We start from the raw sequence: 54,828 nt of genomic DNA, 5'->3' as shown, positions 1-54,828 counted from the left end.
TGACATGGTGATCACTGATATGGCTCAACCTGCAGAGCCTTGCACCGCAAGCAGGATGATTTACACAGACGGCACTTCGCGCACTGTTTACGCCACGAACCACGAAGTGGCTTTTCCAGAAGGGCGATTGATTGTGTCGCGCACCGATCTGGCGGGCATCATCACCCATGCCAACGATGCTTTTGTCGAAATGAGTGGCTACACCCGAGATGAGCTCATTGGTGCCCCACACCACATCTTGCGTCACCCAGACATGCCCAAACTGGCCTTCAAAGGGTTGTGGGACGATGTTGCAGCTGGTAAAAAATGGCATGGCTACGTCAAAAACCTGCGCAAAGACGGTGCGTTTTATTGGGTGTATGCCACGGCCGTGCCCAACATCCGCAACGGCGTCATTGTGGGCTACACCTCGGTGCGCCGTAAGCCGTCTCGCACCCGCATCAATGAGTTGATTCCCCTATACCAACAGTGGCGCAGTCAAGAACAGGCCGCATCATGACCCTTCAATTTTTAATTGCGCCAGATTTCTCGCCAGAGCGCTTTGCCGGCTGGCACATGCTCAACACCACTTTGCAACGCCGCTCGGGCATTCATTTGCATTTGGTCACCCCCGCCTCGGCGCACGAACAATTAGAGGTGTTGGCAGCTGGCCAAACCGACCTGGTGTATGCCAACCCCTTTGATGCCGTTGACATGATTCGCACGCAAGGCTATCAACCCTTTGCGCGCCCGGCCAAACGCTTTGATGAAATGGTGATCGCCACCGCCATGACGTCGGGCATCCACGCCATTGAAGACCTCAAGCCCGGTTGCCGCATTGCCCTGACTGAAAACCGCGATGTCAAGCTCATTGGCTTGCGCTTGCTTGAACCCGCAGATGTGACCGAAGCCCAGGTGGTTTGGTCTACGGTTGACAGCTACCAGGCTGCCGCGCGCAAAGCACTCAAGGGCGAGGTAGATGCTGCCTTTTTCTTGGCTGATGCCTATGCCTCGCTGTCCAAAATGACACGCAGTCAACTGCATGTCTTGGTGGAAAGTGCCATACACGACATCTCTCATGTGCTGCTGGCGCATCCGCGCATGGCCGCTGACCTTCCGGCCATTGAAAAAGCTTTTTTGGAGCTTGGGCAAAAGCCGGGTGACACCGAGGTTTTAGAGGCGTTAGGTTTGGTGGATGGCTTTGAGGCCATGGATCAAGAGCAAGCTGAATTCATGATTGACCTGATGGACACCTTGCTGGATTAAGCCCCATGAGCGTGCACACAACGCCCAGCGATCCATTGAAATTGGCACGCCAAGAAATGCGCCGAACTGCGCGACGCATTGTGCAAAATCACCAAGATGTCAGTGCTCACCTGGCTCGTTTGCACGCGGCTTTGGCTTTGCCTGGTGCAGAACCTGCTCAAGGTGTTTTGGCAGATTTGTTCATGGCATTTGGCACCACGCAATCCGTCATGAAACGCGGCGCGCTGGAGCTGGCGCGGGCGCGCCTTGCCACGCACGTGGTGCGCTGGTTTGAGTCGCAGGTGATGTCGCCGGCACTTGCGCCCATCACCGCATTGGCCACCCGCTGGAGCGTGCTGGCCACCGCTTCGGCAGACATCAGCACCCGTGCCAGACGCTGCAGTGTGGATGATTCCCGGCTGTTAGCCGCCCAAGCCATGGCAGACATGGCGGCCAATCGCCAAGAAGCCCTGCAAGCTTTTTTGCACCACTGCATCACCTGCCATGACAACTTGGCCTTCATGCTGGCGCGCCGTGCCATGCTGGCGCAGTCGCCTGAGTTACCCGAAGACTGGAATTTGACCAGCCAACAACTAGAGCAATCCATGGAGCAGGCATGAGGCTCAAAGTGCTGGGTATGTCGGTCAGAGATGCGGCTGTGTTTGACTTTTTCATGCAGAAAAACCTGTCAAATTGGCACTGGGAACACGTTCCTGCTCGCCAAGACACCACGCTGAACGAAGCTGATGTCTGCATCATCGACATGGCAGCTCTTGGTTGGGCAGAGGGCAATGAGCAGAATCTGACTCAACTCAACACCTTGTTGGGGTCAAAACCCGCCGTGTTGCTGGTCTCAGCACACGACCGCTCATGGTCAAATTTGATAGCTACTCAAGCTCTCAATGACTGTGTTTTGCTCTCAAAACCCTATGGTGCCATGCGCATGCGCGAGGTGCTTTTGCAGTTTGCCAACCGTCCGGCGTTGCCTCGTGCCACTGGGTTGGTTCAGCAACCACCGGCGTCCGTTGCAGTGCCCCATGCTCACATGCAACTGCCTCAGGTGCTTGACACGCCGCATTCGCCTGACGTGTCATCCAGTCCTGCAGCGGGAGGGGGCAGCGAAGCGTTGGCGTCATTGTTGGCTGATGCGTCCGTCAACCCGTGGGTTTTTTTACGGCGAATCTCTGAAGGCATTGCTACGCAGCGTCCGTTTGAGGCGCGGTTCACGGTGCAGAACTTTTTGATTGTGAATCCCGCTGGCCATTGGGCCGCCACCAACATTCCTCTGCAAGTGATTGCAAGTGTCTGTCAAAGCAATGCCTTGGCGGCAGCCGTGACCTTTCGGACGTTGGAAGTTGATGAAGCAGAGGAGCGTGCCGAGCGATTGGCCATGCGCATCATCGACCTTGATGTTTTTTTACACGACCTCTTGGCCAAGTTTCGTTTTAAAGCCTGAAGCTTTGCGATTCGGCCCTGTTTTCTTTCCTTTTTTTAGACCGCTATGACACACCTTGCCTCTGATTGGTTGATGTTGACACCTGCAGGCGGCTTGCGCGCCTTTGGCGCGAACCCGCCTGATGCCCCGGCACAGGCGTTGCAAATGTTGCTCACGGGTGAGCGTGCTTTGGCGCGTGAAAGTTGGATGCAACTCGCCAACCTCAATCTCTCCCAAGTGGCTGACCTGCAGGCCTCTGGTTGGATCCAAACCCTGGCACGCCCGCTGCAAGGGCCAGACGCCAAACTGGACGATTTTTTACAACATGTGATTGCCGCGCTGTCAGCTCAGCGCAGCGCTGTGTTGGCATCGCAAGAAGGATTTTGCTTGGGGCGCGCGGGCGTGACCCAAGAACATGCTGACGTTCTCTCAGCCGCTGCCGCAGACTTTTCTGACTATGCCAAGCGCCAAGCCAAACGTGGCTGGATGGGTGCATCGGGTTACGTGGCGTTTCATTCAGACCCGGAATTTCTTTTGCCAGACCATGCGTTCATCCCTTTTTGGGTGGATGACACAGGCTACTGGCTGATCTTGCAAGGTGAGCCCCTGCTCAACAACCCGGCGTGGGTTGAGCTGTTGTGGGGCATCAAGCTGGCTGGCACCCGGTTTGGCCACAACGGCTAGACCATAGGGCTTGTAAAGCAATAACATGCGTTTTTGCTCAGCCATCTTTGGGCGCATGGCGTCGTTGCAAATCGCTTGTTTAGCAGAGCTAAACGGCGCGCTTTGCGCCTAGCCCTGCATCCCAAATCTGGCGATCAAAATGCACAAGTTATTACTTTACAAGCCCTTAGGGGCGTATTTGCGCAATTCCATTTTGGCAATGGCATTGCGGTGCACCTCGTCGGGGCCATCGGCAAAACGCAAGGTGCGGGCACTGGCATACGCGTAAGCCAAGGGGAAATCGTCGCACATACCGGCGCCACCAAAGGCCTGTATGGCCCAGTCAATCACCTCGCAGGCCATGCCGGGTGCCACCACTTTGATCATGGCAATTTCGTTCTTGGCAAATTTATTGCCCGCCATGTCCATCATCCAGGCGGCCTTAAGCGTGAGCAGCCGCGCCATGTCGATCTTGCAGCGCGCCTGGGCAATGCGCTCTTGTGTCACGGTTTGCTCCGACAGCGGCTTGCCAAACGCCACGCGGCGGCTGGTGCGTTGGCACATCAGCGCTAGCGCACGCTCGGCCAGACCGATCAAACGCATGCAGTGGTGAATGCGCCCAGGTCCCAGCCGCCCCTGCGCAATCTCAAAGCCGCGGCCCACCCCCAGCAAAATGCTGCTGGCTGGCACACGCACATTTTGGTAGCTGATTTCCATGTGCCCATGCGGTGCATCGTCGTAACCGATCACGTTGAGCGGGCGCAACACCGTCACGCCCGGCGCATCGGCGGGCACCAAAATCATGCTTTGCTGGGCGTGGCGCTTGGCTGTGGGGTCGGTTTTGCCCATCACAATGTGAACGGCGCAGCGCGGGTCTCCAGCGCCGCTGATCCACCATTTGCGCCCGTTGATGAGGTAATCGTCACCCACACGCTCAATGCGGGTCTCGATGTTGGTGGCGTCGCTGGAGGCCACGTCGGGCTCGGTCATGGCAAAAGCAGACCGGATGCGACCCGCCAGCAGGGGTTTGAGCCATTGCTGCTTGTGGTCATCAGAGCCATAGCGGGCTATGGTTTCCATGTTGCCGGTGTCAGGTGCCGAGCAGTTGAAGACTTCACTGCTCCACAGCACGCGCCCCATGATTTCTGCCAGCGGCGCGTATTCCTGGTTGGTTAACCCGGCACCGCCAGCCATGCCGCCAGCGGCTTCACTGTCTTGGGGGTAAAACAGGTTCCACAGGCCTTGGTCTTGCGCCTTGAGTTTGAGTTTTTCGATGGTTTGTAGCGGCGTCCAGCGCTTGCCCGCTTGCGTGTTGGCCGCAATCTCAGCATGGTAAGCCCCCTCTTGCGGGTAGATTTCATCGTCCATGAAGCGCAGCAGTTTGGCTTGCAGGGCTTTGGTTTTGGGGGAGTAATCAAAATCCATGGCGGCCTCTCGTTCGTCAAAGTTATATGCAAAAACAGGCTCTAGCGCTTATGGAATAAGCGTGAGTAGCTATTAAAATTATTTATTTTTTCTGGGCAAATTGCCATGCCAATTGCGCCAGTGGTCGGGCGCCTGCGGCCGCGCTGATGGCTTGCGCGCTGGCCGCTGTGCCAGCTTCGATGCGCTTGCCTATGCCTTGCAAAATGGCCGCCATGCGGAACAGGTTGTAGGCCAGGTAAAAATTCCAGTCTTGTGCCAGCTGCTCAGGGCTGGCAAAACCGGTGCGCGCGCAGTATTGGTGGATGTAATCCGCCTCAGCAGGAATGCCCAGCGCAGCCAAATCCAAGCCCCCAATGCCACGAAACGCACCCGGTGGAATGTGCCAGCCCATGCAGTGGTAGCTGAAATCTGCCAACGGATGCCCCAGCGTGGAGAGTTCCCAGTCCAGCACCGCAATCACACGCGGCTCAGTCGGGTGAAACATCAGGTTGTCCAGCCGGTAGTCGCCATGCACGATGCTGACCAGGGTGGGGTCGTTGGCCATGGCTGGCATGTGCGCTGGCAACCAGTCCATGAGCCGGTCCATTTCAGTGATGGGCTGGGTGATGGAGGCCTGGTATTGCTTGCTCCAGCGGCTGATCTGGCGTTCAAAATAATTGCCGGGCTTGCCATACTGCGACAGGCCACAGGCGGCCATGTCAACCCGGTGCAGCAAGGCCAAGACCCGGTTCATTTCGTCATAGATGTCAGCGCGCTCAGTAGGGCTCATGCCGGGCAGGGACTGGTCCCACAAAATGCGTCCGCTCATGAAAGTCATGATGTAAAAAGCTCGACCAATGACCGACTCGTCCTCGCACAGGCACAGCATCTCGGGCACCGGCACCTGGGTGTGTGCCAAACCACGCATCACCGCATATTCACGCTCAATGGCGTGGGCAGAAGGCAGCAGCTGGGCTTTGGCACCGGGTTTGCTGCGCATCACATAGCACTGCCGTGGTGTGATGAGCTTGTAGGTGGGGTTGGACTGGCCGCCTTTGAAGGCTTCCACACGCAGTGGCCCCTGAAAATCTGCCACATACCGCGCCAGCCAGTGTGCCAAAGCTGCCTCATCAAAAGCTTGTGCCGGGGGCACGGGCTGGGTGCCTAGGTGGTGATCAAAGTTTGTCATGGTGTGCCAATGGGGAGTGGGTTATTGGTTGACAAGCTCTTAGCGGTCTGGCTCGGTGATGTGCATCAGTGCGGCTCGGTTGCGCACCACCAGCCCGCCGGGCTCAATGCGTATGGTTTCTTCTCGCTCCAGGGTTTTGAGCTCTTGGTTAACCCGCTGGCGCGAGGCTCCCAGCAGTTGCGCCAACTCTTCTTGTGCCAGTTGCAGACCAATGCGAATTTCCGCACCGTCGCTCAAACTGGGCACGCCATAGCTGCGCATCAGGTGCAGCAGCTGCTTGGCCAAGCGGGCCCGCAGGGGCAGGGTGTTGAGGTCTTCCACCAGACCATAAAGTTGCCGAATGCGGCGTGCGTGCAGCCGCAGCAAGGCCTCATACAACTCGGTGTGTTGCGCCAGAATTTTGTTGAAATCAGCCCGTGCCACGCACAAACAGGTGGTGTCGTCATGCGCATAGGCGTCGTGAGTGCGGCGGTCGCCATCAAACATGGCCACGTCGCCAAACCAGATGCCAGGCTCAACATAGGTCAAGGTAATTTGTTTGCCAGATAACGACGTGGAGCTGACCCGCACCGCACCTTTGGCGCACGCAATCCACTCCTGCGGCGTGTCGCCTCGTGCAGTAATGAGGTCGCCATCCTTGAAGCGTTTGACAAACGCACAGCGAAGGATGTCGTGCCGAAGCGAGGGTGAAAGACCTGAGAACCAGCGCCCTGCATTGATGGCTGAACGCTCGTCAAGGGTAAGAATGGGCTCAGTCATGAATTGTCTGGTGGATATCTGACATCTTGCGCATTGTCTCGCGTCGAAGCCAACCTGCGGGTGTGATGTGTCACCTGTGTGTCTGGGCGTCTTGCACCTGCAAAAAAGCCCGCAACAGCGGGCTGGGTCTAGGGTTGGGGCAATTCATAGCCGGTAGCATCTTCAGCGGCGCACTTGCAGAGCCCCTGGGTTCACGATGTTGGTAGGGCGCCCTTTGATGAAATTCACCACGTTGTCAAAAGCTGCGCTGAAATACAGCTCGTAACTGTCTTGCTCGACATAACCAATGTGCGGTGTGCAAATGCAGTTTTCAAGCCGCAGCAGTGCATGGCCTTGCAAAATGGGTTCAGACTCAAAGACGTCCACCGCGGCCATGCCGGGGTGACCCCGGTTCAGTGCGCTGAGCAAGGCATCAGGCTCCAACAGTTCGGCTCTTGATGTGTTGACCAGCAAGGCGGTGGGCTTCATGCGCAGCAAATCTTCAAGCTTGACGATTTTCTCGGTCTCTGGCGTCAATCGCAAATGCAGCGAGAGCACATCAGCTTGCGTAAAAAACTCGTCTCGTGAGCCAGTCACTTCATAGCCGTCCAGCAAGGCGCGCTCACGGCTGGGCGCGCGCCCCCAGATGATGACGCGCATGCCAAAGGCTTTGCCAAACCCGGCCACCAACTGGCCAATGCGGCCATAGCCCCAAATACCCAAAGTACGGCCTTTGAGCGTGGTGCCTAGGCAAAAATTGGCCGGCATGGAGCCATTTTTGAGACCAGACTGCTGCCAAGCACCATGTTTGAGGTGCGCAATGTAGTGAGGTAGGCGCCGGCTGGCCGCCATGATCAAGGCCCATGTCAACTCGGCCGGGGCGACAGGTGAGCCGGTGCCTTCAGCCACCGCCACACCGCGTTCCGTGCAAGCGTTGACATCAATGTGCGACCCCACACGGCCAATCTGCGCAATGAGCTTGAGTTTGGGGAGCTTTTCAACCAGGGCGCGAGACAGGTGAGTGCGATCACGGTTGAGCACAATCACATCAGCGTCTTTGAGCCGTATAGCCAGCTGCCCCATGCCTTTGACAGTGTTGGTGTAAACCTTGGCTTGAAAAGCCTCTAGTTTGCTTGCGCAATCCAGTTTGCGGACAGCGTCTTGGTAGTCGTCTAGTATCACAATGTTCATGCATCCATTGTGCCTTGACCCTTCAGGACTGGTGCAAAACTACCCTAGCGAAGTAGAGACGTCTTGTTGTGCGTGGCTTACGTCAGTGCAGTTGTGCCTCAAAGGCTGCCAGGCGGTCAAGTTCGGCGCACACATCGGCCATGCGACCTGAAATCACCATTCGCCCTGCTAGCGACGCACGTTGCCCCGCTTCCATGACCCGCACCACGCGCAGGGGTTGGTGACTGCGCAGAGGTGCTGGGGGCGTGATGGCCTGATGGATGAAAACCGGGTGCAGCACCGGCTGTCTGCAGCGCGTGCTGTTGGGCGCTGTGGGCACCGGCATGCGGGGGTGATGCGCCACGCGTGCCGTGGTGTGCCCAGGCTGAACCACGAGCCATTGCCATAAAGATTTCAGTGGCGCGATCACGTCAAAAGATTGAATGGCTAAAGTCATGGTGAAACCTTTGAGGCTAAAAAAATGGGGAAATACGGCTGTGCTGCTTGAAGCTGAACTTGGGGCTACATCAACATGGTGTTGCGAATCAGCCCCACCGCTAGGCCTTCGATCTCAAATGGCTCGCCGGGGTCAACCACAATGGTTTGGTAGTCTGGGTTTTCTGGGTGCAACTCAATCAGGTTGTTGTGCCGCATGAAGCGCTTGACAGTGACCTCGTCACCCAGGCGAGCCACCACAATTTGGCCATTTTTCGCATCGCGAGTGCTTTGCACGGCCAGCAAATCACCATCCATGATGCCGGCGTCGCGCATGGACATGCCGCGCACTTTCAGCAGGTAGTCTGGTTTGCGCTGAAACAGGCTGTTTTCCACATAAAAGGTTTTGTCAATGTGCTCCTGTGCCAAGATGGGGGAGCCCGCTGCCACCCGACCCACCAATGGCAAGGCCAGTTGCAACAGGTTTGAGACCGAAGCCTCAAGGTTTTGGATGCGTGATGCGTTGATAGACCGCAGCGTGTCGCCGCGCAAGCGAATACCGCGCGATGTGCCACTGACCAGTTCAATCGCTCCCTTGCGGGCCAGCGCTTGCAAATGCTCTTCGGCTGCGTTGGCGGATTTGAAGCCCAGCTCTGTGGCAATTTCTGCTCGTGTGGGGGGGGCGCCCGTGCGGGCAATGGCGCGCTCGATAAGATCGAGAATCTGTTGCTGGCGATCAGTGAGTTTGGGTCTGGTGATCATGAGGCCTCCTGTGAGCGGCAATTGAGAAACAGTGACTGGGGCAGAAAACAGCAAGTAGTTTGGATAAACACTGTTTTCTTATCCAGTAACTGTATTTTTAATCAGTTTTTGAAAGTCAGCAAGTGATTTCTGATCAAAACCCAAAAAAAGTGGTGGTTTTAGGCACTGGCGGCACCATTGCCGGCAAGGCCACCCAAGCGTCTGACAACCTGGGTTACACCGCTGCCCAGGTCAGTGTGGCAGATTTATTGGCACTTGTGCCGGGCATGAATCGCGTACTGGGTGGCTGCACCCTTGTGAGCGAACAGGTGGCGCAAATTGACAGCAAAGACATGAGCTTTGCCGTTTGGCAGGTGTTGGCGCAGCGTGTGCAGCACCACTTGGCGCAGTCCGATGTGCAGGCGGTGGTGATCACCCACGGCACCGACACGCTTGAAGAAACAGCGTATTTTTTGCATGCTGTGTTGCCAGCGCAGTGGCTTGGCCGCAAGCCTGTGGTGTTGACTTGCGCCATGCGCCCGGCCACAAGTTTGTCGCCCGACGGCCCGCAAAACCTGTTGGATGCCATGGCTGTGGCGCTTTGCCCGCAGGCTTGTGGCGTGGTGGTGGTCGCAGCGGGTAGCGTGCACGGCGCGCTGGATGTGCAAAAAAACCACACCTACCGACCTGATGCCTTTTCTTCGGGCGATGCCGGTGCCTTGGGGTATGTTGAGGAAGGGCAGCTGAGATTATTAAGAAATTGGCCTCTAGCCCAATCAGAACAAGCGCAACCAGCTATTGAAAAAATAGCTACTTTGGACCACTGGCCGCGTGTGGAAATTGTCATGAACTACGCCGGTGGCAGTGCTTACATGGTTGATGCCATGCTGCAGCCGCTGCCAGGGGTGCCCGCGCTGCAAGGCTTGGTGGTAGCAGCCACCGGCAACGGCACCCTGCATCATGCGCTTGAGGCTGCGCTGCGCCGCGCCAGCCAAGCCGGTGTGCGCGTGGTGCGCGCCAGCCGCTGCGCCAATGGCCGCGTGCTGGCCACAGAACACGCTGAATTTGCACACTCTGAAGGGCTCTCGCCCGTCAAAGCCCGGGTGGCCTTGATGCTGGCTTTGATGTCAGGCGGTTGAGCCTTCGCCCACGTCAAGGCACTTGAATGCGTCTACTGGAACCCCATGTAAGACTCAGTTCATAAAACTTTTGGAGTGCCTCATGCGTGTCGACAAATTCACCACAAAATTTCAGGAAGCCCTGGGCGACGCCCAGTCTTTGGCGTTGGGCAACGACCATGCCTACATTGAGCCAGTCCACATGCTAGTGGCACTGCTCAAGCAAGATGACGGCCCCAAAGCCTTGTTGCAGCGCGCTGGTGTCAATGTGGCTGGGCTGCTGGCCACGGCTGAAACTGCGGTTAAAAAACTGCCTCAAGTCACCGGGCAAGAGCAGGTGCAAGTGGGGCGTGACATGGTGTCGCTGCTGCAAGCGTCCGAGAAAGAAGCCATCAAGCGCGGTGACAAATTTGTCGCAGCCGAGTTGTTTTTGCTGGCCTTGTCCGACAGCAAGCAAGAGCTGGGCAATGTGGCGCGTGCCCATGGCTTGACCCGCAAGAGCATGGAGGCTGCCATTGAGGCCGTGCGCGGCGGCCAAAACGTAGACAGCGCCGATGCCGAAGACCAGCGCGAAAGCCTGAAAAAATATTGCATTGACCTGACCGAGCGCGCCCGTTTGGGCAAGCTCGACCCGGTGATTGGCCGCGACGATGAAATCCGTCGCGCCATCCAGGTGCTGCAACGGCGCACCAAAAACAACCCGGTCTTGATTGGCGAGCCTGGCGTGGGCAAGACCGCCATTGTGGAAGGCTTGGCGCAGCGCATCGTGGCCGGGGAGGTGCCTGACAGCCTCAAAGGCAAACGCGTGCTGAGCCTGGACATGGCGTCCCTTTTGGCCGGGGCCAAATTCCGTGGCGAGTTTGAAGAACGCCTGAAAAACGTGCTCAAAGACCTGGCCAAAGATGAAGGCCAAACCATTGTGTTCATTGATGAACTCCACACCATGGTGGGCGCAGGCAAAGGCGAGGGCGCCATGGACGCGGGCAACATGCTCAAGCCCGCACTGGCGCGGGGCGAATTGCACTGCGTGGGTGCCACCACGCTGGACGAATACCGCAAATACATTGAAAAAGATGCCGCGCTAGAGCGCCGTTTCCAGAAAATTCTGGTGGGCGAGCCCACCGTGGAGGCCACCATTGCCATCCTGCGCGGCTTGAAAGAGCGCTACGAAGTGCACCACGGCGTGCAGATCACCGACCCGGCCATTGTGGCGGCGGCTGAGCTGTCTAACCGTTACATCACCGACCGTTTTTTGCCCGACAAAGCCATTGATTTGATTGACGAGGCCGCCAGCAAGGTCAAGATCGAGCTCGACTCCAAACCCGAGCTGATGGACAAAAAAGACCGCCGCCTGATTCAACTGCAAATTGAGCGCGAAGCCGTCAAGCGTGAAAAAGACGAAGCCTCGCAAAAACGCCTGGAACTCATCAACGAAGAAATCACTGCTTTACAAAAAGAAATTGCAGATTTGGACGAGCTCTGGAAAGCTGAAAAAGCCCAGGCACAGGGCTCCAAAACCCTCATGCAAGAGGTGGAAAAAGTGCGTGGTCAGATCAAAACCCTCACTGACAAAGGCGACTTCAATAAAGCCGGTGAATTGCAATACGGCACGCTGCCTGAGCTTGAGAAAAAGCTCAAAGCTGCGCAAGACAAAGAAGCGGGCAAAGCCCAGACGGCCAAAGACGGTGGCCGTACCCAACTGCTGCGCACCATGGTGGGCGCGGACGAAATTGCCGAAGTGGTCAGCCGTGCCACGGGCATTCCGGTGGCCAAGATGATGCAAGGCGAGCGCGACAAATTGTTGCAAATGGAGGTCAAGCTGCATGACCGCGTGGTGGGGCAAGACGAAGCCATTGGCGCGGTGGCCAACGCCATTCGCCGTTCACGCTCGGGGTTGAGTGACCCAGATCGCCCCACCGGCAGTTTTTTGTTCCTCGGCCCCACGGGGGTTGGCAAAACCGAGCTGTGCAAGGCACTGGCGGGCTTTTTGTTTGACTCCGAAGAGCACCTGGTGCGCATCGACATGAGCGAGTTCATGGAAAAGCATAGCGTTGCACGATTGATTGGCGCGCCTCCGGGCTATGTGGGCTATGAAGAAGGTGGTTATTTGACAGAAGCCGTGCGGCGTAACCCCTACAGCGTGTTGCTGCTCGACGAGGTTGAAAAAGCCCACCCCGATGTCTTCAATGTGTTGCTGCAAGTGCTTGACGATGGCCGCCTGACCGATGGTCAGGGGCGCACCGTGGACTTCAAAAACACCGTGATTGTGATGACCAGCAACATTGGCTCGCAAATGATCCAAAACATGGTCGGTCAACCTTATGAAGACGTGAAAGACGCGGTGACCGATGAACTCAAAAACCATTTCCGTCCCGAGTTTTTGAACCGCATTGACGAGACCGTGGTGTTCCACAGCCTAGCTGCCAGCCACATTGCCGACATTGCCAAGATTCAACTGGCGGTGCTGACCGCGCGTCTGGCGCACATGGATTTGACGTTGGAGGTCAGCGATGCCGCTGTGGCTGAGTTGGCCAAGGTGGGGTTCGACCCGGTGTTTGGTGCGCGGCCGCTCAAACGCGCCATTCAGCAGCGCATTGAAAACCCGCTCTCGAAGCTGCTGCTGGAAGGCAAGTTTGCGCCCAAGGCCACCATCCACGTCGGTGTAGACCCGATCAAGGCGCCGGGACAGTTCAGCTTTGCTTAAGAGTCTTTTAGGCCTCTAGCGCTTATGAAATAAGCGTGAGCAGCTATTTACTTGAGAGTAAATAGCTGCTTTTTTGTTGTGCCAATGTCGCGCAGGCTAAGATGAATGCATGACTTCAGCCGCACATGCCATACCCACCTCTATCCCGCTGCAACACGACGCCAAGGTGATCGCCCTGGTGGGCATGGCGCACGCGGCGTCGCACTTTGGCCACTTGTTGTTGCCGCCGTTGTTTCCAGTCTTCATGCACGAGTTTGGCTTGAGTTTTTCGCAACTGGGTGCGTTGATGAGCGTGTTTTTTGTGGTGTCTGGCTTGGGGCAAGCCAGCGCCGGGTTTGTGGTGGACAAACTGGGCGCCCGCCCGCTTTTATTTGTGGCGCTGGCGCTGTTCACGTTGGCCGCGGTGTTGGCATCCAGGGTCACTGGCTACAGTGGCTTGGTGGCGGTGGCGGCACTGGCGGGGCTGGCCAACGCCACCTTTCACCCAGTGGATTTCACCATCTTGAACCAGCGCGTGTCGCCCCCACGCTTGGGGCACGCGTTCAGCGCGCATGGGCTCACAGGCAATTTGGGCTGGGCTTTGGCGCCGGTGTTTTTTGCCACAGTGACGGCCTTGAGCGACTGGCGCACCGCCTACCTGGCCGCTGCCGTGTTGTTTGCCAGCGTGCTGGCAGTGTTGGTGTTCAACCGCGACCAGCTTCATACCCAAGTGGTACGCCATGCGCCTGATGCGGTGGTGGAGCACAGCATGGCCTTCATGAAGCTGCCGGTGGTGTGGTGGTGTTTTGCGTTCTTTTTGCTCTCCACCATGACGTTGGCGGTGGTGCAGAGTTTTTCAGTGTCCATCCTCAAGGCCATGCACGGCATCAGTTTTGAGTCGGCCACGCTCACGCTCACGGCTTACATGCTGTGTGGCGCTTTAGGCATGTTTGTGGGCGGCTTCGTGGCGGCGTATTCCAGACACAGTGACCGGGTGGTGGCGTTGTCGATGTTGACAGCGGCTTTGTTGCTGGCGCTGTGTGGCACAGCGTGGCTGGGTGCCACCTGGACCATGGTGGTGCTGGCGGCCACGGGGTTTGCGGTGGGCATAGGCGGGCCGTCGCGCGACATGATGATCAAAAAAGCCACCCCCAAAGGCGCAACCGGCAGGGTCTATGGGTTGGTGTACTCGGGCCTGGACACCGGGTTTGCCATCTCACCCTTGATGTTTGGTGCGTTCATGGATCGGGGGTGGTACAGCGCCACCCTGATGGGCGCTGCGTTGGTGCTGGGCTTGAGCGTGGTGGCTGCGCTGGGGGTAGGGGCGCGCACGCGCTGAATTGTCATGAAAAAAGCCAGCAGATGCTGGCTTTTTTTGGGGCTGGCGGTTTAACCCGCGAGCGCCACGCCTTTATTTCAAATGGCTGGGAATGAGTTTTTGCATCTCAAACATGTCGGCCTTGGCTTTGCCAAAAACGGCTTTGAGTTTGGCGTCGGCATTGATCATTTTTTTATTCACGCTGTCTTGCAGCTTGTTCGCCTTGATGTAAACCCACAGTTGTTTGACCACTTCGGTGCGTGGCAGCGGTTTGGCACCCACCACAGCGGCCAGCGCAGCGCTGGGTGTCAAGGCTTTCATGAAAGCTGAGTTGACAGCTTTTTTAGCGGGTGCGGCAGCTTTGGCTGGTGCGGCTTTTTTGGCCGGTGCTGCAGCTGCAGGAGCCGCAACTTTCTTAGTTGGGGCAGCGGCTTTCTTGGCTGGGGCAGCAGCCTTGGCAGGTGCTGCAGCTACCTTCTTGGCGGGCGCCGCTGCTTTGGCGGGTGCTGCTTTTTTTGCAGGTGCAGCCTTGGTGGCTGGGGCAGCTTTTTTTGCTGGGGCTTTGGGTGCGGTTGCCATAGAGATAGTCCTTTTCAAGTTGAGAAAATCGCCAGCACACTCGCTGAAGGCTGGTTGGCTCGAATCCTAATGGAGAAACCGCACCTTTCCAAGGGGGAAGACACGAATTTGTGTGGCTAAAGTCAAGTTTCACACCGTGTTTTTCAAGGTTTTACAATTTTTCAACCTTACCTGACACCAAAAGGAATTTTCATGACCCCAAGTTTCTCCTCCTGTGACCTGTGTGATGCCCATAAAAACGCTGCGCCAGAGGTGTTTCGGGTGCTGCCACCGGTGTTCAAAGATTTTGCTGCACGGCGCGCATTTTGTGGTCCGGTGGTCACGGTTAAATGCTATGAAGACAACACCCTGGTCAAGGCCGCTGTGGAGTCGTGTGGCTATGAAGACACCGCTGCAGGGCGCATTGCCAAAGTGCTGGTGGTCGATGGCGCCGGTTCGCTGCGCCGTGCACTGCTGGGCGGTAACCTGGGCGCTGCCGCAGCCAAAAATGGCTGGGCTGGGCTGGTGATAGACGGCTGTGTGCGCGATGTGGGCGAACTTGCCCCGTTAGACCTGGGCATACGCGCCCTGGCCAGCATGCCGCTACCTACAGACCGTCAAAAACAAGGTTTGAAAGACGTGCCGGTGCAGCTGCAAGGCGTTTGGGTGAACCCCGGTGAATGGTTGTACGCCGACGCCGATGGCATGGTGGTCAGCGCCACCCGGCTGGTTTAGTCAGAAGCTGGCGGTTTGGCTGGCACCGCCTGTCGTGCGGGCAGGGTGGCCAGCACCACACCCACCAGACACAGGCCAAAGGCCAGCAGCTGCAGCGCCGTCAAGCGCTCGCCCAGCACGCCCACACCCACCAGTGCAGCAGCAACAGGCAGCATCACCGTGAACACCCCGGCGCGTGCAGCAGGCACGGTTTTCAGCCCGGTCATCCACAGCCACACTGTCCACACACTGGCCGCCAGCGCGTAAAACAGCAGCAACAGCCACATGGACACGCTCACGCTGGCAAAGTCAAACGTCCACGCTGCATACAGGCCAAATGGCGTCATCAAAGCCAAGCCCCACAAGTTGATCAGCGCGGTGATGCGCTTGGGGCTGACACAGCCCGTGAGCTTTTTGCCTATGACTGCATAAGACGCTTCGCACACCACCGCCCCAAACACCAAGACATTACCCAACCAGCTATTTTTATAAGCCAAATTGGCCTCTAGAGCATGTGATACATGCGCTGGTAGCTCGCTTTTTGAGAGTGAAAACAAGGCAATCCCAGCCACTGCACAGGCAATGGCCTGCCACACCCGCAGACCAATGCGTTCGCGCAAAAACAGCCAGCTCAGCAGCGCCACCATGGTGGGAATGGCCGCCATGATGACCCCGGCCGACACCGCACTGGTCAGGCTCACACCAAACAGCATGCACACCGTGAACAAAAAGTTGCCCAGAAACGATTCCAAAAAAATCAGCCGCTGGGTGGCTGGGCTCAAAGGGGGCTCATTTGCAGGCTTGCACAGCCAGTGCGGCATGGCCAGTGCGCCGATGAGAAAGCGCAGCCAGGCCAGCAAAAACACGGGCATAGCCGCCACCAGCGGCTTGCTCAACGCCACATAGCTGCCGACCAAGGCCATGCTCAAAGCCAAAAAACCATAGGCCAACCAAAGCGGTGGGGCGGGTGAGGAGGGTGCTGAGTTCAAAAGCGTGCAGCGCAAGAATAAAGGGTAGCTGCATCATCCCAGATTTCATCCCGCAACTGGCTCTGGCTGATCGGTATCAACTGGCGCAAAGCGCTGCACAGGGCGGCGTTACCATCTTCTTCAATGCCATTTCTGGAGAGCCTGCCATGCCGCTTGGTCAATTTGCCTACGCCCACCACACCACGGGTTTTCTTGCTGCGCCCGCCCTGACCAACCAGCCTTTTGCGGTGGCCGGCGTTGCGTTTGATGGCGCGGTCACCCACCGCCCTGGCGCGCGCTTTGGTCCGAGCGACATTCGCCGCGCCAGCTTGATGCTTTGCGACGGCATTCACCCGCTGTTTGACGTGTCGCCGCTGGGGTGGCTGGGTGATGCTTTTGACATGCGCCTGCCCAATGCCTCTCCTTTATCCGAAGTGCGTGCGCACATCCAGCGCCAAGCTGCGGCCTTGATGGCACGCCACCACTGCGTGTTTTTGGGCGGCGACCATTCGGTGACCTTGCCGCTGCTGCGCGCCGCCCGCGCCCAGCATGGCGAGCTGGCGCTGGTGCACTTTGATGCCCATTGCGACACCTGGACAGATCACTTTGGCGAGCCCTCTGGCCACGGCACCTGGACTTATGAAGCCATCGCTGAGGGGCTGGTCAACCCGCGCCACACCGTGCAGATTGGCCTGCGCTCCAGTGGCGCACGCGCCGCACGCGAGTACGTGCAAGACCAGGGCGGCTTGATCTTTACCGCTCGGCAGTTGCGCGGGCTTGACGGTGCCGGGCTCATGCCCGTGGTGAACGACATCAAAGCCCGCTTGGCTGGGCGGCCGTGCTACATCACGCTAGACATCGACTGCCTTGACCCCGCGTTTGCCCCCGGCACCGGCACCCCAGAGCCAGGCGGCTTAAGCAGCTCGCAAGTGCTGACCCTGCTGGAGGCGTTGTCGGCACTGGACTGCATTGGCATGGACTGCGTAGAGGTGGCGCCCGCTTATGACCACGCCGAGCTCACCAGCAACGTGGCTGCCACACTGGTGTGGACTTACCTGTGCGGCCAAGTGGCCAAACGCGTGTGAAAGAGCACCGCCATGCTGCTGGACTCTGACACCCAACTCAACCAACACAGCTATTACGAAGCCAGCGTGACGCGCCCGCTGCTTGAGCCGGTGCTGCAAGGCGCGGTACAGGCTGATGTGCTGGTGGTGGGTGCCGGGTTTGCCGGGCTCTCGGCCGCCATTGAACTGGCTCAGCGTGGCTACCAGGTGGCAGTGCTGGAGGCTGACCGGGTGTGTGCGGGTGCCTCGGGGCGCAATGGTGGGCAGGCTATTGTGGGCTTTGCCAGTGGGCAAGCACCGTTTGAGCAGCAGTTGGGCAACGATTTGGCACGCCAGGCGTGGGCCATGTCGCTGCAGTCTTTGGCTTTGATTGAGCAGCGCGTGCAAGACTTTGCGCTGGATTGCGATTGGGTCAGAGGCTACATGTATGTGGCCGACTCTGCCCGCAAAGCCCGTGCCCTGCAGGCCGACTGCGACGCTTTGCAGCGCCAATACGGCTTTGCCCACGACTTTGTCAGTGGCGCCCAAGTGCAAAGCCTGATTCAAAGCCCACGCTATTGCGCCGCCGCATTTGAGGATGTTTCAGGCCATTTGCACCCGCTGAAATATGGCTTGGGGTTGGCGCGTGCCGCCCAGTCGCTGGGGGTGAAGATTTTTGAAAAATCTGCCGTCACCCAACTGACCCATGGCGCGCGTGTGACAGCTCACACCGCCCACGGACAAGTCAGCGCCCAGCACGCGGTGCTGGCGGGCAACTGCACCCTGGCGGAATATGCGCCGCAGGTGGCACCAGCGCTTGCGCCGCGCATCATGCCAGTGGGCACCTACATGATCAGCACCGAGCCACTCTCGCCCCAGTTGTGCCAAGCCTTGATTCCCAGCAACGCCGCGGTTTGCGACAACAATTTTGTGCTGGACTACTTTCGCTTCAGTGCCGACCACCGCCTGTTGTTTGGCGGCCAGGTGAGCTACTCCACCCGCACCCCCGCCCACTTGGAGACGCTGATGGCGCAACGCATGGTGGCAATTTTTCCGCAGCTCAAGGGCGTAGCGGTGTCGCATGTGTGGGGCGGGTTTGTGGACATCAGCATGAACCGCGCGCCCGACTTTGGCCGCTTGGCGGCCAATGTGTATTACCTGCAAGGCTTCAGTGGCCATGGCCTGGCGTTGACCGGTCTGGCTGGGCAGCTGGTGGCGCAAGCCGTGGCCGGCCAGGCCGAGCGCTTTGATGTGTTTGCCAAACTGCAGCACCGCCCGTTCCCTGGCGGCGCCATGCTGCGCACCCCGAGCCTGGTGCTGGGCATGCTGTACCACCGGTTGACGGACTTGTGGTGAAGGGGGTATTGGCTTCTAGCATTTATGGCATTACTTGCCCGACACAAGCGCAGCGTGCCATTGGGCGACATCTTCAATGGCATGCGCCAAGGGCATCTGGGCTTCCACCCGATCCATGATGAGTCGCTGCAAAATGGCTCCCAACATGGTTACGTTGTCTGCCATGTGCGGTTTGAGTTCGGTCAAGAATTGGCAAGTGGGTGGGTCTAAAGCGTAGACACTCAGAAGATTGTCAAATTTTTTGTCGGTGGCCAAGGCGTAGCACATGTCGTACACCAGGTTGAAGCTGCGCAGTTGCTGCGCTTCATCCATGGCGCCATAGGCAAATTACATTTGTTTCCCTGAGATTCTTACCTTTGTTGATTGAGTCATGATGTTGAAAACCCCTGAATATTTGCCTGCTACCTTGCTGGCTGTTTCAAAGCGGATCGAATTGCCAGCCAACGCAAGTCTGTTCAAGTTGGGCGAACCGGTCACGCTGTTGCACTGGCTCATGCGTGGCGAGTTGCAAGCCATGCGAACGACGCCATCCGGGCAAACAGTGGTCATGATGCGAGGCAGCGCGGGTGAATTTTTTGCCGAAGCCTCGTTGTTCACACCGCACTACACCTGCACAGCCTTGGCCAGGAAGCCGAGTGTTGTGCTGGCCATTCCAGTGGCAAGCTTTCGTTCAGCACTTGCCACAAATGCCCATTTTGCCGAGATGTTTCTTCGCGCCGCGGTGTTGTCGCTGCGCCGCCAATGCGCGCGCGTTGAGCGATTGCGGCTGCGTACGGCAACTGAGCGCATCTTGCACTACCTGAGCTGTGAATCTGCATTAGACGGTTGTTGTCAACTCACCATGCCCTTGTCCGAGTGGGCCGTCGATTTGGGGCTGGAGCCAGAGACGCTGTACCGAACCCTGCGCGCGCTGGAAGAAAACGGCTTGGTGCAGCGCGACAAACGCCGCATGCGTCTGTGCGCCGGGTGCGAACAAGTTGGTAACCCAGCGAATCCCAACTGATTCCTGTCATGTTAAAGAGGGTAATTACTTAAATTCAATGGCATACCACCTCCGTAAGATGGGTCTACCTTAATCAAACAGGAGATGTTTATGCCCAGTCGTCGCGATACTCTCAAACACAGCGCCATCGTGGCCGGCCTGCTGGCCACCACCGGGTTGTTTCCCCAATGCGCCTTTGCCTATAACGAAGGTGCTTTCAAGGCTAAATCTGTTGCTGACGTGATAAAAGCCCTGGGTGCCAGCGCTCCGGTGGAAAGCAAAGACGTCACCATAGGTGGCCCAGACATCGCAGAAAACGGTGCTGTGGTGCCCTTGACGGCAAGCACCACCCTGGCCGGTGTCAAGCACATGTTGCTGCTGGTTGAAAAAAACCCGTCAACCCTGGTGGCTCAGTTCAATGTGACTGACAGTGTTGAGCCCAGCTTTGCTACCCGCTCCAAGATGGGGCAATCCTCAGACGTCTACGCCGTGGCCATCATGAACGACGGCAAAGCCTTGTTTGCCAAAAAAGAAGTCAAAGTCACCCTGGGCGGCTGCGGCGGCTAAGCCCTTGCTGCCCCCTCTTGCACGCCCCCGCCACACTGTTGGCAACACCGATTAATTGTTTGAATTCAGGAGTTTCAAAATGGCAGATCCAATGCGCATTCGCGCCAAAGTAGACAGCGGCAAAGCCACCGTACGAGTTTTGATGAGCCATGAAATGGAATCTGGCCAGCGCAAAGATGCCGCAGGAAAACTGGTGCCGGCGATGCACATCACCGAAGTCAGTGCCAGCCACAACGGCAAGGTCGTCCTGACGGCCGACTGGGGCTCGGCCGTCTCCAAAAATCCGTTCCTGCAGTTCACCGTCAAAGGTGCCAAGGCGGGCGACAAATTTGCCATCACCTGGAAAGACACCAAGGGTGATACCCGCACCGACGAAGCCACCGCTTCCTAAACAACAAGAAAGAGACCGTATCCAATGAAAAGATTCAGTTGCATTGCCGCCGCCTGCGGCCTGAGCCTGCTGTCTTGCGTGGCGTTTGCTCAAAAAGTTGACCCTGCCGTTGCCGCTTACCGTGCTGCCTTGGCTGATAAAGATGGCAACCCTGGCCTGCTCATCATCGACAAGGGTGAAATCTTGTACAAGACTGCATCCGGGCCCAAAAACGCCACCCTTGAAAAATGCGACTTTGGTCTGGGCCCCGGTGTCATCAAAGGGGCTTACGCCCAGATGCCTCGCTACATGCCCGACACCCAGCGCGTGGAAGACCTTGAAACCCGCCTGCTGCATTGCATGGTGACCCTGCAAGGCAAAGATGCCACCGAGATCAAGGCTCACCGTTTCGCCAATGAAAGCAGGAGCGAAAACAACACCGACTGGGAAAAAATTGTTTCCTACATCGCCTACCAGTCAGACGGCATGACCTTGTCCATGCGTAAAGACCATCCGAAGGCGCAAGAAGCCATCAAAGTGGGTGAAGTGCTCTACTTCAAGTCGGTTGGACCGATGGATTTTTCATGTGCCACCTGCCACGGCAAGACCGACACACGCATCCGTCTGCAAGCTCTATTCAACGGCCTCGACAAAAAACAAGCCGGCGATGTCATGAGCTCCTGGCCCACTTACCGCGTGTCACACAATGCCATGCGCACCATGCAGCACCGCATGTGGGACTGCCACTGGCAAATGCGAATGCCCGACATTGACATGGGCTCACCAGGCACCGTGGCGCTGATCTCTTACCTGACCAACCAGGCCGATGGCGTCAAGCTGGACTTGCCAGGCATGCGTCGCTGATCGTCATGCGCCTCCAGAACACTCAACTCAGGAAATACCCCATGACTCAGAAAAATATTGTTCTCTTGTCAGCGCTGGCTGCTGCCGTTGTTGCATTGGCAGGTTGCGCTGCCCCTGGCACCCCGCCAGACATTCAGACGCTGGCTGACCAAACGTTCAAGGCCAGTTTTTTGCCAGGCAAAGGCCAAGACTTGACCCGGCTTGAGCAAGACCAGACACAAAAGGACTGCTCGGTGTCGCGTGCGGCACCCACAAAAGCCTTGGCTGCAACCATGATGGCGCGTGAAGCTCAAACCATTGTTTACCCCGCCGACGGCAAGCTGATGGGTGACTGGAAGGCCGGTGCCAAAGTGTTCAATGGTGGTTTCACCATGCACATTGGGTCTTTCATGCCCAACAAGCCGGATGCAGTGCACGGTGGTAATTGCTACGCCTGCCATCAGGGCGAGGCCAAAGAGCTCGCTTACGGCAACATGGGCTCATCTTTGCTGCACTGGGGCAAAAATCGAGGTCAAAAACCGCAAGTCATCAAATACACCTACGAAAAGATATACAACGCCAAGGCCTTTAACGCCTGTTCTGCCATGCCGCGCTTGGGGCACAAGCAGATTTTGTCGCCCAAGCAAATCACCGACTTGGTGGCCTATCTGGTCTCGCCAGATTCGCCCATCAACAAGTAGCCAGAGTATCTGGAGTCGCCATGAACCCACTGCGCCGCCAATTCACCACCAGCTTGCCCGCCCTGGGCGCGCTGCTGCTGAGCATGCGGCACGGTGGTTTGCTGGCTCAAATCACACCAGCAGCCATGGAGGCGGTGGCACCGCCGTTGCCAGCCGTGGGCAGCACTCTGGCGCTGCCTGAGGTGCCATTTTTTGATGGCACGGTCTTCAAGCCAGAGCAGGCTAAAGGCCACATCGCCGTGATTTACTGGTGGGCCAGCACCTGCCCATTTTGTGCGCTGCAAAGCCCCGAGATGCAAAAACTCTGGCAAGCCCAGCAGGCCCGGGGACTGCGCATGCTGGCGCTGTCGGTAGACAAAAAACCTGCCGAGGCCGAGACCTACCTGCAAAAAAAGGGCTACACCTTTCCTTCGGGCTGGGTCACCCCCGAGATTCACAAGGCATTGCCCAAGCCGCGCGGCTTGCCCGTGACTTTGGTGTTGGGGCGGGATGGCCGTGTGCTGCAAGCCGAACGCGGCCAGATGTTTCCCGAGGATGTGGCACTGTTGGCCAACTGGCTTTGACAGTGCTATTTGTTTAATAGCTACTAGCGCTTATAAATAAAGGGCTAGAGGCTATTTTTCTATATATTTATGCGATCTTCCAATTTCTTCCTGCGGCTGCACCCTTTGCTCGTGCAAGCCTTCACTGCTTTGTTGATTTTCGTCACTGCTGCCCAGGCGCAGGCCACGGAGCCAATTTTCAAGACCGTGAAAGTCACCGACCGGGTCTATGCGCTGGTGGGGGCATTGACCCAACGCGCCAAAGAAAACCTGGGCAACAACATGACCAGCGGTTTTATCATTGCCGATGACGGTGTGGTGGTGGTCGATTCGGGTGGTTCTGCCGAAGGCGCCAAAGTGATCGTCGAGGCCATCCGGGCGGTGACCGACAAACCTGTGCGCTGGGTCATCAACTCAGGCGGGCAAGACCACCGCTGGTTTGGCAATGATTATTTTCAGCGCGTGGTCGGCGCCCGGGTCATTGCCTCCGAGCCTGGGGTGCTGGACATGAAGGCACGCGGGCTGCAGCAGTTTGAAAATGCCCAAAAAAACCTGGTCGAGCGCTTTGACGGTACGGTGCTGGCCTATCCAGACATCACCTTCAGCAAGCGCCACACACTGGCGGTCAAAGGCGTTGACATTGAGTTGATTGAGTCTGGCGGTGCACACACCAAAGCCGACGTATTTGTCTGGCTGCCCAAAGAAAAACTTGTGTTCTCTGGCGACATCGTTTTTGCCGACCGCTTGCTTGGTGTCATGCCTGGTATGGGGCTGAAATGGATTTCGGCACTGACTTATCTGCGCGATGAACTGCATCCGGTCACGGTCATTCCTGGTCACGGCCAAGTCTCAAGTCTGGACAAGGCACTCAAAGACAGCCTGGGTTACTTGACCCTGCTGCGTGATGGCGCAACTCAGGCCTTCAAAAATGGTGCCTTCGACCCGGTAGAGGCCTCACAGGCCATCGACCAAAGCCCGTATGCCTACCTGGTGAACTACACCGACACCCAGTTTCGCAGCAACAACGCCATTCGAATGGCCGAAGAGGTGTTTAAAAGCACGCCTTGATTGCTGCAGATTTAAGAGCTGCTGACGCTTTATTCATGGGTCTGAAGGACTATTTTTTATATATTGATGAAAGCTTGCGTCTTTTTGGTTTTTCATCCGTCTCCACCGCGTCCCTGTATGGGACGTATAGCACATCATCACTAGGAGATTTCTCATGACTGTTAACCGCGCTGTTAGTATTTTTGCTGGCTTCATGATCATGGCCAGCCTGGCCGCTGCCCACTTCACCGGGCAGATCAACCTGAGCCAGATGAGTTGGTTGTGGCTGACCGCTTTTGTCGGTGCCAACCTGTTCCAGATGGGCTTCACCGGCTTTTGCCCGGCAGCTTCTGTCATGCGCATGCTGGGTTTGAAAGACAAAAACGGCGCAGCCTGCTGCTCGTAATGACTGTGGCGCCCAAAGATGCGGGAACGCCCAGCGCGTTCTCGCAGCAGTTTCATGGCAACTTCGTCGGTATGCTGGATTGGTCGCAGCTTGACGACTTGTGGCTCAAGGTGCGCTCCCAGCCGCTGGGCTGGTACGCCAGCCAGGTCGGAGAAGCTGCAGCGCAAGTGTCGATGACTGCCGCTGTGCTACACAATTTCATTGATGAAATAGATGCCCTTTTGCGGCATGAGCATCAATACAACTACTGTGGCATCGTCTATGCCGACAGCCGCGCGCAGCCAACCTTCATCAAGATTTTCGATCCGCACCACCTTGGTTCATTCTGCAGCCATGGCGGTGCCATCATCCAGCCACGCTGGGTGTTGTCACGCGTGCAACCCGAGCCATTCGAAGAAGATGCACCCCTGCCTGGCTCCCGCCAGAGTTGGTGGCGGCGCGTGTTTGCCAGCCACTGAACCCGTTGCCAGACGCCAACCATGCCCACGAAAACGACCCGTAAGCTTATCCAAGCCGTGCCACTGGTCTTGCCAGAGGCACTTTCTGCTCTTGCCATCACCATGACCGTGGCGCGTGGCGAATGCCTTTTTCGTGGTGGTGAAAAAGTCCAGTGAGGCTGGAATGGGCCTGCGAACTCAGCCTGGAACCGTCCACGCTGTACCGCGCCCTGACGCAGCTCGAGACCGTCGGCAAGATTGAGCGCGACAAACGTCGTGTGCGCCTCACCGGCGACAGTGGCATGTGCTGCGATCAGGTGCTCTAGCTGTTCGACCCCTGTTTTCTCCAGCCAGGTATCCGCCGTGTCTTTTGCATCTTTTTGATGGCTTCAACGCCTTCTGTTTGCGTTGCCAAGCACTTCGTGCTTGTTTGCATTTTTGAAATCTGAACTATTTTTTGGGTAGACCATGTCTGATATTCCGTCAAAGTCCATACGCTTTTCCAATAGCAAATCAAGCCCGTGGTGGCATCCATCATTTGCATTCATGGCAGGGGTCACAGCGCTTGCAGCGACGTTGTTGGGTGGCTGGATTTACGTGGCAAGCACGTCGCAGACGGTCAATGCCAAGGGCGTGGCAGAACCATCACAGACACTTGATGCGGTGCAGCGCGTGCTCAGTGCCGGAAAACCCACCATCATTGAGTTTGGAGCCAATAACTGCGTGAGCTGCCGCGAGATGAAACCCATTTTGCATGCGCTCTTGCAAGACACCCGCATTGCTGTGGCTGACGTGGACATCCTGAAAGAGCGCAGCTACATCAGCAAATACCAGATTCGCCTGATGCCCACGCAAGTGTTTTACAACGCCAGGGGTGAAGAGATCGGGCGGCATATGGGCAAGATCAGCGCTCAAGACATTCTGGCGCAGCTGGGGCTGGCCCCATCCAACGCCACAACGGGCGCAGCGCTCCCCAAGGCGTTGCTGTGAACGGCTTGGAAGGCTTGGCGGCCGCCCTGCTGGGTGGCGTGCTGACATCGGCATCACCCTGCGTGCTGGCCGCCGTGCCGGTGGCGGTGGGTTTTGTCGGCGGCCAGACCAACAACCCACGCCTTGCTTGGGGTCTGTCACTGGCCTTTGTGGCGGGCATGAACCTGGCGCTCTTGGTGATGGGTTTGCTGGCAGCGCGATTGGGTTTGATGATGGGCACCCTGCCAGGCCCCTGGCTGGTGGTGGTGGGCGCCGGGGTGATGGTGCTGGCGATTTGGTTATGGCGGGCAGGCAACTCATGCAGTATCAGCCTGCCCAGCGCTTGGCAACTTCGTTTGGCGCGCTCCGGGCTATGGGGTGCGGCGGTGCTGGGCGCCTTGATTGGCACGGTGATGAGCCCGTGCGCCACACCGGCACTGGGTGCGGCACTGGCCATTGCAGGCTCGGGTGCAGCGCTGGGCGCATCAATGGCGTGGGGTGCAGCGCTGCTGTTGGCTTACGGCTTGGGGCACAGCGTATTGCTGCTGCTGGCTGGCGCCATGCCCTCAGCGGCCAGTGCGCTGATTGCCCGCTTTTCTCGCTGGGACGCCTGGCTGCCGGGCCGGCGCACCTTTGCCGCAGTCATGCTGCTGGCCGGTGCTTGGTGGGTGACGCAGGGCTTAGGGGTTGGGCTTGGATGAAAACATTTTGCTGACGGCTTCGCACCTGAAAGCGTCAAGCAAGTCCCAACAGCCCATTCACTTTTGGGCGGCAACAGCGCTCAAGGCATCAAACACCGGCTCGGCATCGCCAATGATCTTGGTTGCCATGGCCAGGCGCACGATGTGTACCGTCTCGATTACTTTATTGGCCGCAATGCCTTGCTGGGCAATTTTGTTGGCCATGGCCTTGACACATGCCGGGCTGGTACCGGCCAGCGCCGCTGCCAGATAAATCAGGGTACGAGTTTCTTCGTCAAGCGCAGGGTTTTCTGCGGGCATGGCAAAGCCCTTGGAGCGCACATGCTCTTGGATCAGCGCCGGATCAACGGGTACTGATTTTTCAATCGCAGCGGGCACTTGACCCATGCCTTTGCGCATCATGTCGAGAATTTCATTGGCAGTCATGGTAATTGGCTCCTGTATAAAACGAGGTTGACGAAAGTGTCATCAGTGAAGACGGCCAGCCCATGAGAAAGATGCATGCGTATCAAACCTGATTTTTTACAGTGCGATCAGTCTTTGCTGACACTGATGCCCACCGTGCGGGCTGCATCTTTCGGCACCGCGTTGCGTCTCCGTGAATATGAGTACACCGGAAACATCCTTTTGCACCACCCAGGTTCGCGCCCAATCCGTTCAAGGCGCTGTGTTGGTCGATGTGCGCGAGCCAGCTGACGTAGCGGCTCTGGCTTTTGACGCGCCTGAAGTCATCAACCTGCCTTTGAACCAGTTGGCGCAGCACTGGCAGGAGCTACCCAAAGACCGTGAACTGGTGACCGTCTGCTTCAATGGCGACAAAAGCCAGCAAGCTGCTGAGTTTTTGCTAGCGCAGGGCTTGAACAATGTGCATCCCATGCGCGGCGGCATGTTGCTCTGGATGCAAAAGGGCTACCCTGTGCTTGGCAGACGCTTCACAACCCTTGATAAATCGCAGCACTTATGACAATCAACCCCACCAAAATGCGCTTTCATGTTGGGTCCCGGCGCATTGATGCCCACGCCAGCATCTCGCTGTGCAAACAAGCCCAAATTTCACTGGACACCGAGGAGTCAGACTAGCGCCTGAGCTTGCTGCATGAAAACGTCAAAAAATACGGCACGGTGTTCAACACTGTGGCTCCGGGGACCGCTTTAAGTGGCGTCTTGCGCCGGCGCTGAGTGGGCACGTTCAGCAAAATCGAGCAATCTGAGGAGCAAAGACATGTGTGTTGCGGCCAGGCTTGGCTTGTCAGACCTTGACTTGGCCAACCCAGTCACCTTGCAAAATCATTGCATCCCTGATTTCTGAGCTTGCCTCACCGCCTTGGCAAAGCTGGCCGGATGCAGCTCTGCGCCAGCGTTGCAAGCTTGAGATTTCGTCGTTACTTGAACGTTTTTCAATATTTTGTTTTGTTAATTCAATAATAGTTGTATGATTGAAAAATGGACAAACAACTCGCCACAGGCATTTTTGAATCCCTCGCTTCGGGCGTGCGGTTGGACATTTACCGCCTGCTCGTCAAAGCCGGCCCACTTGGGCTGGTGGCTGGAGAAATTGGCACTGCCCTCGCAGTGCCCCCAACCAACCTGTCATTTCACCTGAAAGCGCTGACCCACACCCAACTGGTGTCGGTGGCGCAAGAGGGACGTTATCAAAGGTATCGCGCCAACTTGCCGCTGATGCAGGAACTCATTGCCTATTTGACAGCCGAGTGCTGCGCTGGGCGCCCCGAACAGTGCGCCGAAATTGACTCTGCCCCTTTTTGCGCCAGCATCGTCTAAGACCATGCTGATGCGAACCAGCCGTTCCCAAATTGCCAATTGCCCAAGTTCACCCAATCTCACGGCTCGCTCAAAGCCGAGCTGCAACGAATGGGTGACTTGTTGCCCGCTTGAATCTGTTTTTTTATAACCGAAGGAGATGATCTTGAAAAAATTACAAATCTTTGATCCTGCTCTGTGCTGCAGCAGTGGCGTTTGCGGTACCAACGTTGACCAGGCCTTGGTCACGTTTTCGGCCGATGTGGATTGGGCCAAACAAAACGGATTGGCCGTTGAGCGTTTCAACCTGGCGCAGCAGCCCATGGCTTTTGCGGACAATGCCATCGTCAAAGCGCTGCTGCAACAAGGTGGGGAAGCAACGCTGCCGGCACTGGTGGCTGACGGCAAACTGTTGTTGTCGGGACGTTACCCCCAGCGCGCCGAACTGGCCCAATGGATGGGGCGGACGCTGCCGGTCGCGCTGTTCACGCCGCAAGTGGCCGAGCTGGTGGCCATTGGCGCAGCCATTGCCAGCAACTGTGAACCGTGTTTCAAACACCACTTTGATGCCGCATACAAACTGGGCGTGAGCACTGAAGACATGCTGCAAGCCGTCAACCTGGCACAGCAGGTTAAAGACAGCGCAGCCCGGGCAGTGCACGAGCTGGCACTGCGCATGCTTGAGCCTGGCGCCGCTGTAGCGGCTGCGGCTGGCTGCTGTGGCCAGAACACAGCCAAGACTGCCACATCATGCTGCAATTCTTGAGCCATCCACCGCGCTTCCTGTTCTTCACCGGCAAGGGGGGCGTTGGCAAAACGTCTATCGCCTGCGCCACAGCGATTAAGTTGGCAACGCAGAGCCAGCGGGTACTGCTGGTCAGCACTGACCCAGCCTCCAACGTCGGCCAGGTGTTTGGCATCGCCATTGGCAACCAGATCACCCCAGTAGCCGACGTGCCCAACTTGAGCGCGCTAGAAATTGACCCGCAAGCCGCCGCTGCAGCCTACCGCGACCGCATCGTGGGCCCGGTGCGCGGCCTGCTGCCGGATGCCGTGGTCAAGGGCATCGAAGAGCAGCTCTCGGGCGCGTGCACCACCGAAATTGCAGCGTTTGACGAGTTCACCGCGCTGCTGACCGACAGCACACTCACCGCAGACTTCGACCACATCGTGTTCGACACCGCACCCACGGGCCACACCATTCGGATGCTGCAGTTACCCGGTGCCTGGAGCGGCTTTCTGGAAGCAGGCAAGGGTGATGCCTCGTGCTTGGGGCCGCTGGCCGGGCTGGACAAGCAGCGCAGCCAGTACCAGGCGGCTGTAGCCGCTTTGTCTGATGCACAAAAAACACGTCTAGCCCTTGTTACACGCGCACAAATAGCTACATTAAACGAAGCATCCAGAACACACGCCGAGCTGGCTGCAATAGGTCTGACACGCCAGCACCTGATCATCAACGGCATTTTGAATGCCGCCGACGCCCAGGGCGACCCACTGGCGCTGGCCATTGTGGAGCGCGAGCAGGCAGCGTTGGCCGCCATGCCACCCGTCTTGCGCGCGCTGCCCACAGATCAAATCGCGCTCAAGCCCTATAACCTGGTGGGGCTTGATGCCTTGCGCGGCTTGTTTGGCAATCGCCCAGAAGCGCCCGCGCCGACCGCTGCACCCATGCTGTCAAGCGCTGCTACAGCACCAGCAGCCTCGGCACACCCAGGGCTGGCAACGCTGGTCGATGCCATCGCCACCCAAGGCCATGGCCTCATCATGTTGATGGGCAAGGGCGGCGTGGGCAAAACCACATTGGCCGCTGCCGTGGCGCTAGAGCTGGCGCGCCGCGGCCACGCGGTGCACCTGAGCACATCCGACCCGGCCGCGCACCTGAGCGAAACGCTGGCCACTGAGGCCGACCTGCCTAATCTGCATATCAGCCGCATCGACCCAGCTACCGTTACCGAAGCCTATCGTGCCCAGGTGCTGGCCACCAAGGGGGCCGGGCTCGATGCTGCCGGGCGCGCCGTGCTCGAAGAAGACCTGCGCTCACCCTGCACCGAAGAAATCGCGGTGTTCCAGGCCTTCTCGCGCGTGATATGCGAGGCGGGCAAAAAGTTTGTCGTGATGGACACGGCACCCACCGGTCACACCCTGCTGCTACTGGACGCCACCGGTGCCTACCACCGCGATATCGTGCGCCAGATGGGCAGTTCCAGCACGCACTTCACGACACCGATGATGCAGCTGCAAGACCCCAAGCAAACCAAGGTGCTGATCGTCACGCTGGCTGAGACCACGCCGGTGCTCGAAGCCGCCAACCTGCAGGCCGACTTGCGCCGCGCCGGCATCGAGCCCTGGGCTTGGGTCATCAACAACAGCGTGGCCGCCGCACACCCCAGCGCCCCGCTGCTTCAGGCACGCGCGCGCAACGAGCTGTGCGAGATCGATGCCGTGGCCACGCGCCATGCACAGCGCTATGCGCTGGTGCCGCTCTTGAAAGATGAGCCCGTAGGTGCCACCCGACTGTCACAAATGGCTGCTAACTTGTCTTGATTTTTTAACCCCCTCAAGGAGAACCACCATGTCTGGAAAAGTACTCAATGTCCTGTTTTTATGCACCCACAACTCGGCTCGCAGCATTTTGGCCGAGGCGATCCTGAACCACATCGGTCGCGGTCGCTTCAAGGCCTTTTCCGCTGGCAGTCACCCCCATGAGAACCAGCAGCCCAACCCACTGGGCTTGCAGGTGTTGCGGCAAGCTGGCATAGCCACCGAAGGCCTGAGCAGTAAGAGCTGGGACGTGTTTGGCCAGCCGGATGCCCCGCACATGGATCTGGTGATTACCGTGTGCGACAACGCCGCCGGTGAAGTCTGCCCGTACTGGCCCGGCCAGCCCGCGACCGCGCACTGGGGTTACCCCGATCCGTCAGCAGGCGACGGAACCCAAGCCCAAAAACTCGAAGCCTTTACGCAAACCTTGCACGCGCTCAAGCGCCGCCTGGATATCTTGATCAGCTTGCCGCAGTCAAAATTGGAAAAAACCATGCTGCAAAACACAGCACGCGCTTTGAGCAAGGAGTAAGCCCATGAGCGCCCAATGTGAAGTTACCGCCAAGCGCGCCGCTGGTGCGCCCATGAGCGTGTTTGAGCGCTATCTGACGGTGTGGGTGGGCTTGTGCATCGTCGTTGGCATCTTGCTGGGGCAGTTGCTGCCCGGGGTGTTCCAGGCCATCGGCCGCATGGAAGTGGCGCAGGTCAACCTGCCGGTGGGTATGCTGATCTGGGTGATGATCATTCCGATGCTGGTCAAGGTGGACTTTGGCGCTCTGCACGAGGTGCGCCAGCACGTCAAAGGCATCGGCGTGACGCTGTTTGTCAACTGGCTGGTCAAGCCGTTTTCCATGGCTTTTTTGGCCTGGCTGTTTATCCGCAACCTGTTTGCGCCGCTGTTGCCGCCGGATCAGATTGACAGCTACATCGCCGGACTCATCTTGCTGGCCGCCGCGCCGTGCACCGCCATGGTGTTTGTCTGGAGCCGCCTGACCGGTGGCGACCCATTGTTCACCCTGAGCCAGGTGGCTTTGAACGACAGCATCATGGTGCTGGCGTTTGCGCCGCTGGTGGCATTTTTGCTAGGGCTATCGAGCATCACCGTGCCTTGGGACACGCTGCTGATTTCGGTCGGGCTGTACATCATCATCCCGGTGGCCATTGCGCAGATGTGGCGCAAGTCGCTGCTAGCCAAGGGGCAAGCGGCGTTTGATGCGGCGATGGAGCGCATCGGCCCTTGGTCGATTACCGCGCTGCTGGCCACGCTGGTGCTGCTGTTTGCGTTTCAGGGCGAGGCGATTCTGAAACAGCCGCTGATCATTGGCCTGCTGGCGGTACCAATTTTGATTCAGGTGGTGTTCAATGCCAGCTTGGCGTATTTGCTTAACCGCGCGGTGGGCGAAAAACACTCGATAGCTTGTCCGTCGGCCTTGATTGGTGCCAGCAACTTCTTCGAGCTGGCGGTGGCTGCGGCCATCAGCCTGTTTGGCTTCAACTCAGGCGCGGCGCTGGCCACTGTGGTGGGGGTGTTGATTGAAGTGCCGGTGATGCTGCTGGTGGTCAACATCGTTAACCGCAGCAAGGGGTGGTACGAGCGGACGTGACCCTGTCGTGTAGATTCAAACCGTCATCAGAAAGCGCAGCGGTATGGCGAGCCAGCTGTCGAATGAACTTGTATAAACATAGCTACCAGTCCTTATTTAATAAGGGCTAGAAGGCATTTTTGTTCATCATCGCCAAGCCCTGCGTCCTTTGGCCAAATTTCACGTCTCCGGACTGTGAACCTCAATATTTATCTGTGCATCATCTGAAACCTACAGACGTACAAGCGCAAGCCGTTTCGCCCCATTTTTGAAAGACGCTTCATGAGCGACGACCACGATCACAACCACACCCCGGTCCACACACATGACCACGGCCACAGCCACGGCGGGCACGCGCACAGCCATGCACCCGCCAACTTCAACCGTGCCTTTGCGGTGGGCATTGCGCTCAACACCGGTTTTGTCGCCATCGAGGCTTTTTATGGCTGGCAGATCAATTCATTGGCGCTGCTGGCCGATGCCGGCCACAACCTGAGCGACGTGGCCGGGCTGGTGCTGGCCTGGGCGGGTTCGCTGGCAGTGGGCCTGAAACCCGACGCGCGCCACACCTATGGCTTCAAGCGCGCTACCATTCTGGCGGCGTTTGCCAATGCGCTGCTGTTGCTGCTGGCCATGGGCGGCCTGACCTGGGAAGCTGTTGGCCGCCTGAGCGCACCGCAGGCCGCGTTGCAGGCGCAGGGCGGCATCATCATGGCGGTGGCAGGCATTGGCATTGTTGTCAACGCGGTGACTGCCTGGCTGTTCATGCGCGGGGGCGATGACCTCAACATTCGAGGTGCGTTTTTGCACATGGCCGCAGACGCGCTGGTGTCGGCCGGTGTGGTGGTGGCTGGTGGCCTGACGCTGTGGCTGGGTTGGGTCTGGCTGGACCCGGTGGTTAGCCTCATCATTGCGGCGGTGATTTTGTGGAGCACCTGGAGCCTGTTCACGCAAAGCCTGCACCTGCTGTTTGACGGCGTGCCCGCCAGTGTGGACGTGCAGCAGGTGCGCGCCCTGTTGCTGGGTTTGCCCGGCGTGGCCGATGTGCACGACCTGCATGTGTGGGCCATGGGCACCAGCCACATTGCGTTGACCGCGCACCTGGTCACGCAAGCCAGCGACACGGGTGCGCTGCTGCGCAGCGCCGAAGAAGAATTGCACGAGCATTTTGAGATTCGCCACGTCACACTGCAGCTCGAAACCCCGGCTTACGCTGCCGTGTGCGGTTTGCGCCCGGGGTTGGGTTGCCAATCGTCATAAAAATTGCGTCTTTTTGACAGGTCATTCGTCTTCACAGGCATGAACACTACAACCATCCCCCTCAAATCCTGGCCACAGCGCCAGCCCCTGGTTTTTTTGGCGCTGGCCGCAGCCGTTTGGCTGGGTCTTTACCAGATGTTGATTCCCGCCTCTGAAGGCTTGGTCGCAGCGCTTCCGGTAGACCGCGCCAGCCACCTGGGTGGTGCGCTGCAATTTTTCTTTTACGACACGCCCAAGGTGTTGCTGCTGCTGACTGGCATTGTGTTTGTGATGGGCATCATCCACACCTTTGTCTCGCCCGAGCGCACCCGCGCCATGCTGGCTGGCAAGCCGCTGGGCGTGGGCAATGGCATGGCGGCCAGCTTGGGCATCGTGACACCGTTTTGCTCGTGCTCGGCGGTGCCGCTGTTCATCGGTTTCTTGCAGGCGGGTGTGCCACTGGGTGTGACGTTTTCGTTTTTGATCTCCGCACCCATGGTCAATGAGGTGGCGCTGGCGCTGCTGTTTGGCATGTTTGGCTGGAAGGTGGCGGCGTTGTATTTGGGCCTGGGCTTGAGTGTGGCCATCGTCTCCGGGGTGGTGATTGGCAAGTTAGGCATGGAGCGCTACCTGGAAGACTGGGTGCGCGAGATGCAAAACAGCCAGACGGCTGAAGCCGTGGAAGTGGCTCACATGCCGTGGGGCGATCGCATTCAGAACGGCTTTGCCCATGTGCGTGAGATTGTGGGCAAGGTCTGGCCGTACATCCTGGCTGGCATTGCGCTGGGCGCGGCCATTCATGGTTTTGTACCCGAAGACTTTATGGCCAGCATCATGGGGCACGACGCGCCTTGGTGGTCAGTGCCTGCGGCGGTGCTGCTGGGTGTACCGATGTACACCAACGCGGCCGGCATCATCCCGATTGTGGAAGCGCTGATCGGTAAGGGGGCGGCGCTGGGTACGGTGCTGGCGTTCATGATGAGCGTGATTGCGCTTTCTGCCCCAGAGATGATCATTCTGCGCAAGGTGCTCAAACCGCAGCTGATTGCTACCTTTGCCGGGGTGGTCGCTGTCGGCATTTTGCTGGTGGGCTACATCTTTAACGCGGTGCTGTAAAACGCATCCCCATATTTATCACCAACTTCAAGGAACCACATGGACATCAAAGTTCTAGGCACAGGTTGTGCCAACTGCAAAACCACCATCGCGCTGATCGACCAGGTGGCGCAAGCCAAGGGTGTGGCGGTCAAACTTGAAAAAGTTGAAGACCTGCGCGCCATCATGGGCTACGGCGTGATGAGCACGCCTGGTGTGGTCGTCAACGGCAAAGTGGTGCACACCGGCGGCATCCCCAGTCGTGACAAAATCGAAGGCTGGTTGGCTGGCGCCTGATACCGATTCAACGCTGAGGAAATTGCAAGATGCAACCGCAAAAAAAATTCCACTTGGTCTTCTCGTTTGTCATGGGCGCGATGATGATTTTTCTGATGACGATGGTCATCACGCTGGTCAATGTGGGCCCCGGCCCCGACTTTTTGGCACGCTGGATGAAAGCCTTTGCCGTTGCCTACGTGGTGGGCGTGCCGGTGATCTTTTTCATGGCACCGATTGCGCGCAAGCTCACCGGGAAGATACTGGGTGTCAACCCGGGCTAACAAGACCCACACTGAACAATGGCGTGCAAACCCTCATGCCTCCAGTTCTTCGGTAGTCGCCTCGGCGGGTGAGCAAGTGGCACCGCCACAGCCCTGAATGGCTTGTGCCGGCAAGGCTTGCGGCATGCTGACTTGGCCGGTGCTGGGGTCGTAGCCCAGGCCGCGCAGGTGCAGTGCCAGCGCGGCGTCCATGGCCTGGGCATGCATGGGAAACCAGGTGCCCAGCTCGGCGGCCATTTGGCGCACCACTGTCAGTTCACCTGCGCTGCCCCGGGTGTCGCCTTCGCGCATCACCTGCAGCACCACTTTGTGCTGGGTGGTGTGGCAGTTGGTGCTGGAAAAACCGGTGTCTTTCATCCAGCGGTCTTCTTGGCCAAAGTGCGCGTCGGTGTGCTCTATCAAGCTGCGCCAGCGCGGCAGCAGGTCGGCATCAGCGGCGTTGACCACGTTGGCCAACAGGTCAACAAATTCGTGATGTGTGTCATCCATCTGGGTCAACCCCAGAGCCAGCGTGTCAGACCATTGGAGCGTGGGCATGCAGTCTTCCTTTCAAATTTTGAAGCGCGAAGCATAGCCAGACACAGCTGCTGTGGCTTTGATACACGTCATGAATGTGCGAGGTGGCAGGGTCTGCCAAGCAGCGCACCATTTGTTTGACGCAAGTCAAAACTGGGTTGTGGCACGGGTTCAAGATACGCCCCGTTGCAAAGCCATGGGTATTTGACTCACGGACTGCTGCAATCCAAGAGGAGACTCCATGTTCCAAGTTCGTATCCACGGCCGTGGTGGCCAGGGCGTTGTCACTGGTGCCGAGATGATGTCCATCGCGGCTTTCATGGGCGGCCGCCACGCCCAGGCTTTTCCCAGTTTTGGCTCCGAGCGCACCGGCGCGCCGGTGGTGGCGTTTTGCCGCATGGACGACAAAGAGATTCGTCTGCGCGAGCCCATCATGCAGCCCGATGCCATCATCATCCAAGACCCGACGCTGTTGCACCAGGTGGACGTGTTTGGTGGTCTTAAGAAAGACGGTTATATCCTGATCAACACCACCAAGACTTTTGCCGAGATGGGTCTGGGAGACTTTGTCAAAGACTTCAAAGCTGATCATCTGTTGACGGTGCCCGCCACCGAGCTGGCCATGAAGCACGTGGGCCGACCGGTGCCGAACGTGCCGCTGCTGGGTGCATTTGCCGCCTTGGGTGGGCTGATTTCTCTGGATGCCGTGCTGCACGCCATTGGCGAAAAGTTTTCTGGTGCGGTCGCCAAAGGCAACCAAGCCGCCGCCCGCGAAGCCTATGAAATTGTGATGCAACAAGAGAACCAAGCGAAGGAGCCCCACCATGCTTGAACAATGCGAAGGCTCGCACGCCGTAGCCCGTGCCGTGGCGCTGAGCCGCCCCGAAGTGATTTGCGCCTACCCCATTTCCCCGCAAACCCACATCGTGGAGGGCTTGGGCGAGATGGTGAAGTCGGGCGAGTTGAAGCCGTGCGAATTCATCAATGTTGAGTCTGAATTTGCCGCTTTGAGCGTAGCCATTGGGTCATCAGCCGCGGGTGCGCGCTCATACACCGCCACCGCCAGCCAGGGCCTGCTGTTCATGGCTGAAGCGGTCTATAACGCGTCTGGCCTGGGCTTGCCGATTGTGATGACGGTGGCCAACCGTGCTATTGGTGCGCCCATCAACATCTGGAACGACCACACCGACAGCATGAGCATGCGCGACGCCGGTTGGCTGCAACTGTTTGCCGAAACCAACCAGGAAGCACTTGACCTGCACATTCAGGCCTTCAAAATAGCCGAAGAGTTGTCGCTGCCGGTGATGGTGTGCATGGACGGCTTCATCCTGACGCACGCCTACGAGCGCGTCGACATGCCCAGCCAGGAGCAGGTGGACAAATTCTTGCCGCCCTACGAGCCGCGCCAGGTGCTTGACCCCAACGACCCGGTCACCATTGGTGCCATGGTCGGCCCCGAGGCGTTCACCGAAGTGCGTTATCTGGCCCACGCCAAGCAGATGCAAGCGCTTGATCTGATTCCGCAGATTGCTACAGAATTCAAAGCGCAATTCGGCCGTGATTCAGGCGGATTGATCAAGACCTACCTGACCGAAGACGCCGACACCATCGTCATTGCGCTGGGTTCCGTGTTGGGCACCATCAAGGACACGGTCGATGGGCTGCGTTCTGAGGGGCACAAAGTGGGCGTGCTGGGCATTACTTCGTACCGGCCGTTCCCGATTTCTGCCATTCGCGATGCCACGGTGCGTGCCGAACGCATTGTGGTGATTGAAAAGTGCTTTGCCGTGGGCATTGGCGGCATTGTGTCGCGCGACGTGCGCAGCGCCGTGCGCAACCGCCCACAACCGGTGTACACCGTGGTGGCGGGCTTGGGCGGGCGCGCCATCACCCAGGATGCTGTGCATAAATTGTTGCTGCAGTCCTTTACCGACAAGCTTGACCTGCTCACATTTTTGGATTTGGACTGGGACATTGTCAACCGTGTGCTGGAGCGCGAAAAAATCAAACGTCGCTCTGGCCCAGTGGCTGAAGGGGTGTTGCGCGACATTGGCACGGTGGCTGCTGGGTCAGTCTGAGGAGATAAAAAATGGAACAAGCAACTGTCAAGTTTTACCAGACCGGCACCTTCACCGTAGGCAACCGCCTGCTGGCGCCGGAGCAGCGCAGCGTGCAGGCCGGGCCGCAGCGGCGCAATTCACTCAACTCGGGTCACCGTGCGTGCCAGGGCTGTGGCGAGGCACTGGGTGCACGCTACGCCATTGATGCCGCCATGGCCGCCACCAACGGCCAGTTGATCGCCGCCAACGCCACCGGTTGTCTGGAGGTGTTTTCCACGCCGTACCCTGAAACTTCGTGGCAAATGCCCTGGGTGCACTCGCTGTTTGGCAACGCCGCCGCAGTGGCCACCGGCATTGCCGCGGCCATGAAAGCCAAAGGCCGCAGCGAGGTGCGCGTGGTCGCACAAGGCGGCGACGGTGGCACCACCGACATCGGCTTTGGCTGCCTCAGCGGCATGTTTGAGCGCAACGACGATGTGCTCTACATCTGCTACGACAACGAGGCTTACATGAACACCGGCGTGCAGCGCTCCAGCGCCACGCCACCGGCGGCGCGCACCGCCACCACCATGCCTGTGGGCGAGCACCCAGGCAATGACTTTGGCCAAGGCAAAAACGTACCGCTGATCGCCATGGCGCACGAGATTCCTTACGTGGCCACGGCCACGGTGGCCGATTTGCGTGACCTGGAGCGCAAGGTCACCAAGGCCATGTCGATTCACGGCGCGCGCTACATCCACATTTTTGTGCCATGCCCGCTGGGCTGGGGAGCGGCCTCGCAAGACACCATCAAGCTGTCCAGGCTGGCAGTTGAAAGCGGCATGTTTCCGGTGTTTGAAGCCGAGGCGGGTGAAGTGACGGGGGTGCGCAAAATTCGCCACCAGATACCGATTGAAGATTACCTGCGACCCCAAAAGCGCTTTGCCCACCTGTTTGGCAAACACCCGGACGTGGCCACCATTGCACGCCTGCAAGCGCGCGCTGACCGCAATATCCGCCGCTTTGGCCTGCTCGATTAATCAGTTGAGGAAAGATCATGGAAAAACCTTTTGCCATCACGCTCGACGTTGGCACCTCGCTGGCTAACCACACCGGTTCCTGGCGCACCAACCGGCCGGTGTACTTGAGCCGCAAGCCGCCCTGTAACCACCAGTGTCCAGCGGGTGAAAACATCCAGGCCTGGTTGTTTTTGGCTGAATCTGGCAACTACGAAGGCGCTTGGCGCAAACTGGTCGAAGAAAACCCGTTTCCCGCCATCATGGGGCGCGCCTGCTACCACACCTGCGAAGGCGCGTGCAACCGGGGGCAACTGGATTCGGCGGTGGGCATCAATTCAGTGGAGCACTTTTTGGGTGACCAAGCCATTGCCCAGGGCTGGAAGTTTGTGCCACCCACCAACCAAAGCGGTAAAAAAGTGCTGGTGGTGGGTGCTGGGCCATCGGGTTTGTCCGCCGCCTACCACTTGGCCATGCTGGGTCACAGCGTCACCATTGTTGAGGCCGGCCCCTTGCCCGGCGGCATGATGCGCTTTGGCATTCCGCAATACCGCTTGCCGCGCAACGTGATCGACGCCGAGGTGCAGCGGATTGTCGAGCTGGGCGTGCAGATCAAGTACAACACCAAGGTCAGCAACGTGCTCGAAACCAAGCAGCAGGGCGGGTTTGATGCCGTGTTTCTGGCCGTGGGCGCGCACATTGCCAAGCGCGCCTACATTCCGGCGGGTGACTCGGCGCACGTGCTTGACGCGGTGTCGGTGTTGCGCTCCATGGAAGGCGCGGACAAACCGCTGCTGGGTCGCAAAGTGGTGGTGTACGGTGGCGGCAACACGGCCATTGACGTGGCGCGCACGGCCAAAAGGCTGGGTGCCACAGAGGCCATCATTGTTTACCGGCGCAACCGCGAAAAAATGCCCGCGCACGACTTTGAGCTCGAAGAAGCGCTGCAAGAGGGCGTGCTGGTCAAGTGGCTGTCAACCATCAAACAAGCGGGCGAATCGTCCATCACGGTCGAGAAAATGGCGTTGGACGACCAGGGCTTTCCGCAACCCACGGGCGAGTTTGAAACGCTGGAAGCCGACTCGGTGGTGCTGGCGCTGGGGCAAGACGTGGACTTGTCGCTGATTGAGGGTGTGCCAGGTTTGGTGGTGCAAGACGGCGTGGTGCAGGTCAACACGCAGATGATGACAGGCCACGCCGGCATTTTTGCCGGTGGCGACATGGTGCCTGCCGAGCGCAACATCACGGTCGGTATTGGCCACGGCAAGAAGGCTGCGCGCAACATCGATGCCTGGCTGCATGGCACGGTCTATACGCCGCCACCCCAGAGTGAAGTGGCCGGGTTCGAGAAGCTCAACACCTGGTATTACAGCGACGCACCCAAAACCGTGCGCCCGGTGCTCGACATCATCCGTCGCCAGAGCACGTTTGAAGAAGTGCAGGGCGGGCTGGACGAGACCAATGCCTTGTTTGAAGCGCGCCGCTGCCTGTCGTGTGGCAACTGTTTTGAGTGCGACAACTGCTACGGCGTGTGCCCGGACAACGCGGTCATCAAGCTCGGTCCCGGCAAGGGGTTTGAGTTCAATTACGACTACTGCAAGGGCTGTGGCATTTGCGTCTCGGAATGCCCGTGCGGTGCCATCAAAATGGTGCCAGAAGATATTTAACACCCGGCATCAAACCGCAGCCGCAGGCGCTAAAGTTGGGGTATGAATGCCTTTATCTCTATGCCCCCGGTGGTGGAACCTGCAGCCTGTACCTCTACCTTGCAGCAGCAAGGCTTTGCTGTGTTGGACGCTGCCAGTGTGCAGACCTTGACTGGCTGCACCGCGCAAGACTTGCAAAATTTAAGTCAAAGTTGGGCAGACCTGCCGCCTGACCGCTATTTGAAAGATGGAGGTCATTACCGCCGCCGCCGCCATGCCAGTTACGTACTGGCGCAAGGGAAGTTGCAAGCTGTGCCACACCGTGCGCACTGGCAGCCGCTTGAATACAACGCGCTGCATGGCGGCATGCAGCGCTGGTTTGAGCCGGTGCTGCAAGCCGTGGCGGCGCAACCCGTTTGGCAGCAATTGCTGGTGTGGGCGGGGGCGGTGTGTTCGGCGCTCAAAGGGCAGCAGCCTTGGTTTGTAGAAGCGCACCAGTTTCGCATTGACACCACCGACGGCATTGGCCGCCCCACGCCAGAGGGCGCGCACCGCGACGGTGTGGATCTGGTGGCCGTGTTCATGGTCAACCGCCAAGGCATCAAAGGCGGCGAAACCCGGGTGTTTGCTGCGGATGGCGCCCACGGGCAGCGCTTTACCTTGCTTGAGCGGTGGTCTGTGCTGCTGCTTGACGATGCCCGCGTCATTCACGAGTCCACGCCCATCCAGCCCTTGTTGTCCACGCATACCGACCTGCAAACCTGCTTTCGGGACACCTTGGTGATCACGCTCAGAGCGGGCGGGTTCCAAGATGATGGGGCATGAAAGTGCTGAATTTTTGACACAGCCATGTGAGCTTGGCTCACAATTTGAATCATTCACAACTTTGATCAGGAGAAAACCATGTTTGAACATATTTTGGTTCCCGTAGACGGTTCAGCCACCGCCCAGTTGGCGGTCGACAAGGCCATTGGTCTGGCCAAAGCCTTTGCCAGCCGTGTGACCGTGATTTACGTGATTGACCCCTATCCCTTCACCGGCGTGGGCACTGACTTTGCCTATGGGCAGGCCGAGTACCTGAGTGCCGCCATGGCCGAGGCCAACCACGCCATTCACCAGGCCAAAGAAGCCTTTTTGGTAGCCGGTGTGGTGGCAGACTCGTCCATCATCGAAGCCCACACCGCCTGGCGCGGCATTGTGGAGGCGGGGGTGTCATTGCAAACCGATTTGATTGTGATGGGCTCGCATGGCCGCAATGCACTTGAAAAACTGGTGTTGGGCAGTGTGGCGCAAGCCGTGCTGTCGCACACCAAGCTGCCCGTGCTGGTGGTGCGCGACCATTGAGTCGGCTCGATGGCGTGGCTGCCGTTCAGGGCTTTACAAGCCCTAAGCTGTGAAACCGTACCGTGTTGCGGCCAGCGTGTTTGGCTTGGTACATGGCGGCATCAGCCCAGTTCAGAATGTCGGTGTGGCTGCTGGCATCCCCTGCGAAAAGCGCCACCCCCACGCTGACACTGCAGTGGTGGGTGACGGTGGCAACATCGGCACTTTCCCCCACAATCAGCTGGTAGGGTGCGGCTACAGCGGTCAGAATTTTTTCGGCCACTGCACGTGCAAGCTCATGCGCTTCGGCACGGCTGGGGGCCAGGTCACTGAGCAACACCACAAATTCATCCCCACCCACGCGCGCCACGGTGTCAATTTCTCGCACACAGCGGGTCAGCCGTTGTGCCACCTCCTGCAGCAGCAGGTCGCCTACCTCGTGGCCATGGGTGTCGTTCAGGGGTTTGAAGTTGTCAAGGTCCAGGTACATCAAAGCGCCCACGCGTTCGTGGCGCTTGGTGTTGAAAATGGCTTGCTTGAGCCGGTCTGTGAGCAGCCGCCGGTTAGGCAATTGAGTGAGCGCATCATGAAAAGCAAACGCATGAATCAGGTCTTGCTCGCGTTTTTTCTCGGTCACATCCAGCATCACAGCCAGCACACAGGGTTGTTGGTTGATTTCAATCAAGCGGGCAGACACTTCTACCACCAGGTCTTGGTCGGCATGGGTTTTGTAATGAACCTCAACCCCCTGGAACGTGGCGTGCTCACGCAGTAGGCGCACCAGCTCGTCGCGTTGTGCTGGCTGGCGGTAGAGTGCCAAGTCGGCCACCGCCTTGCGACCAATGATTTCTTCGCGCTCAAAGCCAAACAGCCTGGCGCAGGCATCATTGATGTCCATCACCGTGCCGTCATCCAAGCGGCTGATGGCAATGCCCAAGGGGCTGGCCTTGAACACCGCAGCCATGCGTGCTTCGCTTTCGCGCAGTGCGGCTTCAATGCGTTTGCGCTCAGTGATGTCTCTGAACACCACGCTGCTCATGCGTTGGCCCGTGCTGTCGTTGTAAAGCGTGCTTGACACGTCACAGAGAAAACGTGTGCCATCTTTGCGCACAAAGGTCAGTTCACAGGCAATCCGTCCGTCATGCAAACGGGTTTGCAGTGCTGGCTCAAGCGCGGGGGCGGTGGTGTCCACCACGCCGTTGCGACCCACCGCCTGAATTTCTTCTTCGGTGCGCTGCAGCAAGGTGCAGGCGGTGCTGTTGGCTGCAAATATTCGCCCATCAGGTGCGGTCAGGATCATGGCGTCGATGGCGGTGTCAAACATCAGGTGAAACCGCTCCTCGCTGGCTTTGAGCAAGTCTTCAGCGCGGTGGCGTTGCGTCACATCCTGGTGCAGCAGCACGGCGCCTTTGTGGCTGCCTGCCAGGTTGACCGCCCGCATCACATACCAACGCTGCACATGCGGCGAATGGCACGGGTATTCCAAGGTGAACTCAGGCAACTGTCCGTTCATCACGGCTTGAATGCCTTGCAAGACCTTGGCTGCATCATCACCCGCTGTGGACGTGGAGGCACCCACACACACCTCAAAATAATTGGCGCCTGGCTGGATGCTGTCCCACTGGGTAGCGCCGTTGTCGGTGGCAAATTTGAGCCAGGCTTGGTTGACTTTGGTGATGGTGCCATGTGCATCAATAATGGCACGCTTGGCCACCTTGCCGATGCGCGCTTCTGTGATTTGCAGGCCGCTGTGGGGCTGGCTTTGGAGCAGCTTGAATTCATCTCGGTCGGCCCAGCTGGCTTGCTCGGCAGGGACAAGGCCACGACCATAAATCACCAAGCCATCGAAGCGAGACACGCGAATGGCTTCAATGGCGGGCACGCGCCCCTCATAGGTGGCCAACAGTTTTTGAGTTGCATCAGGTTGAATGCCGCCGTGAGCCAGCTGTGCTTCAAGCCCATCCACCACCGCTTGCAGCGCCAAATCAACCGCAGCCACGGTTTTGACCACGTTGAGTTCCACCGCCTTGGTCACGTTTTGCGTCAGGGTTTCGGCGCGCTTTTCATGCTGCTGCTGACTGCGCCATAGCAAATAGGAAGACATGGCGAAGAGCAACACATTGACACCCACCAGCCCCAGCACCACCAGCCAGCGCAAGCGCCGGGTGGAGTGGGCGGGGGGAGTGGGTGTTTGACTCTGTCGATCTGGCATAGGTAAATGTGCGCTTGAACTTCATTATCAGCTCGTCATGACCCATTTTGGCGCAGCTTTCTGCCCACTCTGGCAATTTAACGGGCAGTCTTGCCGCGCTACCATGCAGATTTTGATGCCATCATTTTCAGGAGACTCCCATGGCGCATGCCTCTTTCAACTGGCAAGACCCATTCTTGCTGGCGCAACAACTCAGCGACGACGAACGCATGGTGCAAGACGCTGCCGCAGCCTATTGCCAGAGCAAGCTGCAGCCGAGGGTGGTGCAGGCGTTTCGCAACGAGCAAACCGACCCCGGTATCTTTCGTGAAATGGGTGCGCTGGGTCTGCTGGGCCCCACCATTCCAGAGACCTATGGTGGCCCAGGCCTGAACTATGTCGCTTACGGCCTGATTGCCCGTGAGGTGGAGCGAGTCGACAGCGGCTACCGCAGCATGATGAGCGTGCAAAGCTCGCTGGTGATGCTGCCTATTTATGAATTCGGCGTTGAGGCCACCAAGCAAAAATACTTGCCCCGGCTGGCCAGTGGCGAGTGGATTGGCTGCTTTGGACTGACCGAGCCCAATCACGGCTCTGACCCCGCCAGCATGCTCAGCCGCGCGGTGAAAGTGCCTGGTGGCTACAAGCTCACCGGCAACAAGATGTGGATTTCAAACAGCCCCATTGCGGATGTGTTTGTGGTCTGGGCCAAAGAGGTGACTGAAGCGGGCACTGTGGGCCCCATTCGCGGCTTTGTGCTGGACAAAGGTGCGCCCGGCTTGAGCGCCCCAGCCATTCACGGCAAGGTGGGCCTGCGTGCCAGCATCACCGGCCAGATTGTCATGGACGGTGTGTTTTGCCCTGAAGAAAACGCTTTCCCCGAGGTGCGCGGCCTCAAAGGCCCGTTCACTTGCCTGGACTCGGCCCGTTTTGGCATTGCCTGGGGCGCGTTGGGTGCGGCTGAAGACTGCTGGCTGCGTGCGCGCCAATATGTGCTGGACCGCCACCAGTTTGGCCGCCCGCTGGCCGCCAACCAGCTCATTCAAAAGAAGCTGGCCGACATGCAAACCGAGATTGCACTGGGCTTGCAAGGCTGCCTGCGCCTGGGGCGCATGAAAGACGAAGGCACTGCCGCAGTTGAGATCACGTCAATTTTGAAGCGCAACAGCTGCGGCAAAGCGCTGGACGTGGCACGCCTTGCGCGCGACATGATGGGCGGCAACGGCATCAGCGACGAGTTTGGCGTGGCGCGCCATTTGGTCAACCTGGAAGTGGTCAACACCTATGAAGGCACACACGACATTCATGCACTGATTTTGGGCCGGGCGCAAACCGGCATCCAGGCTTTTTGCTGATTTCAGAAACACATCTTCATCGCACCAATGACCACCACACCACCTGCAGCGCTGAGCCACCTCAAGGTGCTGGACTTGTCTCGCGTGCTGGCGGGGCCTTGGTGCACGCAAATGCTGGCTGATTTAGGTGCCGATGTGGTCAAGGTCGAGCGCCCCGGCGCGGGCGACGACACACGCCACTGGGGCCCCCCGTTTTTGCAGGATGCCCAAGGCGCAGACACAGACCTTGCCACTTACTACACCGCCTGCAACCGCAACAAGCGCGCCATCACGCTGGACATCGCGCAGCCAGACGGCCAGGCGCTGATCAAACAACTGGCCGCGCAGTCTGACGTGCTGGTGGAGAACTTCAAGGTGGGCGGGCTCAAGGCATACGGACTAGATTTTGAAAGCCTGCACGCCGTCAACCCCAAGTTGATTTACTGCTCGGTCACCGGGTTTGGCCAAAGCGGCCCCTACGCCGAGCGCGCTGGCTACGACCTGATGATCCAGGCCATGAGCGGCATGATGAGCCTTACCGGCCACGCCGATGGCGAGCCTGGCGGTGGCCCCTTGCGCATGGGCGTGGCGCTGATCGACATCTTGACCGGCATTTACGCCTGCAGTGCCATCTTGGCGGCCATTGAGTCGCGCCACCGCACCGGGCTGGGTCAGCACATCGACATGGCTCTGCTGGATGTGGGCATGGCGGTGCTGGCCAACCAAGCTGCAGGTTTTTTGAACACCGGGCGGGTGCCACAGCGCCAAGGCAACGCTCACCCCAGCCTGGCGCCGTACCAAACCTTTGACACCTTAGACGGCCAAATGCTGCTGGCGGTGGGCAACGACGGCCAGTTCAGCCGTTTTTGCGAAGCCGCCGGCCACCCTGAATGGGCGGCAGACGCGCGTTTTGCCAGCAACGCCTTGCGCGTGCAACACAGATCGGCGCTGGTGGCGCTGCTGCACACGGTCACCCGCAGCCGCAGCACGGCGCAGTGGGTCAGCCTGCTGGAAGACAAAGCCGTGCCTTGCGGCCCCATCAACGACCTGGCGCAAGCCTTTGCTGACCCCCAGGTGCAAGCCCGAGGTTTAGTGGTAAATCAGCCTGTAGCGCCCGTGAATAGTGCACAAGCAGCTATTGAAAGCATATCAACCGTGGCCAGCCCGCTGCGCCTGCAGTCCACCCCGCCAGTGCTGCAGCGGGCGCCCCCAGCGCTGGGCGAGCACACCGCTGAGGTGCTGTCTGAGCTGGGGCTGAGCCCCCAGGCAGTGGCTGAACTGCGTCGCAAGGGCGTGGTTTGAGCCGGCGTGGTGATCTCTTAAAATCTGCGGTTTGCTGCGCTCGCCGAGGGCAGCGTAGGCCAATGGCAACCACGGTGTGGCTGCCGGGCTAGTAGTTCGTTTCATCAAAACGGTTACAAAATGAAGTCGATGGATTTTTCAGACTGGCTAGGCGCGAGGAGGCGACATAGCCGTAGCTATGGCAACGACGAGCAACAACGCCAGGTTGGAAAAGACACGATTTCATGTAAGCGTTTTGGTGAAATGGACTACTAAACGTCTCATTCATTGAACAACAGGTCACTCTCGCCATGAACCCATCCGCTGTGCCTTTCACCGTTGCCGACATTCGCAAAACCTTTCTGGATTTTTTTGCCTCCAAAGGCCACACCGTGGTGGCGTCTAGTCCCTTGGTGCCAGGCAACGACCCGACGCTGATGTTCACCAACTCAGGCATGGTGCAGTTCAAAGACGTGTTTCTGGGTACCGACACGCGCAGCTATGTGCGTGCCACTTCGGTGCAAGCCTGCCTGCGCGCCGGTGGCAAGCACAACGACCTGGAAAACGTGGGCTACACCGCGCGCCATCACACCTTTTTCGAGATGCTGGGCAACTGGAGCTTTGGCGACTACTTCAAGTGCGAATCGCTCAAATGGGCATGGGAACTGCTGACCGAGGTTTACCAATTGCCCGCCGAGCGCCTGCTAGCCACCGTTTATGAAGAAGACGACGAAGCCTATGACATATGGACCAAAGAAATTGGCCTGCCGCCAGAGCGCGTGATCCGCATTGGCGACAACAAGGGGGGCCGCTACAAGTCTGACAACTTCTGGATGATGGCCGACACCGGCCCGTGCGGCCCATGCAGCGAAATTTTTTACGATCACGGCGACCACATTCCTGGCGGCCCTCCGGGCAGCCCCGAGGAAGACGGCGACCGCTTCATCGAAATCTGGAACAACGTGTTCATGCAGTTCAACATGGACGAGACCGGCGCCGTCACGCCGCTGCCCGCGCCCTGTGTGGACACTGGCATGGGGCTGGAGCGCCTGGCCGCCATCTTGCAGCACGTGCACAGCAACTACGAAATTGATCTGTTTGATGCGCTGATCAAAGCCGCCGCGCGTGAAACCCACACCACCGACCTGACCAACCCTTCATTGAAGGTGATTGCCGACCACATCCGCGCCACTGCTTTTTTGGTGGCCGACGGCGTGCCGCCCAGCAACGAAGGCCGTGGCTATGTGCAGCGCCGCATCATCCGCCGCGCCATTCGTCACGGCTACAAACTGGGTCAAAAGACCCCGTTTTTCCACAAGCTGGTACCTGACCTGGTGGCGCAAATGGGCGCGGCCTACCCGAATCTGGCCGCACAAGCCACGCGCATCATGGACGTGCTTCGGGTGGAAGAAGAGCGGTTTTATGAGACGCTGGCCACTGGCATGGAAATTTTGGACGAGGCCTTGGCGCCTGCAGCGGGCGCTGCTCAGGCGGTCAACGTGTTGCCAGGCGAAGTGGCCTTTAAGCTGCACGACACCTTTGGTTTCCCGCTGGACTTGTCAGCCGACGTGTGCCGTGAACGCGGTGTGACGGTGGACAGTGCAGGTTTTGACGCCGCCATGGAAAAGCAAAAGTCGCAAGGTCGTGCTGCGGGCAAATTCAAGCAAGATAAAGCGTTGGAGTACACCGGTGCTGGCAATGCCTTCATTGGTTACGAGCACCTCACAACCACTACAGAAATTGTGGCTATCTATGCAGACGGTGTAAGCGCTACAAGCCTAAAAGCTGGTCAACAAGGGGTTCTGGTGCTGGCCACCACACCGTTTTATGGCGAAAGCGGTGGCCAGGTCGGTGACTCGGGTGCCATTTTTTGCGACCACGCCTTGTTTGACGTGGTTGACACCCAAAAAATCAAGGCCGATGTGTTTGCCCACCACGGCACGCTCAAAACGGGCGAGCTCAAGGTGGGCGTGGGCGTGACCGCACATGTGAACTCCAGTGCGCGCGCGGCCACCCAGCGCAACCACTCGGTCACCCACTTGATGCACAAAGCCCTGCGCGAAGTGCTGGGCGGCCACGTGCAGCAAAAAGGCAGCTTGGTCAACCCCGAGCGCACGCGCTTTGACTTTGCCCACAACGCCCCCGTCACAGATGCTGAAATCCGTGAGGTTGAAGCCTTGGTGAATGCCGAAATTTTGGCTAATACCGCCACCCTGGCGCGGGTGATGGACATCGAGTCGGCTCAAAAAACCGGCGCCATGATGCTGTTTGGCGAGAAATATGGCGAGTCGGTGCGGGTGCAAGACATTGGCAGCAGCCGCGAGCTGTGTGGCGGTACGCATGTGGCGCGCACCGGTGACATTGGCTTGTTCAAGGTGGTGGCCGAGAGCGGTGTGGCCTCAGGTGTGCGCCGCATTGAAGCGGTAACTGGTGAAAACGCCTTGGCTTATTTGCAGCACCTGGAAGACTGCATGGGTCATGCCGCGCACCAGCTCAAGGCTCCGGTGGTTGAGGTCAATGACCGCTTGGCCAGCGTGCTGGATCACGTCAAATCTCTGGAGCGCGAGTTGACCGCCCTCAAAGGCAAGCTGGCCAGCGCCCAAGGCGACGAGTTGGTGATGCAAGCCCAAGATGTGAGTGGCGTCAAACTGCTGGTAGCAAGGCTCGAAGGGGCTGATGTGAAAACCCTGCGCGACACCATGGACAAGCTCAAAGACAAGCTCAAAACCGCCGTGATTGTGCTGGGCGTGGTTGACGGTGCCAAGGTGCAAATCGCCGTGGGCGTGACCTTTGATACCACCGCACGTGTCAAAGCGGGTGAGCTGGTGAATTTTGTCGCAGGCCAAGTGGGCGGCAAGGGCGGTGGCAAGCCCGACATGGCCATGGCCGGCGGCACCGAGCCAGGCCAGCTGGATGCAGCCTTGGCCAGCGTGTACGGCTGGGTCTCAGTCAAGCTTTGATGATTATCAAATCAATAGCTACTCACGCACTATCCATAAGTGCTAGAGGCCAATTTTGCATATAAAAATTGGACCTGTTTGGGGTGCCTGTTGTTACAGGTGGGTGGGTTCCTTGCGCTGTGTTGACGGCTTGGGTTCACCCCCACTTGGCACCCATGCGAAATATTGAGACTTGTTGTGATTTGTCACGGCGCCAGCGGGCTGGTGTTTTAGACTCTCACGTTTTTTGACTGCCACTACTTTCAAGGCCAATCATGAGTGCTTTTTTGAATGAAACGGTTTTAAGCGTCCACCACTGGACCGACCGCCTGTTTAGCTTTACCACCACACGCGACCCAATTTTGCGGTTTTCCAATGGCCACTTCACCATGATCGGTCTGCGCGTGGACGGCAAACCGCTACTGCGTGCCTACAGCATCGTCAGTGCTAACTACGAAGACCATCTGGAGTTTTTGAGCATCAAGGTGCAAGACGGGCCGCTTACCTCCAAGCTGCAGCACATCAAGGTGGGCGACAAAATTGTGGTGGGCAAAAAGCCCACCGGCACGCTGCTGATTGACTATTTATTGCCGGGAAAAAATCTGTATTTGTTTGGCACGGGCACGGGTCTGGCACCGTTTATGAGCGTGGTGCGCGACCCCGAAACCTATGAAAAATTTGAAAAAGTGATTTTGGTGCACGGCGTTCGTGAGGTGGCTGAACTGGCCTACCACGACTACCTGACCCAAGAGCTGCCTGACCATGAGTTTTTGGGCGAAATGGTCACCAAGCAAATGCTTTATTACCCCACTGTCACGCGCGAGCCGTTTCGCAACCAAGGCCGGGTGACTGATTTGATTGAATCCGGAAAAATGCAGGCTGACTTGGGTTTGCCAAAGTTTGACCCCGCCACCGACCGCGCCATGATGTGCGGCAGCCCGGCGCTGCTCAAAGACCTGAAAGCCATTCTTGAAAAACGTGGTTTCATTGAAGGCAACACCACCAAACAGGGCGACTTTGTGGTGGAACGCGCCTTTGTGGAGCAATAAACATGACCTACCACCTCTACGCCATCGGTAACGCGCTGGTTGATACGGAATACGAAGTCACAGAGGCACAGCTGGAAGCGGCTGGTGTGGCCAAGCGCCACATGACGCTGATTGACGCGCCGCGCCGCGCCGAACTGCTCAAGCACGTGCAAACCGTCAGATCGCACCGTACAGGTGGTGGCTCGGCCGGCAACACCGTGGTGGCGCTGGCGCAGCTGGGGGGCAGGGCGTTTTACTCGTGCCGTGTGGCAGACGACGAGCTGGGTGACTTTTACACCAAAGACCTCACCGCCCATGGCGTGGCCAGCAATCTGACGCACACCAAGCCACCGCAAGGTCAAACCGGTATCTGCATGGTGATGGTCACCCCAGACGCTGAGCGCAGCATGAGCACTTTTTTGGGTGCCACGGCAGACATGGATGAGTCCGCCTTGCACCCGCACGACATCGTCAAAGCCCAGGTGTATTACATGGAGGGCTACCTGGCCGCATCGCCCACTGGGTGTGCTGCTGCCCTCAAAGGTCGCGCCATTGCCAGCCAAGCCGGCGTGAAACTTGCCACCACGTTGAGTGATGTGAGCATGATCAATTTTTGCCGCCCAGGCCTGGAGGCCATGGTGGGCAATGACCTGGACTTTTTGTTTTGCAACGAAGAAGAAGCCCAGGTCTGGTGCGGTTCACAAGACTTGGCGCAAATCACCCAACAGCTTGGCAGCCAAGCCCACACGGTGTGCCTGACCCGCAGCGCCAAAGGTTGCCTGGTCATCGAACAAGGTCAGGTAACTGAGGTGCCTGCAGCTCAAGTGAAAGCTGTGGACACCAATGGTGCTGGCGACATGTTTGCCGGTGCTTTTTTGTACGCAGTCACACACGGTCACAGCCACGCCCATGCCGCTTGGCTGGCCAACCAAGCGGCGGCGCGCGTGGTGGCGCAATATGGCAACCGCTTGAGTCAAGCCGTGATGGATGGCCTGAAAGCTGACTTTGTCCGCTTTTTGGCAGCCTGATGAAGATCGCTGATTCAATACGCTTTGCATTTTTTGATCAGCGAGATCAGTTTGCCAAACATCTGCCAAACAAGGCAAAGCGGTGGTCAAGTTAAGGGTTTGTGCCCATGGTTTTGCATCGGCACAAACCTTAAAATCCTTCACAGTTTGATGGTTTTAGAGGTAATTCGTTAAAGACTTAAGTAGTCTTTTTTTGTTATTATTTCCGCTGTCAACCAATTGGCTGACACACCGTTGTTAGCTTAGGCAGTGCATGGTGCAGCTGCTGAGATTTTGTTTAACTCACTTGGAAAGAAACCCTATGACAACACGTCGCGTATTCATGATGCAATCTGTGGTTGGTGCCAGCGTTTTGGCCTCTGGTGCAGCCATGGCTGCTGCTCCTATGGTTGCTGAAACTGATGGCAATGCAAAAGCTTTAGCTTATGTTGAGGACGCTACCAAGTCCAAGAATGCCAAATACAAAGCAGGTTCTGCTTGCGGTAACTGCGCTTTGTTCCAAGGCAAGGCAGGTGATGCTGCTGGTGGCTGCCCCTTGTTTGCTGGTAAGCAAGTGACTGCCAAAGCATGGTGCTCTGCTTACGCCAAAAAGGCTTAATTTGGTCTGAAGTTTTTCTCAGCCTCTTACAAACCCACCCTTGCGGTGGGTTTTGTTTTTTCAGGGCTTGCGTGGTGACGTAGTTAAATTTCAGATAATCACGGCATGAACCCAACTATCAATGCTGACCCTGCCGAATTGGCAAAATTTTCAGATTTAGCCCACCGCTGGTGGGATGCAGATGGCGAATTTCGGCCATTGCATCAAATCAACCCATTGCGATTGGCGTGGATCAATGGCTTATGCCCCCTCAACGGCAAAACTGTGCTTGATGTCGGCTGTGGTGGCGGCATTTTGACCGATTCGCTGGCGCGCTCTGGTGCAGTTGCTACGGGGATCGACTTGTCAACCAAGGCGCTGCGCATTGCCCAGTTGCACGCCATGGATGCTGAAACGCACAACGTCAGCTACCGAGAAATCAGTGCCGAAGCCATGGCACTTGAGCAACCAGCTGCTTTTGATGTGGTGACATGCATGGAAATGCTGGAGCATGTGCCTGACCCAGCTTCGGTGGTGCAAGCCTGTGCCACACTGGTGAAGCCGGGGGGCTGGGTGTGTTTTTCTACACTGAATCGCAACCCCAAGTCATTCATGCTGGCCATTGTGGGCGCCGAATATGTGTTGAACATGCTTCCACGCGGCACGCATGAATATGCCAAGATGATTCGACCCAGTGAATTGGCTGGCTTTTGTCGCAATGCGGGTCTGAATGTGTCTCATGCGCGCGGCTTGTCTTTTAATCCATTGACGCAAAAGTACGCTTTGAACAACGACACCAGTGTGAACTATCTACTGGCCACGCAAAAACCAGCCGAATCGGTGTTGTGATGGGTCAATTCCAGGTGTTTACAGATGTTCAAGCCGTGCTGTTTGACTTGGACGGCACACTAATTGACAGTGCCCCTGATTTAGCGGCAGCGGCAGATGCCATGCGTACCGCGCGAGGGCTGCCATCACTGCCTTTTTCCGTTTACCGACCCATGGCCGGTGCTGGTGCGCGTGGCATGCTGGGAGTGGCGTTTGGCATTTCTCCTGAACACCCAGATTTTTTAGCTTTGCGTGAAGAATTTTTTTGCAACTATGAGCGTTGTATGACACAGCGCACAAGAATATTTGACGGTGTACCAAGCGTGCTGGCAAAGCTTGTCCAACAGGGTTTGAAGTGGGGGGTGGTCACCAACAAATCTGAGCGTTTTACCTTGCCATTGACGCGTTCCATGCCGCTTTTCGATTCGGCGAATGTCATTGTCAGCGGCGACACAACACCGTTCTCCAAACCACACCCTGCGCCCTTGCTGGAGGCAGCTAAACGCTTGGCGGTGCAGCCTGAACGCTGTGTCTATGTGGGAGACGATGAGCGCGACATCGTGGCTGGGTTGGCTGCTGACATGGCTACTGTCGCTGTCACTTACGGCTATCTGGGGCAGCAGACAGACACAAGCAAATGGGGTGCGCATGCCAGTATTAATTGTGTGAATGATTTGCTTGGGCTCTTGAAAATACCTGTGTAGGACTAAAATACGAGACTTGGGGCTGCACTGGTTTCGACGTGGATTCGGACGCGCAGCAGGGCATGTCGAGCTGAATGCGCTCGTAAAACAGATTCAAAAAAACTAACTGCAAACGACGAACGTTTCGCACTCGCTGCTTAATTGCACGTGAGCCTCACAACAGCAAGCCGATAGGCTGGGCAAGGGTGGCTTGATCGAAAGATTGAACCGTCCAGGCTGTGGGGTCATTTCATTCGGCTGGAGCCGCCTTGGGTAACTTAGGGTGGTTCGAGAAAATAGGTTGCTGGCGATTTGCATAGCGTGCCACTGCGCGATGTGAAAAGCGAGATTCAAATCAGACGGCTACACATGTAGAACTGTTCGAAGAAGGTTTGCGGACGGGGGTTCAAATCCCCCCAGCTCCACCAGATTAAAAATCCAACCGGGTCTCCGGTTGGATTTTTTTTGCCTATCCCCGCGTGTTTATTGGGGTTCCCGAGGGTTCTTGCGGACTTCGTGGTTTTTCCGGGCGCCCAGAAATTCGCCACTTTTGCTCTCTCCGGGCCGATAGTCTCCGGAACGGAGAGCACACCAAACGACTCGAAGTCCGCAAGAGTCACGGCTCATACTCATAAAAATCAATGGGTTACGCCCGGACTAATCAATCGGTTGATTAATGGCATTGGTAGGTGATTCGCAAATTCAGTTAGCCGACATTTCATTTGGCATCACCAGAAATCCACCAACCGGCAAACTTGTCGTGCTTGTCCGTGTCGCAGCTCATTTTTGTTCCGCAAACAGAACACACGTAGTGATTAACATTACCTTTGGCTTGTCCCATCGAAAGTCTGCCGAGATTGACAGAACTTTTCAGGACGAGCGCGGGGTGAGGTTCGACCTCTTTCCCCTTATTGGATAGTTCGTTACAAGCGTTGCATGCAGCCATAGTGCTCTCCCTTTGTTTTGGTCTGTCACATTTTCTCTATGATTCTGACGCGCTGATCTTCCCACAACGACGGGGGATCCACAGCCAGATCAAACAGTGTCAGATGGTCCGGCAATTCATTGAGCAGAATGGCGTCAATGATGTCCGGCGCCAGGGTGGTCAGGTTGACCATCCGGCTGACGTAGCTGTTGTCGATGCCCTCCCGCTTGGCAATTTCGGTCATGGTGCTGACTTCACCAGACTCCAGCATGGCGAGCCACTTGTGGCCCCTGGCCAGGGCCAGTAGCAACGAAGTTGCTGCGGTATCCCACGGTCGGGGTAGACCGGGTTCACCGTTGGGCAGCGTCACCTG

The 54,828-nt window shown here is 57.9% G+C and carries 62 protein-coding genes, 1 other RNA gene and 1 pseudogene; 50 read left to right on the top strand and 14 right to left on the bottom strand.

From position 1 onward, the window contains the following. Positions 1–4: 4 nt before the first annotated feature. The 5 genes from PHT20_RS00315 to PHT20_RS00295 are packed head-to-tail and all read left to right on the top strand — an operon-like array spanning position 5 to position 3,343. Positions 5–499, top strand: coding sequence for a PAS domain-containing protein (locus PHT20_RS00315; protein WP_301018933.1), 495 nt, complete (start codon positions 5–7; stop codon positions 497–499). Continuing rightward, positions 496–1,245 carry a phosphate/phosphite/phosphonate ABC transporter substrate-binding protein gene (locus PHT20_RS00310; RefSeq protein ID WP_301018932.1) on the top strand — a complete coding sequence of 250 codons (750 nt, stop codon included), beginning with the start codon at positions 496–498 and terminating at the stop codon, positions 1,243–1,245. Before PHT20_RS00315 ends, PHT20_RS00310 begins: the two co-directional genes overlap by 4 nt. A gap of 5 nt (positions 1,246–1,250) precedes the next feature. Beyond that, the gene (locus PHT20_RS00305; RefSeq protein ID WP_301018931.1) at positions 1,251–1,844 is read left to right on the top strand and encodes a hypothetical protein; all 594 of its coding nucleotides are present in this window, start codon (positions 1,251–1,253) and stop codon (positions 1,842–1,844) included. Further along, positions 1,841–2,680, top strand: coding sequence for a hypothetical protein (locus PHT20_RS00300; RefSeq protein WP_301018930.1), 840 nt, complete (start codon positions 1,841–1,843; stop codon positions 2,678–2,680). Before PHT20_RS00305 ends, PHT20_RS00300 begins: the two co-directional genes overlap by 4 nt. Positions 2,681–2,725: 45 nt before the next feature. Continuing rightward, entirely contained in the window at positions 2,726–3,343 is a 618-nt protein-coding gene (locus tag PHT20_RS00295; protein WP_300082862.1) for a hypothetical protein, read from the top strand. A 156-nt stretch (positions 3,344–3,499) separates the two neighbouring features. Here PHT20_RS00295 and PHT20_RS00290 read toward each other — a convergent pair whose 3' ends face one another. From PHT20_RS00290 to lexA, 6 genes are all read right to left on the bottom strand, one after another. After that, on the bottom strand, positions 3,500–4,747 hold the full coding sequence (locus tag PHT20_RS00290; protein ID WP_301018929.1) for an acyl-CoA dehydrogenase family protein: 1,248 nt from the start codon (positions 4,745–4,747) through the stop codon (positions 3,500–3,502). 82 nt (positions 4,748–4,829) lie between these two features. Next, positions 4,830–5,915 carry a phosphotransferase gene (locus PHT20_RS00285; protein ID WP_301018928.1) on the bottom strand — a complete coding sequence of 362 codons (1,086 nt, stop codon included), beginning with the start codon at positions 5,913–5,915 and terminating at the stop codon, positions 4,830–4,832. A 39-nt stretch (positions 5,916–5,954) separates the two neighbouring features. Continuing rightward, a complete protein-coding gene (locus PHT20_RS00280) occupies positions 5,955–6,674 on the bottom strand; it encodes a Crp/Fnr family transcriptional regulator (protein ID WP_301018927.1) in 720 nt (239 codons plus the stop codon). A 162-nt stretch (positions 6,675–6,836) separates the two neighbouring features. Further along, positions 6,837–7,844 carry a D-2-hydroxyacid dehydrogenase family protein gene (locus tag PHT20_RS00275; RefSeq protein WP_301018926.1) on the bottom strand — a complete coding sequence of 336 codons (1,008 nt, stop codon included), beginning with the start codon at positions 7,842–7,844 and terminating at the stop codon, positions 6,837–6,839. Between the two features lie 82 nt (positions 7,845–7,926). Beyond that, positions 7,927–8,280: a hypothetical protein gene (locus tag PHT20_RS00270; protein ID WP_301018925.1), complete on the bottom strand. Its 354-nt coding sequence runs from the start codon at positions 8,278–8,280 to the stop codon at positions 7,927–7,929. A 65-nt stretch (positions 8,281–8,345) separates the two neighbouring features. Further along, on the bottom strand, positions 8,346–9,020 hold the full coding sequence (lexA, locus tag PHT20_RS00265) for a transcriptional repressor LexA (RefSeq protein ID WP_301018924.1): 675 nt from the start codon (positions 9,018–9,020) through the stop codon (positions 8,346–8,348). Between the two features lie 125 nt (positions 9,021–9,145). Between lexA and PHT20_RS00260 the strand changes: the two genes are divergently transcribed. The 3 genes from PHT20_RS00260 (at position 9,146) to PHT20_RS00250 (ending at position 14,139) form a co-directional block, all read left to right on the top strand. Continuing rightward, a complete protein-coding gene (locus tag PHT20_RS00260) occupies positions 9,146–10,138 on the top strand; it encodes an asparaginase (RefSeq protein ID WP_301019013.1) in 993 nt (330 codons plus the stop codon). A gap of 82 nt (positions 10,139–10,220) precedes the next feature. After that, complete coding sequence (gene clpB, locus PHT20_RS00255; RefSeq protein WP_301018923.1) at positions 10,221–12,821, top strand: ATP-dependent chaperone ClpB; 2,601 nt, start codon at positions 10,221–10,223, stop codon at positions 12,819–12,821. A gap of 109 nt (positions 12,822–12,930) precedes the next feature. After that, entirely contained in the window at positions 12,931–14,139 is a 1,209-nt protein-coding gene (locus tag PHT20_RS00250) for an MFS transporter (RefSeq protein WP_301018922.1), read from the top strand. A gap of 72 nt (positions 14,140–14,211) precedes the next feature. Here the strand turns inward: PHT20_RS00250 and PHT20_RS00245 are convergent, their stop codons facing one another. Next, complete coding sequence (locus PHT20_RS00245) at positions 14,212–14,697, bottom strand: SWIB/MDM2 domain-containing protein (RefSeq protein ID WP_301018921.1); 486 nt, start codon at positions 14,695–14,697, stop codon at positions 14,212–14,214. Between the two features lie 192 nt (positions 14,698–14,889). Here PHT20_RS00245 and rraA point away from each other — a divergent pair, with 192 nt between their 5' ends. After that, positions 14,890–15,411, top strand: a complete 522-nt coding sequence (rraA, locus tag PHT20_RS00240) for a ribonuclease E activity regulator RraA (protein ID WP_301018920.1) — start codon at positions 14,890–14,892, stop codon at positions 15,409–15,411. Here rraA and PHT20_RS00235 read toward each other — a convergent pair. Next, positions 15,408–16,379, bottom strand: a complete 972-nt coding sequence (locus tag PHT20_RS00235) for a DMT family transporter (protein WP_301018919.1) — start codon at positions 16,377–16,379, stop codon at positions 15,408–15,410. The two genes, rraA and PHT20_RS00235, sit on opposite strands and share 4 nt — an antisense overlap. Positions 16,380–16,525: 146 nt before the next feature. Between PHT20_RS00235 and speB the strand changes: the two genes are divergently transcribed. Next, the gene (speB, locus tag PHT20_RS00230) at positions 16,526–17,443 is read left to right on the top strand and encodes an agmatinase (RefSeq protein WP_301018918.1); all 918 of its coding nucleotides are present in this window, start codon (positions 16,526–16,528) and stop codon (positions 17,441–17,443) included. Between the two features lie 12 nt (positions 17,444–17,455). Continuing rightward, positions 17,456–18,757 carry an FAD-binding oxidoreductase gene (locus PHT20_RS00225; RefSeq protein WP_300082933.1) on the top strand — a complete coding sequence of 434 codons (1,302 nt, stop codon included), beginning with the start codon at positions 17,456–17,458 and terminating at the stop codon, positions 18,755–18,757. A gap of 30 nt (positions 18,758–18,787) precedes the next feature. On the opposite strand, the gene PHT20_RS00220 is transcribed toward PHT20_RS00225, so the two are convergent. After that, on the bottom strand, positions 18,788–19,069 hold the full coding sequence (locus tag PHT20_RS00220) for a hypothetical protein (RefSeq protein ID WP_301018917.1): 282 nt from the start codon (positions 19,067–19,069) through the stop codon (positions 18,788–18,790). Positions 19,070–19,127: 58 nt separating this feature from the next. Between PHT20_RS00220 and PHT20_RS00215 the strand changes: the two genes are divergently transcribed. The 13 genes from PHT20_RS00215 to PHT20_RS00155 all read left to right on the top strand — a co-directional run bounded on the left by PHT20_RS00215 (position 19,128) and on the right by PHT20_RS00155 (position 26,322). Next, positions 19,128–19,760 (top strand): Crp/Fnr family transcriptional regulator, encoded by a 633-nt coding sequence (locus PHT20_RS00215; RefSeq protein ID WP_301018916.1) that lies wholly within the window; start codon positions 19,128–19,130, stop codon positions 19,758–19,760. 90 nt (positions 19,761–19,850) lie between these two features. Beyond that, entirely contained in the window at positions 19,851–20,306 is a 456-nt protein-coding gene (gene soxY / locus PHT20_RS00210) for a thiosulfate oxidation carrier protein SoxY (protein ID WP_301018915.1), read from the top strand. A 79-nt stretch (positions 20,307–20,385) separates the two neighbouring features. Continuing rightward, the gene (gene soxZ, locus PHT20_RS00205) at positions 20,386–20,697 is read left to right on the top strand and encodes a thiosulfate oxidation carrier complex protein SoxZ (RefSeq protein ID WP_301018914.1); all 312 of its coding nucleotides are present in this window, start codon (positions 20,386–20,388) and stop codon (positions 20,695–20,697) included. 24 nt (positions 20,698–20,721) lie between these two features. Continuing rightward, on the top strand, positions 20,722–21,540 hold the full coding sequence (gene soxA / locus PHT20_RS00200) for a sulfur oxidation c-type cytochrome SoxA (RefSeq protein ID WP_301018913.1): 819 nt from the start codon (positions 20,722–20,724) through the stop codon (positions 21,538–21,540). A gap of 41 nt (positions 21,541–21,581) precedes the next feature. Further along, the gene (soxX, locus tag PHT20_RS00195; protein ID WP_301018912.1) at positions 21,582–22,220 is read left to right on the top strand and encodes a sulfur oxidation c-type cytochrome SoxX; all 639 of its coding nucleotides are present in this window, start codon (positions 21,582–21,584) and stop codon (positions 22,218–22,220) included. Positions 22,221–22,240: 20 nt separating this feature from the next. Further along, a complete protein-coding gene (locus PHT20_RS00190; RefSeq protein WP_301018911.1) occupies positions 22,241–22,783 on the top strand; it encodes a TlpA disulfide reductase family protein in 543 nt (180 codons plus the stop codon). Positions 22,784–22,894: 111 nt separating this feature from the next. Further along, positions 22,895–23,830 (top strand): MBL fold metallo-hydrolase, encoded by a 936-nt coding sequence (locus PHT20_RS00185; protein ID WP_301018910.1) that lies wholly within the window; start codon positions 22,895–22,897, stop codon positions 23,828–23,830. 154 nt (positions 23,831–23,984) lie between these two features. Then, positions 23,985–24,215, top strand: a complete 231-nt coding sequence (locus PHT20_RS00180; RefSeq protein WP_301018909.1) for a DUF2892 domain-containing protein — start codon at positions 23,985–23,987, stop codon at positions 24,213–24,215. Further along, positions 24,215–24,673, top strand: coding sequence for a hypothetical protein (locus PHT20_RS00175; protein WP_301018908.1), 459 nt, complete (start codon positions 24,215–24,217; stop codon positions 24,671–24,673). Before PHT20_RS00180 ends, PHT20_RS00175 begins: the two co-directional genes overlap by 1 nt. A gap of 21 nt (positions 24,674–24,694) precedes the next feature. Next, positions 24,695–24,829 carry a hypothetical protein gene (locus tag PHT20_RS00170; RefSeq protein ID WP_301018907.1) on the top strand — a complete coding sequence of 45 codons (135 nt, stop codon included), beginning with the start codon at positions 24,695–24,697 and terminating at the stop codon, positions 24,827–24,829. After that, positions 24,826–24,978 carry a hypothetical protein gene (locus PHT20_RS00165; protein ID WP_301018906.1) on the top strand — a complete coding sequence of 51 codons (153 nt, stop codon included), beginning with the start codon at positions 24,826–24,828 and terminating at the stop codon, positions 24,976–24,978. Before PHT20_RS00170 ends, PHT20_RS00165 begins: the two co-directional genes overlap by 4 nt. A gap of 220 nt (positions 24,979–25,198) precedes the next feature. Next, a complete protein-coding gene (locus tag PHT20_RS00160; protein ID WP_301018905.1) occupies positions 25,199–25,642 on the top strand; it encodes a thioredoxin family protein in 444 nt (147 codons plus the stop codon). After that, entirely contained in the window at positions 25,639–26,322 is a 684-nt protein-coding gene (locus tag PHT20_RS00155; RefSeq protein WP_301018904.1) for a cytochrome c biogenesis protein CcdA, read from the top strand. Before PHT20_RS00160 ends, PHT20_RS00155 begins: the two co-directional genes overlap by 4 nt. A gap of 57 nt (positions 26,323–26,379) precedes the next feature. Here PHT20_RS00155 and PHT20_RS00150 read toward each other — a convergent pair whose 3' ends face one another. After that, entirely contained in the window at positions 26,380–26,748 is a 369-nt protein-coding gene (locus PHT20_RS00150) for a carboxymuconolactone decarboxylase family protein (RefSeq protein ID WP_301018903.1), read from the bottom strand. A 178-nt stretch (positions 26,749–26,926) separates the two neighbouring features. On the opposite strand from PHT20_RS00150, the gene PHT20_RS00145 reads away from it, so the two are divergent. The 11 genes and pseudogenes from PHT20_RS00145 (at position 26,927) to PHT20_RS00100 (ending at position 35,101) form a co-directional block, all read left to right on the top strand. Further along, positions 26,927–27,286, top strand: coding sequence for a rhodanese-like domain-containing protein (locus PHT20_RS00145; protein ID WP_301018902.1), 360 nt, complete (start codon positions 26,927–26,929; stop codon positions 27,284–27,286). Between the two features lie 479 nt (positions 27,287–27,765). Continuing rightward, on the top strand, positions 27,766–28,104 hold the full coding sequence (locus PHT20_RS00140) for a helix-turn-helix transcriptional regulator (RefSeq protein WP_301018901.1): 339 nt from the start codon (positions 27,766–27,768) through the stop codon (positions 28,102–28,104). 145 nt (positions 28,105–28,249) lie between these two features. Continuing rightward, positions 28,250–28,546 (top strand): annotated as a pseudogene (arsD, locus tag PHT20_RS16690) (arsenite efflux transporter metallochaperone ArsD); the annotation flags it as partial. Continuing rightward, on the top strand, positions 28,541–28,849 hold the full coding sequence (locus PHT20_RS16685; RefSeq protein ID WP_366520862.1) for a carboxymuconolactone decarboxylase family protein: 309 nt from the start codon (positions 28,541–28,543) through the stop codon (positions 28,847–28,849). The pseudogene arsD and the gene PHT20_RS16685, both read left to right, overlap by 6 nt. After that, the gene (gene arsA, locus PHT20_RS00130) at positions 28,834–30,627 is read left to right on the top strand and encodes an arsenical pump-driving ATPase (RefSeq protein WP_301018899.1); all 1,794 of its coding nucleotides are present in this window, start codon (positions 28,834–28,836) and stop codon (positions 30,625–30,627) included. The genes PHT20_RS16685 and arsA overlap by 16 nt, the downstream gene beginning before the upstream one ends. A 28-nt stretch (positions 30,628–30,655) precedes the next feature. Then, a complete protein-coding gene (locus tag PHT20_RS00125) occupies positions 30,656–31,156 on the top strand; it encodes an arsenate reductase ArsC (RefSeq protein ID WP_301018898.1) in 501 nt (166 codons plus the stop codon). A 4-nt stretch (positions 31,157–31,160) separates the two neighbouring features. Then, positions 31,161–32,228: an ACR3 family arsenite efflux transporter gene (gene arsB, locus PHT20_RS00120; protein ID WP_301018897.1), complete on the top strand. Its 1,068-nt coding sequence runs from the start codon at positions 31,161–31,163 to the stop codon at positions 32,226–32,228. A gap of 261 nt (positions 32,229–32,489) precedes the next feature. Continuing rightward, positions 32,490–33,467: a cation diffusion facilitator family transporter gene (locus tag PHT20_RS00115; protein WP_301018896.1), complete on the top strand. Its 978-nt coding sequence runs from the start codon at positions 32,490–32,492 to the stop codon at positions 33,465–33,467. Positions 33,468–33,506: 39 nt separating this feature from the next. Continuing rightward, on the top strand, positions 33,507–34,562 hold the full coding sequence (locus PHT20_RS00110) for a permease (protein WP_301018895.1): 1,056 nt from the start codon (positions 33,507–33,509) through the stop codon (positions 34,560–34,562). Between the two features lie 39 nt (positions 34,563–34,601). Continuing rightward, positions 34,602–34,838: a thioredoxin family protein gene (locus tag PHT20_RS00105; RefSeq protein ID WP_301018894.1), complete on the top strand. Its 237-nt coding sequence runs from the start codon at positions 34,602–34,604 to the stop codon at positions 34,836–34,838. A 29-nt stretch (positions 34,839–34,867) separates the two neighbouring features. Further along, positions 34,868–35,101, top strand: coding sequence for a DUF2798 domain-containing protein (locus tag PHT20_RS00100; RefSeq protein WP_301018893.1), 234 nt, complete (start codon positions 34,868–34,870; stop codon positions 35,099–35,101). A gap of 33 nt (positions 35,102–35,134) precedes the next feature. On the opposite strand, the gene PHT20_RS00095 is transcribed toward PHT20_RS00100, so the two are convergent. Beyond that, entirely contained in the window at positions 35,135–35,638 is a 504-nt protein-coding gene (locus PHT20_RS00095; RefSeq protein ID WP_301018892.1) for a hemerythrin domain-containing protein, read from the bottom strand. 220 nt (positions 35,639–35,858) lie between these two features. Here PHT20_RS00095 and PHT20_RS00090 point away from each other — a divergent pair, with 220 nt between their 5' ends. The 6 genes from PHT20_RS00090 to PHT20_RS00065 all read left to right on the top strand — a co-directional run bounded on the left by PHT20_RS00090 (position 35,859) and on the right by PHT20_RS00065 (position 41,662). Then, complete coding sequence (locus tag PHT20_RS00090; RefSeq protein ID WP_301018891.1) at positions 35,859–36,449, top strand: 2-oxoacid:acceptor oxidoreductase family protein; 591 nt, start codon at positions 35,859–35,861, stop codon at positions 36,447–36,449. Further along, positions 36,442–37,695, top strand: a complete 1,254-nt coding sequence (locus tag PHT20_RS00085) for a transketolase C-terminal domain-containing protein (RefSeq protein WP_301018890.1) — start codon at positions 36,442–36,444, stop codon at positions 37,693–37,695. The genes PHT20_RS00090 and PHT20_RS00085 overlap by 8 nt, the downstream gene beginning before the upstream one ends. Positions 37,696–37,706: 11 nt before the next feature. After that, on the top strand, positions 37,707–38,696 hold the full coding sequence (locus tag PHT20_RS00080) for a thiamine pyrophosphate-dependent enzyme (protein ID WP_301018889.1): 990 nt from the start codon (positions 37,707–37,709) through the stop codon (positions 38,694–38,696). 17 nt (positions 38,697–38,713) lie between these two features. Further along, the gene (locus PHT20_RS00075) at positions 38,714–40,339 is read left to right on the top strand and encodes an NAD(P)-binding protein (protein WP_301018888.1); all 1,626 of its coding nucleotides are present in this window, start codon (positions 38,714–38,716) and stop codon (positions 40,337–40,339) included. 42 nt (positions 40,340–40,381) lie between these two features. Next, positions 40,382–41,143 carry a 2OG-Fe dioxygenase family protein gene (locus PHT20_RS00070; protein WP_301018887.1) on the top strand — a complete coding sequence of 254 codons (762 nt, stop codon included), beginning with the start codon at positions 40,382–40,384 and terminating at the stop codon, positions 41,141–41,143. A gap of 78 nt (positions 41,144–41,221) precedes the next feature. Further along, entirely contained in the window at positions 41,222–41,662 is a 441-nt protein-coding gene (locus tag PHT20_RS00065) for a universal stress protein (protein ID WP_301018886.1), read from the top strand. Positions 41,663–41,687: 25 nt separating this feature from the next. On the opposite strand, the gene PHT20_RS00060 is transcribed toward PHT20_RS00065, so the two are convergent. Next, the gene (locus PHT20_RS00060; RefSeq protein WP_301018885.1) at positions 41,688–43,853 is read right to left on the bottom strand and encodes a diguanylate cyclase; all 2,166 of its coding nucleotides are present in this window, start codon (positions 43,851–43,853) and stop codon (positions 41,688–41,690) included. Between the two features lie 140 nt (positions 43,854–43,993). On the opposite strand from PHT20_RS00060, the gene PHT20_RS00055 reads away from it, so the two are divergent. The 9 genes from PHT20_RS00055 (at position 43,994) to ssrA (ending at position 53,958) form a co-directional block, all read left to right on the top strand. Further along, on the top strand, positions 43,994–45,187 hold the full coding sequence (locus tag PHT20_RS00055; RefSeq protein ID WP_301018884.1) for an acyl-CoA dehydrogenase: 1,194 nt from the start codon (positions 43,994–43,996) through the stop codon (positions 45,185–45,187). Positions 45,188–45,214: 27 nt separating this feature from the next. Beyond that, complete coding sequence (locus PHT20_RS00050; RefSeq protein WP_300082982.1) at positions 45,215–46,468, top strand: CaiB/BaiF CoA-transferase family protein; 1,254 nt, start codon at positions 45,215–45,217, stop codon at positions 46,466–46,468. Positions 46,469–46,758: 290 nt separating this feature from the next. Continuing rightward, the gene (gene alaS / locus PHT20_RS00045; RefSeq protein WP_300082985.1) at positions 46,759–49,407 is read left to right on the top strand and encodes an alanine--tRNA ligase; all 2,649 of its coding nucleotides are present in this window, start codon (positions 46,759–46,761) and stop codon (positions 49,405–49,407) included. A gap of 254 nt (positions 49,408–49,661) precedes the next feature. Further along, positions 49,662–50,435, top strand: coding sequence for a ferredoxin--NADP reductase (locus PHT20_RS00040; RefSeq protein WP_300082989.1), 774 nt, complete (start codon positions 49,662–49,664; stop codon positions 50,433–50,435). A gap of 2 nt (positions 50,436–50,437) precedes the next feature. Beyond that, positions 50,438–51,442, top strand: coding sequence for an adenosine kinase (locus tag PHT20_RS00035; protein ID WP_300082992.1), 1,005 nt, complete (start codon positions 50,438–50,440; stop codon positions 51,440–51,442). A 301-nt stretch (positions 51,443–51,743) separates the two neighbouring features. Next, positions 51,744–52,040 carry a high-potential iron-sulfur protein gene (locus PHT20_RS00030; protein ID WP_300082994.1) on the top strand — a complete coding sequence of 99 codons (297 nt, stop codon included), beginning with the start codon at positions 51,744–51,746 and terminating at the stop codon, positions 52,038–52,040. Between the two features lie 105 nt (positions 52,041–52,145). Continuing rightward, a complete protein-coding gene (ubiG, locus tag PHT20_RS00025) occupies positions 52,146–52,868 on the top strand; it encodes a bifunctional 2-polyprenyl-6-hydroxyphenol methylase/3-demethylubiquinol 3-O-methyltransferase UbiG (protein WP_300082997.1) in 723 nt (240 codons plus the stop codon). 14 nt (positions 52,869–52,882) lie between these two features. Beyond that, the gene (locus PHT20_RS00020; RefSeq protein WP_300083009.1) at positions 52,883–53,551 is read left to right on the top strand and encodes an HAD-IA family hydrolase; all 669 of its coding nucleotides are present in this window, start codon (positions 52,883–52,885) and stop codon (positions 53,549–53,551) included. A gap of 18 nt (positions 53,552–53,569) precedes the next feature. Next, positions 53,570–53,958, top strand: a transfer-messenger RNA (tmRNA) gene (gene ssrA / locus PHT20_RS00015). Positions 53,959–54,248: 290 nt separating this feature from the next. On the opposite strand, the gene PHT20_RS00010 is transcribed toward ssrA, so the two are convergent. Further along, positions 54,249–54,476, bottom strand: coding sequence for a hypothetical protein (locus tag PHT20_RS00010; RefSeq protein ID WP_301018883.1), 228 nt, complete (start codon positions 54,474–54,476; stop codon positions 54,249–54,251). A 25-nt stretch (positions 54,477–54,501) separates the two neighbouring features. Continuing rightward, positions 54,502–54,828: LacI family transcriptional regulator (locus tag PHT20_RS00005; protein WP_301018882.1), on the bottom strand; the 327-nt coding region annotated here is incomplete at its 5' end.

It is taken from the genome of Rhodoferax sp., assembly GCF_028715765.1.
Classification (GTDB): domain Bacteria; phylum Pseudomonadota; class Gammaproteobacteria; order Burkholderiales; family Burkholderiaceae_C; genus Rhodoferax.
The sequence above is the reverse complement of the archived record's forward strand: the minus strand, read 5'-3'. Positions and strand labels throughout refer to the sequence as shown.

Bases quoted from the DNA above. Each gene is read 5' to 3' on its own strand.
- PHT20_RS00315 (WP_301018933.1), top strand. From the start codon at position 5: ATGGTGATCACTGATATGGCTCAACCTGCAGAGCCTTGCACCGCAAGC.
- PHT20_RS00310 (WP_301018932.1), top strand. From the start codon at position 496: ATGACCCTTCAATTTTTAATTGCGCCAGATTTCTCGCCAGAGCGCTTT.
- PHT20_RS00305 (WP_301018931.1), top strand. From the start codon at position 1,251: ATGAGCGTGCACACAACGCCCAGCGATCCATTGAAATTGGCACGCCAA.
- PHT20_RS00300 (WP_301018930.1), top strand. From the start codon at position 1,841: ATGAGGCTCAAAGTGCTGGGTATGTCGGTCAGAGATGCGGCTGTGTTT.
- PHT20_RS00295 (WP_300082862.1), top strand. From the start codon at position 2,726: ATGACACACCTTGCCTCTGATTGGTTGATGTTGACACCTGCAGGCGGC.
- PHT20_RS00290 (WP_301018929.1), bottom strand. From the start codon at position 4,747: ATGGATTTTGATTACTCCCCCAAAACCAAAGCCCTGCAAGCCAAACTG.
- PHT20_RS00285 (WP_301018928.1), bottom strand. From the start codon at position 5,915: ATGACAAACTTTGATCACCACCTAGGCACCCAGCCCGTGCCCCCGGCA.
- PHT20_RS00280 (WP_301018927.1), bottom strand. From the start codon at position 6,674: ATGACTGAGCCCATTCTTACCCTTGACGAGCGTTCAGCCATCAATGCA.
- PHT20_RS00275 (WP_301018926.1), bottom strand. From the start codon at position 7,844: ATGAACATTGTGATACTAGACGACTACCAAGACGCTGTCCGCAAACTG.
- PHT20_RS00270 (WP_301018925.1), bottom strand. From the start codon at position 8,280: ATGACTTTAGCCATTCAATCTTTTGACGTGATCGCGCCACTGAAATCT.
- lexA (WP_301018924.1), bottom strand. From the start codon at position 9,020: ATGATCACCAGACCCAAACTCACTGATCGCCAGCAACAGATTCTCGAT.
- clpB (WP_301018923.1), top strand. From the start codon at position 10,221: ATGCGTGTCGACAAATTCACCACAAAATTTCAGGAAGCCCTGGGCGAC.
- PHT20_RS00250 (WP_301018922.1), top strand. From the start codon at position 12,931: ATGACTTCAGCCGCACATGCCATACCCACCTCTATCCCGCTGCAACAC.
- PHT20_RS00245 (WP_301018921.1), bottom strand. From the start codon at position 14,697: ATGGCAACCGCACCCAAAGCCCCAGCAAAAAAAGCTGCCCCAGCCACC.
- rraA (WP_301018920.1), top strand. From the start codon at position 14,890: ATGACCCCAAGTTTCTCCTCCTGTGACCTGTGTGATGCCCATAAAAAC.
- speB (WP_301018918.1), top strand. From the start codon at position 16,526: ATGCCGCTTGGTCAATTTGCCTACGCCCACCACACCACGGGTTTTCTT.
- PHT20_RS00225 (WP_300082933.1), top strand. From the start codon at position 17,456: ATGCTGCTGGACTCTGACACCCAACTCAACCAACACAGCTATTACGAA.
- PHT20_RS00220 (WP_301018917.1), bottom strand. From the start codon at position 19,069: ATGGATGAAGCGCAGCAACTGCGCAGCTTCAACCTGGTGTACGACATG.
- PHT20_RS00215 (WP_301018916.1), top strand. From the start codon at position 19,128: ATGATGTTGAAAACCCCTGAATATTTGCCTGCTACCTTGCTGGCTGTT.
- soxY (WP_301018915.1), top strand. From the start codon at position 19,851: ATGCCCAGTCGTCGCGATACTCTCAAACACAGCGCCATCGTGGCCGGC.
- soxZ (WP_301018914.1), top strand. From the start codon at position 20,386: ATGGCAGATCCAATGCGCATTCGCGCCAAAGTAGACAGCGGCAAAGCC.
- soxA (WP_301018913.1), top strand. From the start codon at position 20,722: ATGAAAAGATTCAGTTGCATTGCCGCCGCCTGCGGCCTGAGCCTGCTG.
- soxX (WP_301018912.1), top strand. From the start codon at position 21,582: ATGACTCAGAAAAATATTGTTCTCTTGTCAGCGCTGGCTGCTGCCGTT.
- PHT20_RS00190 (WP_301018911.1), top strand. From the start codon at position 22,241: ATGAACCCACTGCGCCGCCAATTCACCACCAGCTTGCCCGCCCTGGGC.
- PHT20_RS00180 (WP_301018909.1), top strand. From the start codon at position 23,985: ATGACTGTTAACCGCGCTGTTAGTATTTTTGCTGGCTTCATGATCATG.
- PHT20_RS00175 (WP_301018908.1), top strand. From the start codon at position 24,215: ATGACTGTGGCGCCCAAAGATGCGGGAACGCCCAGCGCGTTCTCGCAG.
- PHT20_RS00170 (WP_301018907.1), top strand. From the start codon at position 24,695: ATGCCCACGAAAACGACCCGTAAGCTTATCCAAGCCGTGCCACTGGTC.
- PHT20_RS00160 (WP_301018905.1), top strand. From the start codon at position 25,199: ATGGCAGGGGTCACAGCGCTTGCAGCGACGTTGTTGGGTGGCTGGATT.
- PHT20_RS00150 (WP_301018903.1), bottom strand. From the start codon at position 26,748: ATGACTGCCAATGAAATTCTCGACATGATGCGCAAAGGCATGGGTCAA.
- PHT20_RS00145 (WP_301018902.1), top strand. From the start codon at position 26,927: ATGAGTACACCGGAAACATCCTTTTGCACCACCCAGGTTCGCGCCCAA.
- PHT20_RS00140 (WP_301018901.1), top strand. From the start codon at position 27,766: ATGGACAAACAACTCGCCACAGGCATTTTTGAATCCCTCGCTTCGGGC.
- PHT20_RS16685 (WP_366520862.1), top strand. From the start codon at position 28,541: ATGGGGCGGACGCTGCCGGTCGCGCTGTTCACGCCGCAAGTGGCCGAG.
- arsA (WP_301018899.1), top strand. From the start codon at position 28,834: ATGCTGCAATTCTTGAGCCATCCACCGCGCTTCCTGTTCTTCACCGGC.
- PHT20_RS00125 (WP_301018898.1), top strand. From the start codon at position 30,656: ATGTCTGGAAAAGTACTCAATGTCCTGTTTTTATGCACCCACAACTCG.
- arsB (WP_301018897.1), top strand. From the start codon at position 31,161: ATGAGCGCCCAATGTGAAGTTACCGCCAAGCGCGCCGCTGGTGCGCCC.
- PHT20_RS00115 (WP_301018896.1), top strand. From the start codon at position 32,490: ATGAGCGACGACCACGATCACAACCACACCCCGGTCCACACACATGAC.
- PHT20_RS00110 (WP_301018895.1), top strand. From the start codon at position 33,507: ATGAACACTACAACCATCCCCCTCAAATCCTGGCCACAGCGCCAGCCC.
- PHT20_RS00105 (WP_301018894.1), top strand. From the start codon at position 34,602: ATGGACATCAAAGTTCTAGGCACAGGTTGTGCCAACTGCAAAACCACC.
- PHT20_RS00100 (WP_301018893.1), top strand. From the start codon at position 34,868: ATGCAACCGCAAAAAAAATTCCACTTGGTCTTCTCGTTTGTCATGGGC.
- PHT20_RS00095 (WP_301018892.1), bottom strand. From the start codon at position 35,638: ATGCCCACGCTCCAATGGTCTGACACGCTGGCTCTGGGGTTGACCCAG.
- PHT20_RS00090 (WP_301018891.1), top strand. From the start codon at position 35,859: ATGTTCCAAGTTCGTATCCACGGCCGTGGTGGCCAGGGCGTTGTCACT.
- PHT20_RS00085 (WP_301018890.1), top strand. From the start codon at position 36,442: ATGCTTGAACAATGCGAAGGCTCGCACGCCGTAGCCCGTGCCGTGGCG.
- PHT20_RS00080 (WP_301018889.1), top strand. From the start codon at position 37,707: ATGGAACAAGCAACTGTCAAGTTTTACCAGACCGGCACCTTCACCGTA.
- PHT20_RS00075 (WP_301018888.1), top strand. From the start codon at position 38,714: ATGGAAAAACCTTTTGCCATCACGCTCGACGTTGGCACCTCGCTGGCT.
- PHT20_RS00070 (WP_301018887.1), top strand. From the start codon at position 40,382: ATGAATGCCTTTATCTCTATGCCCCCGGTGGTGGAACCTGCAGCCTGT.
- PHT20_RS00065 (WP_301018886.1), top strand. From the start codon at position 41,222: ATGTTTGAACATATTTTGGTTCCCGTAGACGGTTCAGCCACCGCCCAG.
- PHT20_RS00060 (WP_301018885.1), bottom strand. From the start codon at position 43,853: ATGCCAGATCGACAGAGTCAAACACCCACTCCCCCCGCCCACTCCACC.
- PHT20_RS00055 (WP_301018884.1), top strand. From the start codon at position 43,994: ATGGCGCATGCCTCTTTCAACTGGCAAGACCCATTCTTGCTGGCGCAA.
- PHT20_RS00050 (WP_300082982.1), top strand. From the start codon at position 45,215: ATGACCACCACACCACCTGCAGCGCTGAGCCACCTCAAGGTGCTGGAC.
- alaS (WP_300082985.1), top strand. From the start codon at position 46,759: ATGAACCCATCCGCTGTGCCTTTCACCGTTGCCGACATTCGCAAAACC.
- PHT20_RS00040 (WP_300082989.1), top strand. From the start codon at position 49,662: ATGAGTGCTTTTTTGAATGAAACGGTTTTAAGCGTCCACCACTGGACC.
- PHT20_RS00035 (WP_300082992.1), top strand. From the start codon at position 50,438: ATGACCTACCACCTCTACGCCATCGGTAACGCGCTGGTTGATACGGAA.
- PHT20_RS00030 (WP_300082994.1), top strand. From the start codon at position 51,744: ATGACAACACGTCGCGTATTCATGATGCAATCTGTGGTTGGTGCCAGC.
- ubiG (WP_300082997.1), top strand. From the start codon at position 52,146: ATGAACCCAACTATCAATGCTGACCCTGCCGAATTGGCAAAATTTTCA.
- PHT20_RS00010 (WP_301018883.1), bottom strand. From the start codon at position 54,476: ATGGCTGCATGCAACGCTTGTAACGAACTATCCAATAAGGGGAAAGAG.